Here is a 47,875-nt window from a genome sequence, read left to right as displayed (position 1 = left end):
CCACGGTGTTGTACATCTCCTGGGCGCTGATCCGCTCGCCCTTGCGGAGCTGGTTGTGGGCCATCTCGTGGGGGGTCACCAGCGCGTCGGGGTGCTCGGCGCCGACCACCCCGATCCGGGCGGTGAGGACCTGGCCGGCCAGGTCGTATGCCTCCCGGTGCCGACCGAGCGCGCTCAGGGTGAACGCCACGTTGTGCTGACAGTGCAAAGTGTCGGGGTGCCGGGCCCCTTGTACCTTCATACGCCGCGCCAGCACCTCGTTGTAGAGCGACAGGGCTTCTCGGTGCCGGCCCAGCAGACCGAGGGTGCAGGCACCCTGCTGGCGCACGTCCAGAGTGTCGGGGTGGTGCGGGCCGAAGGCCGCAGACCTGCCCCGCTCGACGCTCTGGAACTGGGCCAGCGCCTCCCTGAACCGGTCGAGCCCGAGCAGCGCGAAGCCCACTTCGTACTGTGACATGAGCGTGGCCGGATGACCGGGGCCCAGGAGCGCCAGCCGCGCGGAGGCGACGTCGCTGAGTACGGCATGCGCTTCCGCCCACTTGCGCCGCCTCAGCTGCTGAACCCCACGGTCGTGCTCGACGTCGAGTTCGGCTGCCTGCTCCTCGGCGGACAGCGGCCTGGGGCGGAACGGGACGGACTGGGACACGCCGTCGTGGAAGAGGCCGTGCCCACGGGGGCCGGTGAGCTCGATGTGGCAGGTCAGATGCGCCTGGTGGGCCCGGGAGCGGCGACGGGCGGGATCGTCCGCGAGGAGGATGTGAACGCCCTGGTAGCGAACGCTTTTGATCGTCTCGACGATGTCCAGCTCTGAGCCGGAGCGCCGGATGCGGTCGTAGTCGTCCAGGACGACCACGAGCCGGGGACGGCCCGGCGACCAGCCCTGCTCCGCCAGCTCCGCGTGCAGGAGATCACGCAGTTCACTCGCCGTGTCCGGCCGTGCTGTGAGGTCCTGGGCCCACGTCACCTGCGGCAGGGCGGCGAGCGCGGAGAGGCGCTCGGAGTCGCCGTGCCAGGCGCAGACGAAGCTGACGGCATCCGGCGGGTTCGCCTCAGCCAGCCCGTGGACGACGGTGGCGAGAGTCCGATGCCGGTCCCCGGCATCGGGACCGGTCAGCAGGCCGTGCGGGCCATCGCCCCCGTACACCCGCTCGTTGAGGTCCAGCAGCACTGATCGGCGGTCCTCGCCCACGCCGAGCTGCGCGGCCAGAAGCGGAGGGTCGGGCCGTTCATGGGCTCGGGCGTTGAAGGCCTGCAGCAGCTCCTCCGCAGTGGGCCGGTCCGCGGGATCGGACGCGACGCAGCGTCGCAGCAGTGCTTGGTGGTCGCGGCCTACCGAGGGGAGAAAACGCGGATCCGCGGTCGGACTGTAGTCCCACGCGCCGGATGCCGCCGCCAGCAGAATCCGGCCCACCGCATACATGTCGCCGGCTTCGCTGGGTGCGTCGTCGTCGCTGCGCAGCTCGGGCGCCCGGTACTCGGCCTGCTGGCGCAGCAAGGTCCGGTGGAGACTGGGCACGCCGTCGAGGGTTGCGGTCATCCATCCGGTGATTTCCACCTCCCGTCCCCGGACGAGGACGCAGGCGGGGATCAGCGAGCCATGGATGACGCCCTTGCGGTGGGCTCGTGCGATCCCGTTCGCCAGCTGCCTTCCCACGGACACGAACTCCATTCCATCGAGGGCGCCTTGGCGGTGTACCAGGGAGCGCAGGTTGGGAGCGGGATCGGAGGAGCGCTTGTCCTGGACGTAGGAGACGGCGATCCAGGCGGGTTCGGATGTGGCGTCGTGGCCGAGCAGCCGCGGTGCGTACACCCCGTCAATCCGCGACAGCGCCTCCGCCTCGGTCGTCACCAGCGCCGCGCTCCAGCTCTGATTCACGTCCGGGACACGGATGACGGCCAACCCCGGGTGGTGCTCAGAGACCCCCAGATACAGGCCCATCTGCGGCCAGCCGTACCGGTGGCGGGCGATCAGGCGGTATGGGCCCGCGGTATGGGCGCTCCCCAGCGAATGCCAGTCGGAGTCCGGCGCGTCGACGAACGACGGCAGCGGAACCGCGGGCGGCTGCGCCGCAGCCCGCGGAACCCCCAGCCGCCGCAGCAGCCGCTCGTCCATCCATCCGAACGGGCGCCCGTCCGCGGGCAGCCGGTCCGTCCCCGAGGGATGCGGCAGCCAGGCGGGGAAGTCCGTCGAGCGGTCCGCGAGTTCGGCGAGGCGTGCGGTGACCGCGCGGGTCGTCCGTACGAGATCGCCTGCCGGGAGCGTGTCGAGCAGCATGCGCCTGGTGTCCTCGGCGAAGTCGAAGCCCCGGTGCTGCGGCAGCAGATCGTCGCCCTCCGCACGGCGCATCAGGCCGCCCAGGAACACCTCCGCCAGATGACCCGTGTCGACCTCGGGGCCCAGCGCGGCCTGCACCAGTCGCATGGCCGGTACCGAGACCGGGGCGACCGCCGCGAGATGGGCCGCGAGACGGTACGCCTGCGGCGATGCCGCGCTGCGGAAACGCAGCAGACCGTCCCCGCCGGGCGCGCGCGTCGCGGCGTACGGGCGGGCAGGCGTCCGGGACGCGAGCAGCGGAAGGACCGCCGATGTGCCCGGCGAACCGACCAACCGGGCCCAGACGCCCAGTGATTCGGGGGTCGGCGCAAGCACAGGCACCGGAACCCCGTCGTACGGGGCGAGTTCGGGCGGCAGGACCGGGTCAGCGACCTGCCAGGTGTGATTGGGCGCGCCACGCCTGCGGGTGGTGACCTCCCACTCCTCGGCGCGGATGCCGGAGCCCTCCCACAGCCGCTCGGGCAGCGCGTGCAGCACGGCCGTCGGACCGACCCGCGCCGCGCGCTCCAGCGCGGCGTGCATCCGGCCGTCCCGCCAGGCCGCGCCCACGCCGTCGCTGATGGCCAGCAGCAGAGTGTGGCCCGCCGGGTCCGTGACGGCGGACGCGGGCAGCGGGGCGCTGTCCTGCTCGTACGGACGGCGGCCCAGCAGGGGAGCGGAGGGGCCCCGGCTGTCCAGCCCGTACACCCGTACGTCGCGGAAGGCGCCGCTGCGCTCCATCAGCAGCCGCGTCTCGGCCGCGAGCCGCTGCCACAGCAGCATCGAGACCCCGTCGTCGACGAGGAGCACCAGATCCAGCCACCGGGCGCGGCCCGGGCGCATGACCGCGTCGGGGAGCCCGGTCTCGGCCATTGCCGTCACGGTGGCGGGCTCGTCCAGCTCCCACTCCCGGAGGTCGGGTCGCAGCTGCTTGAGCGGGCGCAGCGCACGCCCCAGGCGCAGCTCCACGGAGCCCAGCGCCTTCTCCTCGGGGGCGCGTACGAGGACGGCGGGCCGGTCACGCCGAGGGCTCAGCCGTCCGGCAGGCGCGGCATGAACATCGGAGCCGTGGAACTCTCCGGGCCGCGCTGCCCAAGGAGGCAGACTGTCCGGCTCTGTGTGCTTGGTGCTCCGTGCTTCCTCCAGCATGGGCGGGCGGTAGCCGGCGAGCGGGTCCTCGCCGGGAGAAGCCTCCTGCCGCGACGGCGGGGCCTTTGAGACCGCGCCCGCCTCGGCCAGTGCCGACGACGCTCCCGCCGGCAGCCGTCCGGCCAGCCACAGCGCATCCAGCAGCTCCTCGTGGGACAGTTCCACCCCGCTGTCCGCCAGGATCCGCCGCAGCTCCCCCCACACCGGCGCTACACCGTCCCGCCGAGCCGGTGCAGTACGGCGTCGAGCAGCCCGTCGGCGTCCAGGTCCACCCCGCCCTTGCGCAGAAAAACCGCGTTCAGGAGCTGGTCGGTGGCGAGTTCGCCGCGGGCCCGCCGCGCGAGGAAGGCGCGCAGCAGCTCGTCGTTGCCGTCCAGATCCGCCGGGCCCAGATGCGCGCGGACGATGGCGAGCAGCCTGTCCTCGTCGGGCTCCGGCAGAGCGAGCCGTACACAGCGGCGCAGAAAGGCGGGCGGGAAGTCGCGTTCGCCGTTGCTGGTGATGACCACGACGGGGAATTCCGAGCAACGCACCCGGCCCCTGGCCACCTCGGTCCAGGTGTCGGGGTCGGCCGTCAGCACCCGGACCGAGGCCGCCTGCTCCTCGGGCAGCCGGGCCAGCTCGGGGATCTCGAACTCGCCCTCCTCGAAGACGTTCAGCAGATCGTTGGGGAGATCGACGTCCCCCTTGTCGAGCTCGTCGACGAGCAGAACGCGCGGGCGTGCGCCGGGCACCAGCGCCGTACCGAGCGGTCCGAGTCGTACGTACGAGCCGATGCCGAGATCGTCGGAGACCTCGCCCGGCTCACGCCGGAGGTTCGACTCACGGAGCCGGCCGATGGCGTCGTAGCGGTAGAGCGCGTCCTGGAGGGTGGCCCGGCTGTTGACCGGCCAGTGCAGCACCCGGCCGAGCCGCAGCTCGTGCGCGATGGCGTGCCCCAGGGACGACTTGCCGGTGCCGGGCTGGCCGGTCACCAGCAGGGGGCGGCGCAGATGCAGCGCGGCGCTGACGACATCGGCCTCGGCGCGCCCGATCAGATACGGCAGCGGGGGCCGCGGACGCCCTGTCGCCGCGGACGGGGGGTCGAAGCGGCGCCACGGAGGGGCCTCGGGTAAGTCGACCGTACGGGCCTGTCCGTCGCCGCGGAACAGCCGCCAGTCGCCGTTGCCCTGATTGTTGTCCTGGGCGGGGTTCATCGGATGTCCGCTCCTTCCGTGGGGTCAAGCAGTTCGAGCCCGCCCGGCAGTGGCAGCTCCGTGTTCTCCCACACCAGCGAGGGCCGGGCGGGCGAGGGGATGCCCGCTCCGTACTGACCGGCCCTGAAGTGCTGTATACGCTCGGGGAGTTGGTGCAGTGGTCCGGCGGGGGCGATGTCGTCGAGCCGGTGGGCGTGTTCGTGGCTCTCGGCATCCCGGTCCCACAGGACCACCGGGATGCCGAGGGCCAGACAGAGCTGGAGCAGTGCCTCGCGCGGGGCGCGCGGGCCGTGCAGGACGACCTGAGCGGTGTCCCGGTGGCTGGTCTCGAGCAGCGCGTACACCTTCTCCGGCGACGCACAGCTCTCGTCGACGACGAGCGGCCCGGTGTGGGCACTCTCCCAGCGGCGGCGCAGCTCGGCCTCGCGGCGCGGTGCGCGGGCGCTCACCTCCGGGCAGCGCAGCGCGATACGGAACTTCACCCCGAGCGGGACCCTCGGCAGAAACTCCACCGAACTGGCCGCCTCCCACTCGTCGAAGGGCAGTTGCAGGCCCTCCCGGTCGACGAGGATGTCCACATGGGTGACGCTCTGGCCGCAGTCGTCCCGGGGGTTCTCGGCCGCCTCACGGATCAGCCGGGCGATCTCGGCCGCGCTGCGCGGCCGGTCCGCAGTGGCCAGCGAGGCCGTCGCGCCGTCCTGGCGCACCTCCCACAGTGCGCACTGATACCGCTCGGGCGGACCGGAGATCTCGGCGACCAGACGGACGACGGGGGAGGGGCGGTACGCCGCCCAGGCCGCGGCGTCCGCGCGGCGCAGCTGCAGCGCGGCCGGGTGGCTCCCGAGCCGTGCCACGACCCGCTCCGACCAGGCATGCAGGGCCTCGCGCACCGGCGGTGCGGTGGCCGCGGCCACATACTCCACCAAGGTGAGCAGGGCGGGCACCGGCGGGATGCCGTCCGCGGGCTGCCCGCCGTCGCGGTACGCCTCCAGCTCCGTCACCGCTGCATCGAGGTCCCGCGGATTCAGCCTGGTGCCGCTGAGGGAACTGGGCGGGACTGTGTACCGCAGCGCCTCGCGGGCCGCCCGCGGCAGCAGCGCGGCGTCCGCGACGGCGGCCAGTGCCAACTCCCTTAAAAGAAAATGGTGTTCGTCGAGGGAGAGCAGCCGGGCCGTACCGGTCAGCCTGCCCAGCGCGAGCAGCCGGTCGAGCCCGGCGCGGGACGGTCCGCCCTGGACGGTGGGGGCCACTGACTCGGTGAGCGTCGCGAGCGCGCGTTCCTCCGAGGCGAGCAGCTGCGCCAACTCCTCCACGGACGGAGCGGATTCACCGGCCGGGGGCTCGTACCCGAGCCGGGCCGCCAGCGTGCGGGCGTGCTGCGCCCGGCGCACCGGGTCGCCGAGCAGCGACCACAGCTCCGCGGTGAGGCGGCCTACCGTGGAGCCGTCGCCGCACACCGCTGTCGTGTACGCCCTCTGGTGCACGGTGCACTCGGCGACGGTTTCGGCCGCCCCCGCCCGCTCCAGCTCGTCCCGGATCGCCTGCCACGGCACCGCCCAGCTGCGCCGCACCGTGGTCTGCGGGCTCATCGGCCCGTCGCCGGGCATCACATGGGCCACGACCAGGCCCACGACCGTGGCGTCGTCCGTCGCCCACAGTGGGCCGCCGCTGAAGCCGGGGCCGATGGCGGCGCCGGACAGCTGACCGTCCAGATAGCCGAACCGGCCCTCCTGGAGTTTCACTTCGGTGTCGGCGAAGGCGATGGCCTCCCCGCCGCCGTGCCACGCCCGCAGTGTCTGCCCCTCAGCCATGTCGCGCCAGACGACGGGGCTCGGCCACCCGGGGACGGGCTCGTCGAGTTCCAGTACGGCGAGATCGCCCTGCCAGACCATTGAGGACGAGCCCCACTGTGGCGGCACCCACACCGAGAGCCGGGCAGTGCGGTACTGGGGCGACTGCGGACCGTGGAAGGCGAGGCGCAGACCGTCGGCGGCCGGCGGCGCCGCGGCGTACAGATCGCGGCCCAGCGCGTCATTGACGACATGTGCGCAGGTCACCAATTGCCGGGCGGACAGCAGTGCGGCGCCGCCGGCGGCGGTCGAAGCGCCGTCGTGCAGCACGGAGACGCGGGGTGCGGTGGCCGCCGGTCTTCTGAACCAGCCCATCAGCGCTGCGGTGTCCCGGGCTGCGCGGCCTGCCCGGTCTGCCAGGTCGCCGAAATGCTCATCGTGGCCTTGCCGTTGGCCCCGACGATACCCAGCTTCAGGTCCTGTCCGATCTCGACGCCGAACGCGACGGTGACCTCCTGTGGCGGGTTCTCGGACGCTGACACCGCGCCGTGGACCTCGTCCAGCAGCGGACCGAGCGGGCGCAGCGCCGTGCGCAGTGCGTCCGCCGCGAGCGTCGCCGCCCGTCCGGCGCCGCTCGCCACGGGCTCGGCCGCACCGAACCCTTCCGGCAGATCGGCCCTGCCGTTGCTCTGCGACGGTACGGCGAGGGGCTCTCCGGCCCCGGACAACTCGAGGCGAACCTGTGAACCGTCCGACAGTGAGAGTTCCATGTACGCAGGCATCTGACCATTGTGCAGATATCGCCCCCCGACAGCAGCGGTTTCGGCTCAACCGGCGGAGACCGCCGCCAACCGCACCGTACGCTTGGCCAGTTCGCTGATCCGTACGCCGTCGAACCCGAACACGGCGCTGCGCACCCGGTCCTCCAGTGGGTCGGTCCACTGCGGCGGGATGGCGGAGGCCCCGCACAGCACGCCCGCCACCGAGCCTGCCGTCGCCCCGTTGGAGTCGGTGTCCAGGCCCCCGCGGACCGTGAGGCCGATGGTCGGGGTGAAGTCGCCGGCGCCGTACAGCAGCCCTGCCGTGATCACTGCGGCGTTCGGAACGGTGTGGATCCAGCCGAGGCTGCCCGTCTCGGCTGCCAGCTCGCTGAGCGTGTCGGACCAGGATGTCCCGGAGGCGTGCAGGGCGACGGTGTGGCGTACCGCGCGGGCGAGGCGGCATCCGGCAGGGATGACTTCCAGCGCCGCTTCGATCGCCTCGCGCGGGGTGTTCGCGGTGAACGCGGCGGCGATCAGGGCGGCCGCCCACATCGCGCCGTACACGCCGTTGCCGGTGTGCGAGAGGACCGCGTCGCGGCGGGCGAGCGCGGCGGCGCGGTGCGGGTCGCCGGGGGAGGTCCAGCCGAAGATGTCGGCGCGGATGAGGGCGCCGATCCACTCCTGGTAGGGATTGTCGTGGGTGGCGGTGAGCGGGGGCTTGAGGCCGTTCGCGAGGTTGCGGTAGGCGGCCCGCTCGGCGGTGAAGGTCTGCAGGAACGGCAGATGCAGCAGCCACGCCTCGCCCACCTGCTCGGTCGTGAAGCCGAAGCCGTGGGTCTGCAGGAGATGCAGGCCGAGGATGCTGTAGTCCACGTCGTCGTCCCGGCAACTGCCGTGGATCCGGCCCCGTACGCACTGGTGCCACTCGGGACGCAGCTCGAACCCCTCGGCGTCCGCGTCGGGCGGCGGCTCGGGGAGATAGTCGGTGAGCGGAAGGGCGTCGGTGCGGCGCAGATAGCGGTCGATGCGGTCGCGGGTCCAGTGGTCGCCGCGCTCGACGGGCTTGCCGAGCATGTTGCCGGCGACTCTGCCCAGCCAACCACCGAGGATCCGGTCGGCGAGGTCGGCGTGCTGTAGGCCCATACGTCCGGTTTACCGAATGGGCGCCGGAACCGCGCGGTGGTGGGTGAGTGAAGCCTTTCAGCTGCCGGTCGGCGACGGCTCCCGAGCGGTGCGCCGGATATAGGGCTCGCGGACGTCGGCCGACCGAGCAGCACCCCGCTATATAGCGGAATGTCGCACCATGATGGGGTGGCATGCCGTCTGACCTGGCGGATAGGGTCGGGGAGGCGCGACTGCCTGTTCGAAAGCAAGGGATAGCAAGGTGACGGACGGAGCAGTTATTCAGCCCGCGCGTGTGCTCGTTGCGGCTGACAAGTTCAAGGGCTCTCTCACGGCCGTACAGGTCGCTGAGCGGGTGACGGCGGGCCTCCAGCGGGTGGTGCCCGGTCTGGCGGTCGAGACCCTGCCCGTCGCGGACGGCGGTGACGGCACGGTCGCCGCCGCGGTGGCGGCCGGGTTCGAGCGCCGCGAGGTCCGGGTGACCGGGCCGCTCGGCGAGTCCCTGACCGCGGCGTACGCCCTGCGGGAAGGCACCGCAGTGGTGGAGATGGCGGAGGCCTCGGGCCTCCAGCACCTCCCGGACGGCGTGTTCGCGCCACTCACCTCGACGACATACGGCTCCGGCGAACTGCTGCGCGCGGCGCTCGACGCGGGAGCGCGGACGATTGTCTTCGGCGTCGGCGGCAGCGCGACGACGGACGGCGGCGCGGGCATGCTGGCCGCGCTCGGCGCGCGCTTCCTGGACGCGAACGGCGAGCCGGTGGGGCCGGGCGGCGGCGGACTGCGCGACCTTGCGTCCGCGGACCTGTCCGGCCTGGACCCCCGCTTCAAGGACGTGGAGCTGGTCCTGGCGAGCGACGTGGACAACCCGCTGACGGGGCCGAAGGGCGCGCCGGCGGTGTACGGCCCACAGAAGGGCGCGACACCGGAGGACGTCGCCACGCTGGACGCGGCGCTGGCGCACTACGCCTCCGTCCTCGGCCCGGAGCAGGCCGAACTGCCCGGCGCGGGGGCGGCGGGCGGCATCGGCTACGGCGCGCTGGTCGCCCTCGGCGCGAGCTTCCGGCCGGGCATCGAGATCATGCTCGACGTGCTCGGCTTCGCGCCGGCGCTGGAGCGGGCGACCCTGGTCATCACCGGCGAGGGCTCCCTCGACGAGCAGACGCTCCACGGCAAGGCCCCGGCGGGCGTCGCCGCGGCGGCGCGCGCGCAGAACATCGACGTCGTGGCGGTCTGCGGCCGCCTGACCCTGCCACCGGAGGCGCTGGGTCGCGCGGGCATCCGCCGCGCGTACGCCCTCACGGCACTGGAACCGGACCCGGCCCGCTGCATGGCGGAGGCGGGGCCGCTGCTGGAACGGGTGGCGGCGAGCATTGCGCGGGACTTCCTGATCTGAGGCGGTGGGCCGGGGCGGGGGCGCGCTTCCCCCACCCCGCCCCTTCCCGAAACCGGTGCGCCGCCCCGGACCCGTCTGGAGGCGGATGAGGTGTGGCTGAGGCCCAACACACCTACACGGCCCAGGCGGACCCGGGGTCCTTGCCGGTATCGGGCGGGGGGACGCGCAGCGGGTGGAGTCGGGACGTAGAGCGTGATGTGTGGCGCACAAGGAACAGTCACCCTCCGACCACCCCCAACGCGCCGTAAATCATGCAGTCCCGGCGCAACCCCGGAGCGGACCCCAAACGGTCACCGGACAAGACCGGGTCACCCTTGGCGGCGGAGCCACCAAGCGCGGCCACCGGACAAGACCCGGTCACCCTTGGCGGCGGAGCCACCAAATCGTCCGGCGGCACAGCGAGGTCGAACTGTGGTGGGTGGGCCCGAAGTTCCTCGATGAGCTGGTCCGTCAGCTGCGGCACGCGCTCTGCGACCACCCATGACCTGTGAGGATGCCGGCCCTTGTGCCGGTGCACAATGCGCGCGCCGCACCCCTGGTCATCCGCAGCGAGTCGGGCATACCGCCTGGACGGTACGTCCGACCGGTGCTGACGTGTGCCCCCACAGGCAATTTCGAACAAGCTTGGAAAGGGGGTCTGCATGGCAGCCGCCTCACTCGAAGTGCGTGCGCTGTCCGTCGGCTACGGGCCGGTGCGGGCACTGCGCGACGTCACCATCGACGTACCCGAGGGCGCGATCGTCGCCGTCCTCGGCGGCAACGGCGCCGGCAAATCGACCCTGCTGCGCGCCGTCTCCCGCACCCTCGGCTTTCAGCGCGGACACGTCACGTCCGGCAGCATCCGCTTCGACGGCCGCCCGCTCGAGGGACTGAGCGCCGCTCGGGTCGTCGCCGCGGGCGTCGTCCAGGTCCCGGAGGGACGGCAGGTCTTCGCGCGGATGACGGTTGCGGACAATCTCCGGGCGGGCGCCCTGGGCTCGACCGGCGGGCGCCGGTCGAGCACCGAGGCCCTCGCCCGGGTGCATGAGCTCTTCCCCGTCCTCGCCGACCGTGCCCACCAGCGGGCCGGACTGCTGTCGGGCGGCGAGCAGCAAATGCTCGCGATGGGACGGGCGTTGATGGCCCGGCCACGGCTGCTGCTGCTCGACGAGCCGTCGCTCGGCCTCGCCCCGCTGATGGCGGCGCGGATCGCCGAGACCGTGCAGGAGATCAACGCCGCCGGCACATCGGTCCTGCTGGTCGAGCAGAACGCGGCGATCGCGCTGCGGCTCGCTTCGACGGCGTACGTACTCGACGTCGGCGAGGTCGCCCTCTCGGGCTCCGCGGACCAGCTCGCCACCTCGGACGAGGTACGCCGGCGGTATCTGGGAGTGGTGGACGAGGACGCGGCCGCGGATGCGTCCCGCGCGCAGACGGCGGCGCCGGCGCTGAGCAGGTGGTCGGCATGAGCATGGTGGAAACCGGCCGACAGGCGAGGCGCGGGATCCGGGGCGCAGCCCCGGTCGGCGGGCAGCAGCCCGCATCCGGCAGGGGGCACCGATGACCGACACCGCATCCGGCGGCGCCGTGCCCGCCCTCGACGTCACCGACCTCACCGTCCGCTTCGCCGGGCTCACCGCCCTCGACTCCGTCTCCTTCACCGTCCAGCCCGGCAGCGTCCACGCCCTCATCGGCCCCAACGGCGCCGGCAAGTCCACCTCCTTCAACGTTCTGTCCGGCGTCTACCGGGCCACCTCCGGCAGCGTCCGCTTCGGCGGGACGGAGCTCACCGGGCTTCCTCCCGACCGCATCGCCGCCCTCGGCATCGCCCGTACCTTCCAGAACCTCGCGCTCCCGCCGCACGCCACCGTCGCCGACAGCCTGCTGCTCGGCCGGCACCGGCTCACCCGCGCCGGGTTCCTCGCCGCCGGACTGCGGCTGCCGTCCGCCGCTCGCGAGGCGCGCGAACACCTGGAGCGGGTACGGGAGATCGCGGAGTTCACCGGACTCGGCGGCGATCTGGACCGGCCCGCGGGAGCACTCCCGTACGGAAAGCAGAAGCTCGTCGAGCTCGGCAGGGCCCTGTGCATGGAGCCGCGGCTGCTGCTCCTCGACGAGCCCGTCGCCGGGATGACCGCGGACGAGCGGCGGCAGACCGCCTCCATCATCGCGGGCGTACGCGACAGCCTCGGCATATCCATCGTGCTCGTCGAACACGACATGGGGATGGTGATGCGGCTCGCGGACGCCGTGACCGTACTCGACTTCGGGCGCCGGATCGCCGACGGCACCCCCGCCCACGTACAGAGCGACCCGGCCGTCGTACAGGCCTATCTAGGAACGGAGGCCCAGGTATGACGACCTTCACCGAACTACTCCTCGGCGGACTCTCCATCGGATCCGTCTACGCGCTGATCGCGCTCGGCTTCGTCGTCATCTTCAAAGCCACCGAAGTCGTCAACTTCGCCCATGCGTCCCTGCTTCTCGCGGGCGGCTATGTCACGGCCGTACTCCACGACGACATCGGCTTCTGGGGTGCGCTCGCCGTCGGCATCGCGGGCGCGGCCCTCGTCGGCGCGGCCGTGGAATTCCTCGTCATGCGCCGCTACCGGGGCTCCGACCACAGCGTCCTGGCCATCGTCACCATCGGCGTCGACATCCTCCTGACCACCGAACTCACCCGCCGCATCGGCACGGACGTCCTCGCGCTCGGTGACCCGTGGGGCGACCGCGTCGTCACCATCGGGGACATCACCATCGCGCAGACCCGTATCGCCGCCTTCGTTTCGGCGGCCCTGCTGATCACCGCGTTCCTGCTCGCGTTCCGGTACACCTCGTGGGGCGTGTCGATGCGCGCGGCGGCCGAGAATCCCGAGACCGCGGCGCTGATGGGGGTACGCCTGGGCCGGGTATCGCTCGCCGCCTGGGCGGTCGCGGGCGCGCTCGCCGCGGTCGCCGCGCTCTTCCTTACCGTGTTTCCGACCCCGGGGCTCGAACGCGCCACCTCGCTCGCCGCACTCAAGGCCTTCCCGGCGGCGATCCTCGGCGGGCTCGACTCCACCACCGGCGCGCTCGCGGGCGGTCTGATCGTCGGCGTCACCGAGTCCTTCGCCACCGGCTACCAGAGCGAACTGTCCTTCCTGGGCCGGGGGATCGGCGATCTCGCGCCGTATCTGGTGATGGTGCTGGTCCTGCTGCTCAGGCCCGCCGGACTCTTCGGCACAAAGGAGCCCGCCCGTGTCTGAGACGCTGAAGAACCCCGAGGCAGACGTGGCAAAGAGCCTCAAGGCGTACGTGAAGAGCCCCAGGGCGTTCCTGAAGAGTCGCAATGCCTGCATCTGGTTCGCCGGCACCGTCCTGCTCCTCGCCCTGCCCTTCTACCTCGACCGCTTCTGGCTGCAGGCCGGACTCTTCGCGATGGCCGCCGCGATCGGCGCGATCGGCATCAACCTCCTCACCGGCGCCACCGGGCAGCTGTCCATGGGGCACGCGTTCTTCCTGGCGGTGGGCGCCTACAGCTACTGCGTCCTGGCGGGCGACAGCGGCGAGGAGAACGGTCACCGCCTCATCGGACTCGGACTCCCGACCTGGCTCGCCGCCGTACTCGCGGTGCTCGTCGCGGGCGCGGCGGGCGGCCTGTTCAGCCCCATCGCTGGACGGCTGCGCGGCGCGTATCTGGGCATCGCCACGCTCGCGCTGATCTTCATCGGCCAGCACGTCCTCTTCAACGCTCATGATCTGACAGGAGGCTTCAACGGCCGGGCGGTTCCGCCCCTCTCGCTCTTCGGCATCGACTTCGACGACAGCGAGACGGTCATCGCAGCCGTCCCCTTCCAGTCCGCCGAGAAGCTCTGGTACGTGGCACTGCTCGCCCTCATCGGCTGCGGCCTTTTCGCCCGCGGAGTGCTACGTGGCCGCCCCGGCCGCGCCATGAACGCCATCCGCGACCACCGCATCGCCGCGGGTGTCATGGGCGTCCCGGTCGCCCGCTACCGGGCCGCCGTCTTCGTCCTGTCCTCGATGTACGCGGGACTCGCCGGCGTACTGATCGCCCTGGTCTTCCAGCGGACCGTCCCCGAGTACTTCGGTGTGATCCTGTCGCTCGAATTCCTCGCGATGATCGTGATCGGGGGTCTCGGCACGGTCGCCGGCGCCGTCGTCGGCGCGGCCTTCGTCTCTCTGCTGCCCCAGCTCCTCACCCACTACAGCGACACCCTCCCGCTGGTCTCCGCCCCCGGCACGGGCGGCGTCTCACCCGGCGAGGCATCGCGGTATCTCTACGGCGCCGCGGTCGTCGCGGTCGTCCTCTTCCTGCCCGGCGGACTCACCCGTCTCATCACCTCTCGGGAGAAGTAATGAAGCCACGTCTGTACGCGGCGGCGCTGGCCGCCGCCCTGACCCTGACCAGCGCCGGCCTCGCCGGATGCAGCTCGAAGGCCACCGACGGCGGCGGCGGTGAGAAGGACGCCGGAGGGGTGAAGACCGGTGACGGCGTCACGGCCAAGACCATCAACCTCGGCGTGCTCACCGACATGACCGGCGTCTACGCCTCGCTCGGCAAGAGCGTCACCCAGGCGCAGCAGCTGTGGGCGAAGCAGACCAACGCGGCCGGCGGCATCTGCGGCCGCACCATCGAGCTCACCGTTCGGGATCACGGCTACGACCCGCAGAAGGCCGTCGCCGCGTACACCGAACTCGAACCGAAGGTGGTCGGCTTCTCCCAGTTCATCGGCTCGCCCTTCGTCGCCGCGGTCAAGGGCCGTATCGACGGCCAGGACAAGGCACTCGTGGTGCCCCAGGCCTGGTCGGCATCGCTGCTGGGCAGCCCGTACATCCGGGTCGTGGGAGCGACGTACGACATCGAGACGATCAACGCGGTCGACTATCTGCTCAGCCAGAAGCGCATCGCCAAGGGCGACAAGATCGGTCATGTCTACTTCGAGGGCGACTTCGGGGAGAACGCGCTGAAGGGCTCGAAGTACGCTGCGAAGCAGGCGGGTCTGACCGTCGTCGAGCAGAAGATCAAGCCGACCGACAACGACATGTCCGCCCAGGTCGCCGCGCTCAAGAAGGCAGGCGTCAAGGCGGTCCTGATCAGCGCCGGACCTCGCCAGGCGGCCTCGCTGGTCGGTGTCGCCGCGGCGGGCGGCTTCAAGGTCCCCATGATCGGTAACAACTCCGCCTTCGCGCCGCAGCTGCTGGGTACCCCGGCGGCGGCCGCGCTGACGAAGGACTACTACGTCGCGGCCTCCACCCTCCCCATCGGCGACCCGGGCGCGGGCCCGGCGAAGCTGGCCAAGGAGTACAAGGCCGCCTACCCCAAGGACGGTCTCGACAACGGCGTGGTCGCGGGCTACACCGCCGCGAGCGTCTACGGCGAGGTGCTGAAGAAGGCCTGCGCGGCCAAGGACCTGACTCGAGAGGGCATCGACAAGGCGCTGCTCACCGTCTCCTCGTACGACAACGGCTTCGGCATCACGAACAACTTCTCGGACCCGGCGGCGCCGTCGACCCGGCAGAGTCTGATCATGAAGCCGGACCTCAAGGTGCCGGGGGGTCTGAAGGTGGTGCGGCCGGCGGCGGTGTCCAAGTCGGCGGAGTCGTACAAGTCGGGAAGCTGAGTCACCCTTCTGGCGGCAAGCCCCCGCTCCCTGCGCCGGCATAGCGGCGCGGACCAGGGGGCTTCGCCCCCAGACCCCCGTATGCGACCTTCGGCCGCATGTCCTCAATCGCCGGACGGGCTTGAAAATCAAGCCCGTCCGGCGATTGACGCGCGTCGGCATAGGCGATCAGCCGTCCACCGTGACACGGCGCAACATCCGGCCCCGGAATTCACGCGGGCCCGAGCCGTCCCGTGATCCCCGGTGGGCACCGTGTCACCGCCGCCGGGCGGTGCGAGCCAGATCTGCCCCTTGCGGATCTGCGCTGCGCAGCCGGGGAACGGCTGCCCGAGACAGGCGTGCCGCGCGGGATCCTCGACCGGCCCCGGCCCCGGCTCCAGCAGCCGGCGTCTCGAACCAGGTCTCGCACCCGGCGACCTCGGTGGGCCCGTACCCGCTGAATCAGCCGCGCGCCGGGGGCGAGCCCCCGCCCCAGCGGCATCTGCGCGTCGAGCCGGAGCCGTTCTCCGCCGATCGCGACCGGCCGCAGCACCGGCAGCTCCGTGCCGTCGTCCAGCAGCGAGGCCGCGGTGACCGGATCGGTGTCGGCCACCGGACATGACGAGGGCCCGGGTGCGCATCCCACCCGGGCCCTCGTCATGCACATGCACTGCTCTAGGGGAGTTGAGCAGCCCTTGCCTCGCGGTTCTCGCGGCGGTTGTCGCGGAACGTGTTCACACGCCGTGCCGTCGCGAAGAGCGGAATCGTCGCCGCCATCACGATCTGCAGCGCGCAGCCGGTCTGGAGGAGCACCTGACCGCCCGGAGCGTCGAACGCCCACGCCGCCAGCATTCCCATCGCCGAGACGATCCAGCCGAGCATCGCCACCGCGAGGACACCTCGCGGCTTGGGGTACTCGACCCGGCTCACCATCAGCCATGCCGTACCGATGATCGCCAGCAGCGTCGGGATGAACGGCAGCTCGAGCAGGATGATCGAGACGACCGTGAGCGCACCGAAGGGGCTCGGCATGCCCTGGAACATGCCGTCCTTCATGGTCACGCACGAGAATCTGGCAAGCCGCAGCACCACCGCCAGCAGCACGACGATCGCGGCCACCGCCGAGACCTTCTGCTGGGCGTCGTCCGCGACCATTCCGTACACGAGTACGAAGTACGCCGGGGCCAGCCCGAAGCTGATCAGGTCGGAGAGGTTGTCCAGCTCCGCGCCCATCGGCGAGCTGCGCAGCTTGCGCGCCACGAGCCCGTCACAGAGATCGAAGATCGCCGCCAGCAGCATCAGGATCACGGCGGTCGCGGCGCTGTTGCGCGCCATGCCGCTCTCGTTGCTGCCGGTGAGGTGCGGGATGAGGATCCCGGTGGTGGTGAAGTACACCGCCATGAAGCCACACGTGGCGTTACCCAGCGTGAGGGTGTCCGCTATCGACAGCCGCAGAGAAAGCGGCATGTCCTCCGCGTCGTCCTCGGCCTCGGCCTCTGCGGCCCAGCCGGCCTGTGTGTCCGGATCAATCACGGTCAATTCGAGTCACCCCCGCGGTCGTGGTCTGACCGACCTCGACAGCGACGTCGACACCTTCCGGAAGGTAGATGTCAACGCGCGATCCGAAGCGGATCAGACCAATGCGCTCGCCCTGCTCGACCTTGGTCCCCTGCGGGAGATACGGCACGATCCGCCGGGCGACTGCGCCCGCGATCTGCACCATCTCGATGTCGCCGAGCTCGGTGTCGAAGTGCCAGACAACGCGCTCGTTGTTCTCGCTCTCCTTGTTGAACGCGGGAACGAAACCGCCGGGGATGTGCTCGACGGACGTCACGGTGCCCGCGAGGGGAGCGCGGTTGACGTGGACGTTCAGCGGGCTCATGAAGATCGCGACGCGAGTGCGTCCGTCCTTCCACGGCATGATGCTCTGCACCACACCGTCGGCGGGCGAGATGACCCGGCCCTGTGTGATCTCGCGCTCAGGGTCGCGGAAGAACCACAGCATGCCCGCCGCGAGCGCGGTGGTGGGCACGGCGATGGCCGCGGCGCGCCTGGAGCGACGCGATCGGGCCAAGCTGAGTGCGGCGGTGGCGACGGTCGGCAGAAGCCACGGCGATGCTCCGCGCGCGAGGCGGACGCGGCCGCGTGGTGCAGAGGTTTGGCTGTGGGGCATGGATGACCTTCGTAGCGGATGATGCCGCGCTGGCAACGGGGGACGGCGGCTTTCGGGCGATGTTATCGGTTGCGAGCCGCAACTGGGTAAGCCAGCAATCGAGTCGGCGGCCGGAAGATGATGACACGGTGTGACTCTCTTCGCGGCCGTACCGACTCAAATGCGACAATCAACCCTGGAATCGGTACTCCTCCAGCAGCCGGCGACCAATGATCATTTTCTGGATCTCGGCGGTACCTTCACCGATCAGCAGCATCGGCGCCTCGCGGTAGAGGCGCTCGATCTCGTACTCCTTGGAGAAGCCGTAACCGCCGTGGATGCGGAAGGCGTCCTCGACGACTTCCTTGCAGTATTCGGAGGCGAGGTACTTCGCCATCCCTGCCTCCAGGTCGTTTCGTTCCCCGGAGTCCTTTTTGCGTGCCGCGTTAACCATCATCGCATGAGCGGCCTCGACCTTGGTAGCCATCTCGGCCAGCTTGAACTGAATGGCCTGGTGCTGAGCGATCGCCTTGCCGAAAGTGTGACGCTGCTGCGCATACGAGACGCCCAGCTCGAACGCACGCTGCGCCACTCCGCAGCCACGTGCCGCGACATTGACGCGGCCGACCTCGACGCCGTCCATCATTTGGTAAAACCCTCGGCCGGTGGTGCCGCCGAGTACCCGATTGGCCGGAATGCGCAGTCCGTCCATGATGAGCTCGGTGGTGTCGACACCCTTGTAGCCCATCTTGTCGATCTTCCCGGGGATGGTGAGGCCCGGGCGGACCTCTCCGAAGCCGGGCTCCTTCTCGACCAGGAAGGTCGTCATCGACTTATGGGGGGCGGTGCCCTCCGGGTGTCCTTCGTCACTCCGGCACAGAACGGCGACCAGATTGGACGTTCCGCCGTTCGTGAGCCACATCTTCTGGCCGGTCAGGACGTACTCGTCGCCGTCCTTGACGCCCTTGGAGGTGATCGCCGACACATCGGAGCCGAGAGCCGGCTCGGACATCGAGAACGCGCCACGCGTCTCGCCCAGCGCCATCCGCGGCAGGAAGGTGTCCTTCTGCTCCTGTGTGCCGTGCTGCTTGAGCATGTACGCCACGATGAAGTGCGTATTGATGATGCCCGAGACGGACATCCAGCCACGCGCGATCTCCTCGACGCACAGCGCGTAGGTGAGCAGCGACTCGCCCAGGCCGCCGTACTCCTCCGGGATCATCAGCCCGAACAGGCCGAGTTCCTTGAGGCCTTCGACGATCTGCGTCGGGTACTCGTCGCGGTGCTCCAGCTCGGTGGCGACAGGAATGATCTCCTTGTCGACGAAATCCCGGACGGTGGCCAGGATTTCCTGCTGGACGTCGGTCAGACCGTGGGTCTGGGCGAGTCGGCTCATGGCTACTTCTCCTGTGCCTTCAGCTCCGGGCGGCCGGGCTGCTCGCCGCCGCGCTCCTTGATGTACGTCTCGGTCGGGACCATCACCTTGCGCCGGAAGACGCAGACGAGGGTGCCGTCCTGCTTGTAGCCCTTGGTCTCGACGTAGACGATCCCGCGGTCGTTCTTGGACTTTGACGGAGTCTTGTCGAGGACCGTCGTCTCGCCGTAGATCGTGTCGCCGTGGAAGGTCGGCGCGACGTGCTTGAGCGACTCGACCTCCAGGTTGGCGATGGCCTTGCCGGAGACATCCGGGACCGACATGCCGAGGAGCAGCGAGTAGATGTAGTTCCCGACGACGACGTTCTTCCCGAAATCGGTCGTCTTCTCCGCATAGTTGGTGTCCATGTGGAGGGGGTGGTGGTTCATGGTGAGCAGACAGAAGAGGTGGTCGTCGTACTCGGTGACCGTCTTCCCGGGCCAGTGCCGGTAGACCGCGCCGACCTCGAACTCTTCGTATGTGCGTCCGAACTGCATCGCTTACGCCTCCGGGGCTTCGAACTTGGACGTGCGCTGCAGGCCCGCCGCGCGGCCCTTGCCCGCGACGACCAGTGCCATCTTGCGGCTGGCCTCGTCGATCATCTCGTCGCCGAGCATCGCCGAGCCCTTCTTACCGCCGGCCTCCGAGGTGCACCACTCGTAGGCGTCCAGGATCAGCTCGGCGTGGTCGTAGTCCTCCTGGGAGGGCGAGAAGACCTCGTTGGCGGCGTCGACCTGGCCGGGGTGCAGCACCCACTTGCCGTCGAAGCCCAGCGCCGCCGCACGGCCCGCGACCTCGCGGTACGCGTCCACGTCGCGGATCTGCAGGAAGGGGCCGTCGATCGCCTGGAGGTCGTGCGTACGGGCCGCCATCAGAATCCGCATCAGGATGTAGTGGTAGGCGTCCGCGCCGTAGCCGGGCGGCTGCTGGCCGACGACCAGCGTCTTCATGTTGATGGAGGCCATGAAGTCGGCCGGGCCGAAGATGATGGTCTCCAGACGCGGCGAGGCGGCGGCGATCTCGTCGACGTTCACCAGGCCCTTGGCGTTCTCGATCTGCGCCTCGATGCCGATCCGGCCGACCTCGAAGCCCATCGTCTTCTCGATCTGGGTCAGCAGCAGGTCGAGCGCCTTGACCTGGGTGCCGTCCTGGACCTTCGGCAGCATGATGCAGTCGAGATTGGGGCCCGCGCCCTCGACGACCGTCACCACGTCGCGGTACGTCCAGTGCGTCGTCCAGTCGTTGACCCGCACGACCCGGGTCTTGCCCGTCCAGTCGCCGTTGTTGAGCGCGTCGACGATGGTGTGCCTGGCGCCCTCCTTGGCGAGCGGCGCGCACGCGTCCTCCAGGTCGAGGAAGACCTGGTCGGCCGGGAGGCCCTGGGCCTTCTCCAGGAAGCGCGGGTTGCTGCCCGGCACGGCGAGGCAGGAACGCCGCGGACGGAGACGGTTCACGGGCGTGGTCATGCGGGGACCTCCAGAGGGTCGAGCTTGTTCGCTTTCCGGATCTCGTCGACGATACGGCCGATGATCTCCGTGATGCCGAAGTCCTTCGGGGTGAAGACGGCGGCGACGCCTGCCGCCTTCAGATCGGTGGCGTCGGCGTTCGGGATGATCCCGCCGACGATCACCGGAATATCGGCCGCGCCGGCCTCGCGCAGCCGGTCCAGCACATCGGGGACCAGCTCGGCGTGCGAGCCGGAGAGGATCGAGAGGCCCACACAGTGGACGTCCTCCGCGAGCGCGGCGTTGACGATCTGTTCGGGCGTGAGCCGGATGCCCTGGTAGACCACTTCGAAGCCCGCGTCACGGGCGCGTACGGCGATCTGCTCGGCGCCGTTGGAGTGACCGTCCAGGCCGGGCTTGCCGACCAGCAGCCGCAGCCTTCCGGAGCCCAGCTCGTCGGCCGTACGGGACACCTTCTCGCGTACGAGAGCGAGCGGCGTGCCCTTCTCGGCGGTGACCGCGACCGGCGCACTGCTCACGCCCGTCGGCGCGCGGAACTCGCCGAACACATCGCGCAGCGCCCACGACCACTCGCCGGTGGTGACACCCGCACGGGCGCACTCGACGGTGGCGGCCATCAGGTTGGTGGAGCCCGCGGCGGCCTTCTTCAGCGTGGCCAGGGCCTCGCTCGCCCGGGTCTCGTCGCGGTTGTCGCGCCACTCGTGGAGCTTTGCGACGACGCGCGCCTCGTTCGCCGGGTCGACCGTCATGATCGCGGTGTCGAGGTCCGCGGTGAGCGGGTTCTCCTCGGTGGTCTCGAAGATATTGACGCCGACTATCTTCTCCACGCCGCCCTCGATCCGGGCCCGGCGCTCGGCGTGCGAGGAGACCAGCTGCGACTTGAGATAGCCGGACTCGACGGCCGCCATCGCGCCGCCCATCTCCTGGATCCGGCCGATCTCGGCGAGGCACTCGGTGACCAGGGACTCCACCTTGGCCTCGATGACATGCGAGCCCTCGAAGATGTCCTCGTACTCCAGCAGATCGCTCTCGTGCGCCAGCACCTGCTGGATACGGAGCGACCACTGCTGGTCCCAGGGCCGTGGGAGACCCAGGGCCTCGTTCCACGCCGGGAGCTGTACGGCCCTGGCGCGCGCGTCCTTGGAGAGCGTGACGGCCAGCATTTCGAGGACGATGCGCTGGACGTTGTTCTCCGGCTGGGCCTCGGTCAGACCGAGGGAGTTGACCTGGACGCCGTAGCGGAAGCGGCGCTGCTTCTCGTTCTCGATGCCGTACCGCTCGCGCGTGACCTGGTCCCAGATACGGCCGAAGGCGCGCATCTTGCACATCTCCTCGATGAAGCGGACGCCCGCGTTCACGAAGAAGGAGATACGTGCGACCACATCGCCGAACTTCTCCGCCGGCACCTGGCCGGAGTCCCGTACCGCGTCCAGCACGGCGATCGCCGTGGACATCGCGTACGAGATCTCCTGGACCGGAGTGGCGCCCGCCTCCTGCAGGTGGTAGCTGCAGATGTTGATCGGGTTCCACTTGGGGATGTTGGCCACCGTGTACGTGATCATGTCGGTGGTCAGGCGGAGCGAAGGACCGGGCGGGAAGACATGCGTCCCGCGCGACAGGTACTCCTTGACGATGTCGTTCTGCGTCGTCCCCTGGAGCTTGGTGATGTCGACGCCCTGCTCCTCGGCGACCACCTGATAGAGCGCCAGCAGCCACATGGCGGTGGCGTTGATGGTCATCGAGGTGTTCATCTGCTCCAGTGGGATGTCCTGGAACAGCCGGCGCATGTCACCGAGATGCGAGACGGGGACCCCGACCCGGCCGACCTCACCGCGGGCGAGGATGTGGTCGGGGTCGTAGCCCGTCTGCGTCGGCAGGTCGAACGCGACCGACAGGCCGGTCTGCCCCTTGGCGAGGTTGCGCCGGTAGAGCTCGTTGGACGCCTCGGCGGTCGAGTGACCGGCGTACGTCCGCATGAGCCAGGGCCGGTCCTTCTGACGTTCAGTCATCTAAGGGCCTCAGATGTTCCGGAAGCGGTTGATGGCGTCGATGTGCTTCTCGCGGAGCTCCTCGTCGCGCACACCCAGACCCTCGCGGGGTGCCAGTGCCAGCACGCCGACCTTGCCCTGGTGCAGGTTGCGGTGCACGTCGTACGCGGCCTGGGCGGTGTCCTCGAGGGAGTAGACCTTCGACAGCGTCGGGTGGATCTTGCCCTTGGCGACCAGGCGGTTGGCCTCCCACGCCTCGCGGTAGTTGGCGAAGTGCGAGCCGATGATCCGCTTCAGCGACATCCACAGGTAGCGGTTGTCGTACTCGTGGTTGTAGCCGGAGGTGGAGGCGCAGGTGACGATGGTGCCGCCCTTGCGGGTGACGTACACGCTGGCGCCGAAGGTCTCGCGGCCCGGGTGCTCGAAGACGATGTCCACGTCCTCGCCGCCGGTCAGCTCACGGATGCGCTTGCCGAAGCGCTTCCACTCGCGCGGGTCCTGGTTGTGCTCGTCCTTCCAGAACTTGTAGTCCTCGGCGTTGCGGTCGATGATCGCCTCGGCGCCCATCGCGCGGCAGATGTCCGCCTTCTGCGCGCTGGAGACCACACAGATCGGGTTGGCGCCACCGGCCAGCGCGAACTGGGTGGCGTACGAGCCGAGACCGCCGCTGGCGCCCCAGATCAGCACGTTGTCGCCCTGCTTCATGCCCGCGCCGTTGCGCGAGACGAGCTGGCGGTACGCGGTGGAGTTGACCAGCCCCGGAGCCGCTGCCTCCTCCCAGCTGAGGTGCTGGGGCTTGGGCATCAGCTGGTTGGACTTGACGAGAGCGATCTCGGCGAGGCCGCCGAAGTTCGTCTCGAAGCCCCAGATGCGCTGCTCCGGGTCGAGCATCGTGTCGTTGTGGCCGTCCGAGGACTCCAGCTCGACCGAGAGACAGTGCGCGACGACTTCGTCGCCCGGCTGCCAGGCGTTGACGCCGGGGCCGGTGCGCAGCACGACGCCCGCCAGGTCGGAACCGATGATGTGGTACGGCAGGTCGTGGCGCTTGGTGAGCTCGGAGAGCCTTCCGTAGCGCTCGAGAAAGCCGAAGGTGGACACCGGCTCGAAGATCGAGGTCCAGACGGAGTTGTAATTGACGGAGCTCGCCATGACCGCGACGAGGGCCTCGCCCGGGCCGAGCTCGGGCACCGGCACGTCCTCGAGATGGAGGGACTTGCGCGGGTCCTTCTCGCGGGTCTCGAGACCGGCGAACATGTCGACCTCGTCCTTGTGCACGGTCACCGCGCGGTAGGACTCAGGGATGGGCAGTGCGGCGAAGTCGGCAGACTTGCTGTCGGTCGACTGGATCGCGTCCAGGATTTCCTTCACGGGGTGCCTCCGGCGAAGCGCGTTTGAGGGAACGCTGAGGGGAAACGTCGGGGTGCTGCTGCTGTGGAGGTGTGCCGTCGGTTCGGCGGGTGGTGCTGCTGGCAGCGCTGGTGGGCGCGTGAGGTTGCCTGTGACGCAGGCGTCCGGGCGCACAAACCGATGGTTTGCGGGGACAGCCGGCGTACGAAAGGTCTCTGCACGCCGGCCGCCCGGACAACATCAACGTATGGCACCCCGTGCCAGCCCGCAAGACACTCGGTGCCAGGAATTTCTCTCGCTTGTCATCTGGCGGGCACGTATGAGCAACAAACGACCGCCTCGTAAGCGGAGGTCCGTCACGTTCTGTGTGCTCTTGGGTGCAGTTGGTTCGCGCCCCGGCGTGGATCGACGCCGCTGACGGTGCCGGCCGGCTCGAGGGCGATGGAACTGATGGCGCGTCAAGGGGGCTGACTCATCGAGGGATTGGCCGACTGTGGTGCGGAGCGTACAGCAGGTCTCCCGGACACGCCGGATACAGCACGATCGCCGCACCAGGCTCGCGCACCCGCTGCCCCGACAACTGCTCGATCTTGTCCAGCCGGTACAGCAGCGTGTTGCGAGCACTCCGAGGCGCTCCGCCGCGCGCAGCAGACTGAAACCGCCCTCGCTCCAGGCGATCGGCGTCTCGCGCAGCGCAGCCCGGTCGCCGCGCTCACGCAGCGTGCCGAGCAATGACTCCGTGTACCGGGAACGCTCCTGGCGCACCGCCGCCGGGGGTGTCCGGCTGACGCACCCTTGGGGTGTGTCCTCAATCGCCGGCGGGGCTGGATATGCCCGGGCAAATCAAGCCCCGCCGGCGATTGAGGCGCGCGGGTCCGGGGGCGGAGCCCCCGCGCGGGGGTCCGGGGGACGGAGGGCCCCGGGGTCAGGCCCTGCGGTCGCCCAGGGCCCGCTCGATGGTGCGCATGACCTCGTCCAGCGGCGCGTCGGTACGGGCCACCGTCACCAGGACGTCGCCACTGGTCCGCGCCGACACCGCCGCGGGACCCGGTCGCTCGGTCTGCGCGGTGCGGCCCGCCCCGATGCCCGTGCCGAAGGTGTCGCGGACGATCGCGAACGCGTGGTCCAGCTGGGACTCCACATCGCCCTGGCCGCCCGCCCGCAGCCAGCGGCGCAGCACATGGTTGTGCGCCGTGACGACCGCGGACGCGGCCACCTCCGCCAGCAGCGGGTCGTCGTTGCCGTCGTGGTGGTCGCGCTCGTCGAAGTGGCCCAGCAGATAGCGAGTGAACAGCCGCTCGTAGCGGGCCACCGAGGCGATCTCCCGCTCCCGCAGCGTGGGAACCTCACGGGTCAGCCGGTAGCGCTCGACGGAGACCGCCGGAGAGGCCGCGTACATCCGCATGACCTCCTTGATTCCCCTGCAGACGGTGTCCAGCGGATGCTCATGGGCCGGGGCCGCGTTCAGCACCGCCTCGGCCCGTACGAGCGTGTCGTCGTGGTCCGGGAAAATCGCCTCTTCCTTGGAACGGAAGTGGCGGAAGAAGGTCCGGCGGGCGACCCCGGCGGTGGCCGCGATCTCGTCGACGGTCGTCGCCTCGTACCCCTTGGTCGCGAACAGCTCCATCGCCGCGGCCGCCAACTCGCGCCGCATCTTGAGGCGTTGCGCGGCGGCGCGGCTGCCTGCCGCACTTTCCGGAGCGTCGGGAGTGGCCTTGGCGCGGGTGGGCTTGGCGGGCTGGGGCATGACCTGAACGTACTGCATCCGTGCAGGAGAGCGCGCCTGCGGGGGCGGGCCGCCCGAAGGGCCGAGCAGCCCACCCCAGCCCGCGCCGCGATCAGCGCCGGGCATATTCGCGGAAGCCACGCCCCGTCTTGCGGCCGAGGCAGCCCGCAGCCACCAGGTGCTCGAGCAGTGGCGCCGGGGCCAGGCCCGGGTCGCGGAATTCGCGGTGCAGAACCTTCTCGATGGCGAGCGAGACATCGAGTCCGACCACGTCGAGGAGCTCGAAGGGGCCCATCGGATAGCCGCCGCCGAGCTTCATCGCGGCGTCGATGTCGTCGAGCGTGGCGTAGTGCTCCTCGACCATCTTGATCGCGTTGTTGAGGTACGGGAAGAGCAGGGCGTTGACGATGAAGCCGGCCCGGTCACCGCAGTCCACCGGGTGCTTCTTGATCTTCGTGGTGACCTCGCGGACGGTGGCGTGGACCTCGTCGGAGGTCAGCACCGTACGGACCACCTCGACCAGCTTCATCGCCGGGGCGGGGTTGAAGAAGTGCATCCCGATGACGTCCTGCGGGCGCGAGGTGGCGCGGGCACAGGCGACGACGGGCAGCGAGGAGGTGGTGGTGGCGAGCACCGCACCCTCCTTGCAGATCTTGTCGAGGGTGGCGAAGAGCGCCTGCTTGATCTCCAGATCCTCGGCCACGGCCTCGACGGCGAGGTCGACCTCGGCGAAGGCGTCGAGCGAACCGGCCGGTGTGATCCGGGCCAGGGTCGCCGCACTGGCCTCGGCCGTCATCCGGCCCTTGTCGACCGAGCGCGCAAGGGACTTGGCTATACGGGCCTTCGCCGTCTCCGCCTTCTCCGGGCTGCGGGCGGCGAGCACGACGTCGTAACCGGCCTTGGCGAAGACCTCCGCGATTCCGCTCGCCATGGTGCCGGAGCCGGCCACGCCGACGGAGCGGACCTCGCGGCCGGCCGACGCCGCCGCTTCCGGCTGAGGCGTGAGGGCGTCCGGGACCAGCACCGAGGTGTCAGGAGCGGCGTACGAGTAGAAGCCGCGGCCCGCCTTGCGGCCGGTCAGGCCCGCCTCGCTGAGCTGCTTGAGGATGGGGGAGGGCGCGTGCAGCCGGTCGTGGGACTCGGCATACATCGCGTCCAGGACGGTACGGGCGGTGTCGATGCCGATCAGGTCGAGCAGGGCGAGCGGGCCCATCGGCAGTCCGCAGCCGAGCTTCATCGCGGCGTCGATGTCCTCGCGGGAGGCGTACTTGGCCTCGTACATCGCGGCGGCCTGGTTGAGGTAGCCGAACAGCAGACCGTCCGCGACGAAACCGGGGCGGTCGCCGACCGCGACGGGCTCCTTGCCGAGCTCGCGGGCGAGCGCGGTGACGGTCTCGACGGCGAGCGGGGAGGTCAGCACCGAGGAGACGACCTCGACGAGCTTCATGGCCGGGGCCGGGTTGAAGAAGTGCAGCCCGAGCACGCGCTCCGGGTGCTGGGAGTCGGCGGCGAGCCGGGTCACCGAGAGGGCGTTGGTGCCGGTGGCGAGGATCGCGTCCGGGCGGACGATCGCGTCCAGCGCACGGAAGACCTGCTGCTTGGCCTCGTACGACTCGGGCACGACCTCGATCACGAGATCGGCCTCGGCCGCGGCGTGCAGATCGGAGAAGGTACGGAAGCGGGCGAGGGTGTTCCGGCGCTCCTCCTCGGTGATCCGCTCGCGCTCCACGGCGCGAGCGGTGGAGGTCTCGAGCGCGGTGACGGCGTGGCGGGCCGCGCTGTCGCTGATGTCGATGCCGATGACCTCACGGCCGGCGTGGGCGAGGACTTCGGCGATGCCGGTGCCCATGGTGCCGAGGCCGACGACGGCAATGGTGTGGAGAGGGGTGTCCATCGGGGGACTCCAGGGATGAGTGACGACTGATGAGGAGCGCGCGCGAGCGGGAACGCCGAAGGGCGCGTGCCTGGCGGCATGACTGCGCAGAACCGCGCACGGAAATTCGGCGCACGGCAAATGCGTCTCGTGGTGCGGCGCCGACGGACTCTGTCCCTGAGTCACGTCGTACGTGGTGCAGAACTACCGAACCGACAAAGCACTCGCGGCGGCTGCGTCACCAGGCCACCGTGAGCCGCGGGGGTTACCCGCTCACCTGAGCTTAACTCGCTAGTAACGAGCACGCCAGACCTGGGCGTGTGATCTGGATCGCCGGTCTCTGGCCGGTTTCTGCCGGTCTCCGGCCGGCCTCTGGTTGATCCCTGGTTGGATCCTGGTTGGATCCTGGTTGGTTCCTGGCAGGTCCTTCGCCGGTCTCTCGCCGATACGCTGGCCGCCATGGACGAGGAGTTACGGTCGCTCGCGGGACGGCTGCGCGGTGAGTCGGGCGGCTCGGTGGCGTATGAACGGCTACTGGTGACCGAGGACCGGGAGGAGCTCGCCGGAGTCCTCACCGAACATGAACGGCCTCTGTGGGCACGGGAGATCGCCGCCTTCCGGCTGGGCTGCGCGGGGGACCGGCGGGCCTTCGAGGCGCTGGTACTGCTCCTCAACCACCGCGATCCCGCGCGCTGTGTCTCGGCGGCACACGCGCTGTCGAGGCTGAACGACCCCCGCACGCCGCGGGCGGCGGCCGCGCTCGCCACGAATGAGCTGCGCGTCGCCTACGCCCTGCTCCCGGTCCGGCTGCTCACGCGGCTGCGCGCGCCGGAGTCCGTACCGGCGCTGATCACCGTCCTGCGACGCAGGCTCGCTCCGGGTGACCCGCACTGGCGGGTGGCCCTGGCCTGTGTCGAGGGCCTCGGCGCACTGGGCGACAAACGAGCGGCCGGCATTCTCCGCTCGGCCCGCACGCACCCCCGGCTCATGGCGGCGGCGGAGGCGGCACTGGCCCGGCTGGACTGAGCGGCTGTGCTGAGGGGCCGAGAGGTGGGCGGCTGGGCCGAGCTGAACCGGCTGGGCGGCGCGGCTGGGTGCGGGCCGCCCGGTGGTGCGGGCTCGCGCCCGACCGCGTATGGCTCTACGCGGACAGGGTGCGGGCGTACCGAACCTCCGGGACCGCGACGCCGTCCACCTCGAACGGCTCCTCCGCGCCGTCGGGTGTGAAGCCCGCCTTCTCGTAGAACCTGCGGGCGCGGTCGTTCTCCTTGAGGACCCAGAGCCGCATCTCGGGGAACCCGTGAGCCGTGGCCCGCTCCGTCAGCTCCGCCATCAGCGCCCGCCCCACGCCCGTGGATATCTGTTCCGGCAGCACGTAGATCGCGTACAGCTCGCCGATACCCGCCGTCGCTTCCTCGTCCCGGCCCGGTCCGCAGCAGCCCCACCCGACCACTTCGCCGTCCCGCTCGGCGACCACATTGGTCACCCGCCTGCCACCCCTCGTGAGGAAGGCGCGGCGCTTCGCCGCGTCCTCCTCGATGCTCATCGCGTCCAGATACGACGACGGCATCAACCCGGCGTACGCGTGCTGCCAGCCCCGGACCCGGACCGTAGCGACCGCTTCGCAGTCGTCGATGCCCATGTCCCGTATACGTACCGGCATCCGCTAGCTCTCCTCTCCGGTGATCGCGAACGCCTCGATCTCGACGAGCAGTTCGGGCCGGAACAGCGCCGCCACCTGGACCGCCGAGCTGGCCGGCAGCCGTCCGGCGTCGATCACCTCGTCCCGCGCCGCACGGACCGCCGGAAGGTGCGCGACATCGGTGACGAAGTACGTCAGCTTGACCACATCGTCGAAGGAGGCGCCCGCCGCGGCCAGACAGCGGCGGAGGTTCTCGAAGACCTGCCGCGCCTGTGCCGCCGGGTCTCCCTCGCCCACGACCTTGCCGTCCTGGTCGAAGGCGCACTGCCCCGATATCGCCACGAACCGGCCGGTGCCCCAGACGACATGGCTGTATCCCGTGCCGGGAGCCACACCTTCGGGAGCCTGTACATGCGTGAGTCGCGAAGTCATGCGTTCATCCTTGCGCACACCACTGACAATCCCGATCGATTTCCCGGCCCGCCCGCCCGCCTCAGAGCAGAGTCAGCTGCGTCGCCTCCGGCGTTGCGAGCTCCGGCTCCTCCGGTACCGGGATCCGTCGCGGCACACCCCGGTCGGCCGGGCCTATGCCGAACTCCCGGGCCAGTTCATGGACATGGCGCGTGATCCGGCGCTGGTACCACTTCGGCGCATACGCTCCCTCCGCGTACAGCCGCTCGTAACGCCGTACCAGATGCGGATGATGCTGTGCCAGCCACGCCATGAACCACTCGCGCGCACCCGGCCGCAGATGAAGGACGAGCGGCGTCACCGACGTCGCTCCGGCCGCGGCGATCGCCTGTACGGTCGCGCGGAGTTGGTCCGGGTGGTCGCCGAGGAACGGGATGACCGGCGCCATCAGCACCCCGCAGCCGATGCCGTGCTCGGTGAGGGTCCGTACGACGTCGAGGCGCCGCTCCGGCGAGGGTGTGCCCGGCTCGACCGTGCGCCACAGCTCGGGGTCGGTGAAGCCGACCGAGACGGAGATCCCGACCTCGGTCACCTCCGCAGCCTGCCGCAGCAGCTCCAGATCGCGAAGGATCAGCGTGCCCTTGGTGAGAATGGAGAACGGGTTCGCATGGTCGCGCAGCGCGGTGATGATGCCCGGCATCAGCTGGTAGCGCCCTTCCGCCCGCTGATAGCAGTCGACGTTCGTTCCCATGGCGATATGAGCGCCCTGCCACCGCCGGGACGCCAGCTGCCGGCGCAGCAGCTCCGGCGCGTTGATCTTCACAACGATCTGGGAGTCGAACCCCAGCCCGGTGTCGAGGTCCAGATAGCTGTGGGTCTTGCGGGCGAAGCAGTACACACAGGCGTGCGTGCAGCCCCGATAGGGATTGACCGTCCACTCGAACGGCATTCGTGAGGCGCCCGGCACCCGGTTCAGGATCGAACGGGCGCGGATCTCGTGGAAGGTGATGCCCCGGAATTCGGGGGTGTCGAAAGTCCTGGTGGTCACCGCGGACGTAGCGAAAAGCGCAGTGTCCCCGGCCGTCGTGGGGTTCTCGACCAGATTGTCCCAGCGCATGAGCGCCTCCTCGGTAGCACTGGCCACAGAATAGAACACATGTTCCCTTGATCGCTTGCGACCCCGGTCCGTTTCGGGGTGCCCCTGGATGCCCGCAGGGGAACCCACCAGTCACAGCAACCCACCACGCCCCCGGCCCAGGGTGACCACGGGCGCGGTGACCCCGGATGCCCGCAGGGGAACCCACCGGTCACAGCAACCCACCACGCCCCCGGCCCAGGGTGACCACGGGTGCGGTGACCCTGGATTTGGGAGGCCGGACCCGAGGTGATTGGCTAGCGGCACCCCCGAAGAACCGAGTGCTGGAGGAACGCGAATGGCGCAGGTCGAGGCCACCACGGAACGGATCATCGCGGCAGACGCGGAGAAGGTGTTCGATGCGCTGGCCGACTACGAGAACACCCGCGCCAAGCTGCTGCCCGAGCACTTCAGCGAGTACGAGGTCCGTGAGGGCGGCGACGGCGAGGGCACTCTCGTCCACTGGAAGCTCCAGGCGACCAGCAAGCGGATCCGCGACTGCCTGCTCGAGGTGACCGAGCCGACCGACGGTCAGCTGGTCGAGAAGGACCGCAACTCCTCGATGGTCACCACCTGGACCGTCACCCCGGCCGGCGAGGGCAGGTCGAAGGCTGTCGTCAGCACCGTCTGGAACGGCGCGGGCGGCATCGGCGGCTTCTTCGAGAAGACCTTCGCCCCCAAGGGACTTGGCCGGATCTACGACGCGCTGCTCGCCAAGCTGGCGGCCGAGGTCGAGAAGTAGCCCGTGAAGTAGCCCTGCGGGGTTGCTGTCACGCTCACCGTTTCGAGTGGTTTTCCCCGCGGCGCCGTGATGCGCCCCGCGCGCCACGGGTCGCGGGAAAGCCCCTGATGAGCGCCCGAAGTGCGCCCCGCCAGAGCCAGTTGGGCCCGGTCGTGCGCCCCCGGCACGGATAACGTCCCGCTTGCTCCCCCTTGGCGCGGAATGCGAAGAATTACGCCGCGCAGGCGTGACGAGGGGAGCAGATACGTGGGCGGCATCACTCTGGTGAAGGACGAGCAGACGGCTGCGGCCGCGGCTGCACCGCCTCACCCTGCCGGACCGGCCGAGGCCACCGCGCTCAGCCCGCGCCGCGTACGCCTCGTCTTCATCGGGCTGATGCTCGCGCTGCTGCTCGCCGCGCTCGAGCAGATGATCGTCGCCACCGCCCTCCCGAAGATTGTCGGCGAACTGCAGGGCCTGGACCGGATGCCCTGGGCGATCACCGCCTATCTCCTCACCGCCACCATCGGCCTGCCCGTCTACGGCAAACTCGGTGATCTCTTCGGCCGCAAGGGCGTCTTCCAGTTCGCGATCGTGGTCTTCGTCATCGGCTCCGCGCTGGCCGGCCGGTCGCAGAGCATGGACCAGCTCATCGCCTTCCGCGCCATCCAGGGCATCGGTGCCGGCGGCCTCATGATCGGCGTGCAGGCGATCATCGCGGACATCGTGCCGTCCCGGGAACGCGGCCGTTTCATGGGTCTCATCGGCGCCGCCTTCGGACTCGCCTCCGTCGCGGGACCACTGCTCGGCGGCTTCTTCACCGACCACGCCTCCTGGCGCTGGTGCTTCTACTTCAACGTCCCCTTCGGCCTGGTCACCCTGATCGTGGTCACCGCGGTGCTGAAGCTCCCGAAGCCTGCTGCCAGAGCCCGGCTCGACGTCCTCGGCGCGCTGTTCCTCGCCGCCGCGTCCACCTGCCTCGTCCTGCTGACCAGTTGGGGCGGTACCGAGTACGCGTGGGGCTCGCGCGTCATTCTGGGACTGGCGGCCGGGGCTGCGGGAACCATCCTGCTCTTCCTGGTCGTTGAGTCCTTCGCCCCCGAACCGATCATCCCGCTCCGGCTGTTCCGCGACTCGATCTTCACCGTCACCAGCCTCGTCGGCGCCATCGTCGGCGTCGCACTCTTCGGCGTGGCCGGCTATCTGCCGACGTTCATCCAGATGGTCGACGGAGCCAGCGCCACCGAGTCCGGGCTGCTGATGCTCCCGATGATGGGCGGCATCGTCGGAGCCTCGATCATCTCCGGCCGGCTCATCAGCCGTACCGGGCGTTACAAGATCTACCCCGTCCTCGGCAGCGCGATCTCGGCCGTCGGTATGTGGCTGCTGTCGCGCCTTGAGGCCGACACACCCCGGCTCGACCACAGCATCTGGCAGGCCGTGCTCGGCGTCGGCATCGGACTGGTGCTGCCGGTACTGATCCTCGCCGTGCAGAACGCCGTACCGCCCGCCGACCTCGGCACCGCCACCAGCGCCAACAACTACTTCCGGCAGATCGGCGGCAGCGTCGGTGCCGCCGTCTTCGGCACGCTCTTCGCCAAGCGGCTCACGGACGCGCTCGCCGACCGGCTCCCGGCCGCCGCGGGCCTGCCCACTCAGTCCATTCCGAACGTCGAATCCATCACTCCGCAGATGGTCCACGCGATGGAGCCCGCGCTGCGTGACGCCTACATCCAGGCGTACGCGGACGCGATGCCGCGGATCTTCCTCTACTTCGTGCCGGTGCTCGCGCTCGGCCTCTTCATCGCCTTCTTCCTCAAGGAGAAACCGCTGGTGTCCCAGAACGCCCAGGCCGCCGAGCCCGCTGTCACCTCCGCCGCCGTCCCGTCGGCCCGCACCGCGCGCGCCGATCGCGCCGCGCGCACCACGCCCGCGTACACCTCCGGCGTCCCGGTCTGCGGCACCGTCCAGCACCACGACGGCAGCACCGTCCCGCGCGCCGCCCTGACCCTCATCGACGTACAGGGACAGCAGATCGGACGCGGCGCGAGCGGCGAGGACGGGCGGTACGCGCTCAGCGTGCCGGGCGCCGGCTCGTACGTCATGATCGCGGCGGCCGGCGGACACCAGCCGCAGGCCGTCACCGTCACCGTCGGCGAGCGGCCCGTCGAGCTCGATGTGGTCCTCGGCGGCGCGGGCAGGCTCGCCGGGACCGTCGTCACGGCCGACGGATCGCCGGTACGCGACGCCGCCGTCACCCTCACCGACGTACGCGGCGACGTCGTCGTCACCACCCGCAGCGGCCGCGAAGGCGGTTACGCGATCACGGAGTTGGTGGCCGGGGAGTACACACTGGCCGCGAGCGCGCCCGCCTTCCGCCCCGCCGCGCAGACCGTGAGCGTGCAGGCGTCCCGCGAGACCCGGCAGGACATCGAGCTCGCGGGCGGAGCCGTGCTGCGCGGCACCGTACGGGCCGGTGGCGGCCGTCCGGTCGAGGACGCGCGGGTCACACTGCTCGACGCGGCGGGCAATGTGGTGGACACCCTCACCACGGGCCCCGACGGCAGCTTCCGGTTCGTGGATCTGTCGTCGGGGGAGTACACGGTGATCGCGGCGGGTTATCCGCCGGTCGCGACGGTCCTGCAGGTCGCGGGCGGCGGACGGGCCGAGCGCGATCTCCAGCTGGGGCACGAGGACTGACAATTCGTCAGTTTCGCGCGGGGGCGCACCACCCCATTTCGGCGTTGCCCGGCGCGCTTCCCGCGCCGCGCCGTACCGTAGAGGTAAGGCCGCAGATTCTTGCGGCGGGGAAGGAGCCTCCCACCCATGGACAGTGGTGTTCCGCCGACACCGCCACGGGAGCATCCCGTGGCCGGCCGGATTCCGCTTGCCGTGGTCGTCGTGGACGGCGACGGCTTGGTGTCCCACTGGTCGACCGGTGCGAAGCGCCTCTTCGGCCCCACCAGGGAGCAGGCGGTGGGACAGCCCGCCGTCGAACTGCTCCCGGTCACCGGCGCGCTCGCGGGGGACGGTGACTACGAGGCGTACCACGACTACGGCGGCCTGGGCCCCGGCCTCGACGCCTCGCTGAACGGCCTCACCTCCTACCCCGCGGCCGGCCGGGCCCGCCTCTCCGAAGCCGGACGCGACCAGGTCGATGTGCTGTGGTGGGCGTACCCCATGATCGGTCCGGGCGACGAGCGTCTGCTCGTACTGGCCGCGGACGCCGCGCAGTTCGGCGCCGAGGACGAGAGTGTCGAGCGCATCGCGCCCGGATTCGCCCTGCACACCGAGTTTCCCGGCTTCGACGAGCTGGCGCGCCGGCTCCCCGAGATCCTGCCGAGCATGAGCGTCCAGGAGTCGGCGCGGATCGTCTCCCAGATCCTGGACCTGGGCTATCCCGTGCTCGAGTTCAGCCATCACGACCGGGTGCCGGTCACCCCGGACTGGGGTGTCCCCAGGCGTACGGAGCGCAAGGCGCGGCAACGGGCCGCAGAGGAGGCGGCAGCGGCGGGGCAGCCGGTCGACACGGCCGATCTCCAGCAGGATCTCGAGTACGCCGCGGTCCGCGAGCGGCTCGAATTCCTCAACGAGGTCAGCGGCCGCATCGGTTCCTCGCTCGACCTCGCCCGTACGATTCAGGAAGTCAGCGCGGCCGTCGTGCCGCGCTTCACCGATGTCGCGGGCACCTATCTGCGTGAACAGGTCATCGCCGGCGAGGGCTTCCCCGACGGACCTCCGGACGCCACCACCATGTGGCACCGCGTCGCCGTCGAGCATGTGGACGAGCCGGGCCGCTGGGACGATGTGGTGCCGGTCGGCGAATCCATGCCGTTCCCCGAGCGCACCCCGTTCTTCCAGTGCATGACCACCGGCGATCCGGTGCTGGTGCCGCGTATCAGCGAGCAGATGGGCAATGCCATCGCCTCGCAGTTCGAGAAGCGCGACATCCGGCCCCTGATCACCAACCGTTCGATGCTCGTTGTGCCGCTGAAGGCGCGCAATGTGGTGCTGGGCTTCATGATCCTGCTGCGCCATGCGGAGCGCGCTCTGTTCAACGACATGGACCGGGTCACCGGAGCCGAACTGGCCGCCCGCGCCGGGCTCGTCCTCGACAACGCCCGTATGTACACCTATCAGGAGAGTGTGGCCGAGACCCTCCAGGACTCGATGCTGCCGCAGGTCACCCCGCGGATGGCCGGCTGCGACACCGCCACCCGCTATCTGCCGGGCACCCTGCTGGGGCGGGTCGGCGGCGACTGGTTCGACTCCGTCAAGCTGCCCGGCTCGCGCACCGCGCTGGTGGTGGGCGATGTGATGGGGCACGGGCTCAACTCCGCCGCGATGATGGGCCAGTTGCGTACGGCGGTACAGACCATGGCCGCCCTGGACCTGCCACCCGAGCAGCTCCTGCGGAACCTCGACGACCTCGCCCAGCGCCTCGGCGAGCACTACCTCGCGACCTGTCTGTATGCGGTCTACGACCCGATCCGCAATGAACTCCGGATGGCGAACGCGGGCCATGTGCCCCCGGTGATCGTCCGCGCGGCGGACGGGCGCAGCGAGCTGCTGGAACTGCCGACCGGTGCGCCGATCGGCGTCGGCGGAGTGCCGTTCGAGAGCGTACGAGTGCCCGTGGCACCCGGCGACCGCCTCGTGATGTGCACGGACGGCCTGGTGGAGGTCCGTGGCGAGGACATAGGCGTCGGGCTTGCGACGCTCTGCGAATCCGCGGCCCATCCCGCGGCCTCCATGGACGACGCCTGCGACACCATCATCCGCTCGCTGAACGTCCGAGGCGGACGCAAGGACGACGTCGCCCTGCTGATGGCCCGGCTGAACGGCATCGAGGCCGAGTCGGTGGCGGCCTGGGAGCTGTCGCTGGAGCCGCGCGAAGCGGCGCGGGCCCGGCGGCTGGTCCGTGGACAGCTGCGGTCCTGGGGACTCGCTGATCTGACGGAGACCGTGGAGCTGCTGGTCAGCGAAGTGGTCACCAATGCGGTGCGGCACGCGCAGGGCCGTCGCGCGGAGCTGCGGCTGGTACGGGCCGGATCCCTGCTGGGTGAAGTGGCCGACGAGGACCACACTCTGCCGACGCTGCTCGACGCCCGCCCCGACGCCGAACTGGGCCGGGGACTGCGCGTGGTGAGCAGCCTGGCGCGGGAGTGGGGCACCAGCCGGACGGCCGACGGCAAGACGGTCTGGTTCGAGCTGGCGCTGCCGTAGCCGCGCTCGGGGCGGGTGCGGGCTCGGTCGCGGACTCGCCGCGGACTCGGCTGTGGGCTCGAACGCCACGTAAAGGAATGCCCCGGGTACTTGTCGCCGTAACTCGTGAGCGATAAACCGATCTTGACGTCGTGTCATATCCTGGGGAGCTGGTCATGAGCGTGACGAGTCGGTACAAGGACGCCTGGGAGGGCTTCTGGAACGAGGCCTCCGGCGAGCCGGGCGAGGTCTTCTGGGATGCGGAGCCGGCGCTCACCGCGGGGCCCCATCTCGCGGTCTACGAACCGCATGTGACGGATCCCGGGCTGACGCTGGTGGATCTCGGCTGCGGCAACGGCACACAGACCCGTTTCCTGGCCGACCGCTTCCCCCAGGTGCTCGGCGTGGACCTGTCGGCCGCCGCGATCGAGCTGGCCAGACGGCAGGACAAACAGAGCGAGACGCGGTTCCGGGAGATCGACGCGGTGGACGGGGCGATGGTGGCGCAGCTGCACGCCGAGCTCGGCGACACCAATGTCTATATGCGCGGGGTGCTCCACCAGTGCGACGCGGAGGACCGGCAGGCGCTGGCCGACTCGATCGCCCTACTGGTGGGTGAGCGTGGTCGCGCCTTTGTGGTGGAGCTCGCGGAGGCGGCCGGGCAGCAACTGAGGACCCTGGCGCAGGCACCGGCGGGACCGCCGCCGAAGCTTGAGCCGGTGTTCCGCCACGGCCTGCAGCCGGGTTCGGTGCCCGACGCGGACGTGGCGGAGTTCTTCACCATGGCGGGTCTCGGGGTGATCGCTCGAGGTGAACTGCCGCTGACGACAACGGAGTACGCATCGGACGGCTCGCGAATCGAGCTTCCGTCGAAATGGCTGATCGTCGGCCGGAACGGGTAACGCCCGAACTGACTCCTCCCGGTCGGGCAACCGCCGACGAGAGGAGTGCCGTGTTCCGCAGAGCAGCCCGCGCCGCGGCAGTCGCCGGTCCTGCCCTGCTTCCGCTGCTTGGCTCCGCCCCCGGTGCGGCGGCGGACGGGATCCTGACGTCGGCAGGGGCCGGAGGGCTTGTCGTGCGCCGCCGCCGTCGGCGTGAGAGCGCCGGACAGGCGTAGGCCCCCTCGTTTCGGCGGCCGGCCGGACTCCCGTGGCCGACCGGACCGGCGGCGGACCAGACCTCTGGCACTGTCAACAGTCCTGGCCCGGGCGTTCGCCGACGCGTACCGTGATGCCGTGAAGATCCTCATCAGCGCCGACATGGAAGGCGCCACCGGTGTGACCTGGCCGGCCGACGTGCTGCCCGGCACCCCCCAGTGGGAGCGCTGCCGGTCCATGTTCACCTCCGATGTGAACGCAGCGGCCCTCGGTTTCTTCGACGGTGGTGCCGATGATGTGCTCATCAACGAAGCGCACTGGACCATGCGCAATCTCCTGCTCGAGCGGCTCGACGAGCGGGCCCAGATGCTCACCGGCAAGCACAAGTCACTGTCCATGGTGGAAGGCGTGCAGCACGGCGACGTGGACGGCATCGCCTTCGTCGGCTACCACACCGGCGCGGGCACGGAGGGCGTGCTCGCACACACCTACCTCGCCAACTCCATCACCGGCGTGTGGCTGAACGGCGCGCGGGCGAGCGAGGGCCTGCTCAACGCCCATGTCGTCGCGGAGTACGGCGTGCCGGTGGTGCTGGTCACCGGCGACGACCTGACCTGCGTGGATGCCGGCGGCTATGCGCCTGACGCCCGCAAGGTCGCGGTGAAGGACCATGTGTCGCGGTACGCGGCGGTGTGCCGCACTCCGGCCCGTACCGCCTCCGACATCCGCGCCGCCGCGAAGGAGGCCGCGGCACTCGCCGTACGGCACGAGCCGGTGCGCGGCGGCCCGTTCACCGTGGAGCTGGAGTTCGACGCGGAGCATCTCGCGGCGGCCGCGACGGTCGTCCCCGGGGTGACAGGCAGCGGTGAGCGACGTGTCGCGTACACCAGCGAGACGATGTATGAGGCCATTCGCACCTTCAAAGCGGTCACGACGATCGTCTCTGCGGCGGTGGAGGAGCAGTATGGCTGACGTGACAACGCCCATGGACAGCCGGGCACTCGACGAGGTGGTCACCTTCACCTCCGAGCTGATCCGCATCGACACCACCAACCGCGGCGGCGGGGACTGCCAGGAGCGGCCCGCCGCGGAGTATGTCGCCGAGCGGCTGGCCGGCGCCGGCCTCGAACCCACCCTGCTGGAGCGCACGCCCGGGCGCACCAATGTCGTTGCCCGGATCGAGGGCACCGACCCGTCCGCCGACGCACTCCTCGTCCACGGCCATCTGGACGTGGTGCCCGCAGAGCCCGCCGACTGGTCCGTGCACCCCTTCTCCGGAGAGGTCCGCGACGGCGTGGTGTGGGGCCGGGGCGCGGTCGACATGAAGAACATGGACGCGATGGTCCTCGCGGTCGCACGGGCGTGGGCGCGCGCGGGCATCAGGCCCCGGCGCGACATCGTCATCGCGTACACCGCCGACGAGGAGGCCAGCGCCGTCGACGGCTCAGGCTTCCTCGCCGACCACCATCCCGGCCTGTTCGAAGGCTGTACGGAGGGGATCAGCGAGTCGGGGGCCTTCAGCTTCCACGCGGGGCCCGGGATGACGCTCTACCCGATCGCGGCCGGAGAGCGCGGCACGGCATGGCTCAAACTCACCGCGCGGGGCACGGCCGGCCATGGCTCCAAGGTCAACCGCGCCAACGCGGTGAGCCGGCTGGCCGCGGCCGTCGCCCGGATCGGCGAGCATCAGTGGCCGGTGCGCCTCACCCCGACCGTACGGGCCGCGCTGGCCGAGCTCGCCGTACTGCACGGCATCGAGACCGATGTGCACGCGGACGGCTTCGACGTGGACGCGCTGATGGCGAAGCTCGGCCCGGCCGCCGCGCTGGTCGAGCCGACCGTGCGCAACAGCGCCAACCCGACGATGCTGGAAGCCGGTTACAAGATCAACGTCATTCCCGGGCACGCCATCGCGTATGTCGACGGGCGGATGCTGCCCGGCGGCGAGGCCGAGTTCCACGACACGATGGACCGGCTGACCGGACCGGACGTCGAGTGGGAGTTCCACCACCGCGAGGCGGCTCTGCAGGCCCCCGTCGACTCCCCGACCTACGCCAAGCTGAGGGAGGCCGTCGAGCGCTTCGACCCGGTCGGCCAGGTCGTGCCGTACTGCATGCCGGGCGGCACCGACGCCAAGCAGTTCTCCCGGCTCGGCATCACCGGCTACGGCTTCTCGCCGCTGAAGCTGCCCGTGGGCTTCGACTACGCGGCTCTGTTCCACGGGGTCGACGAGCGCGTCCCGGTCGAGGCACTGCACTTCGGCGTAAAGGTTCTCGACCACTATCTGCGGTCCGCATAGGGCCTAGGGGGAATCGGTAATGGTACCCACGGGAGCCTACGGAACCTGGCCTTCACCGATCGACGCGGCGCTTGCCGCCTCGCACGACGGGCGCCCGGAGTATCTCGGCATGGTCGGCGACGAGGTGTGGTGGACCGCGCCACGCCCCGCCGAGGGCGGCAGGCGGGCCCTGATGCGCAGACGGGTCGACGGCGGCGAGGAGTCGGTGCTCCCGGCCCCGTGGAACGTCCGCAGCAGGGTCATCGAGTACGGGGGCCAGCCCTGGGCCGGAGCCCGGCGCGCCGAAGGCGGCCCGCTCATCGTCTTTGTCCACTTCCCCGACCAGCGGCTGTATGTGTACGAGCCGGACACGCCCGAGGCCGAGCCCCGTCCGCTCACGCCGGTGTCGGCGCTCGGCGGCGGGCTGCGCTGGGTCGACCCGCAGCTCCGGCTGGACCGTGGTGAAGTCTGGTGCGTACTCGAGGAGTTCACCGGCCCGGCGCCCACGGACGTACGCCGGGTGATCGCGGCCGTGCCGCTGGACGGCTCGGCCGTCGAGGACCGTGCCGCGGTGCGGGAGCTCTCCGACGACCGGCACCGCTTCGTCACCGGGCCGCGGCTCTCGCCGGACGGGCGCCACGCCGCCTGGATCGCCTGGGACCATCCGCAGATGCCCTGGGACGGCACGGTGGTGATGCTCGGAGAGGTGACGGAGAGCGGCCCGTTCGGCGGTGTGCGGCCCGTCGTCGGGGAGACGGACGAGTCGGTCGCCCAGGTCGACTGGGCCCCGGACGGCTCGCTGCTCTTCGTCTCCGACCTCGGCAACTGGTGGGAGCTGCAGCGCATCCGGCTCGAGGGGCTGGTGCCCGGGGTCGTACCGCGCACCGGTCTCTGTCCCGGCCGCGGGGAGGAGTTCGGCGGGCCGCTGTGGAAGATCGGCCTCAAGTGGTTCCACCCCCTGGAGAACGGGCTGATCGCCGTCATCCACGGCAAGGGCGCCACCGCGCTGGGGATTCTCGACCCGGAGACCGGCGAGCTCGTCGACGCCGCCGGCCCCTGGACCGAGTGGTCGTCCACCCTCGCCGTGCACGGTGACCGGGCGATCGGGGTCGCCGCCAGCCCGCGCAGCGCGTACGAGGTCGTCGAGCTCGACACCCGTACCGGGCGGACCCGGGTCATAGGCTCGGCGCACGACGATCCGGTGGACCCGGTGTACTACCCGGAGCCGCAGATCCGTACCTTCGTCGGCCCCGACAACCGCGAGATCCACGCCCATATCTATCCGCCGCACAGCCCGGACCGGATCGCGCCCGACGACGAACTGCCGCCCTTCGTGGTGTGGGCGCACGGCGGCCCCACCGGTCATGCCCCGCTCGTCCTCGACCTCGAGATCGCCTACTTCACCTCGCGCGGCATTGGCGTCGCCGAGGTCAACTACGGCGGCTCCACCGGCTACGGCAGGGAGTACCGCAACCGGCTGCGCGAACAGTGGGGCGTCGTCGACGTCGAGGACTGCGCGGCTGTCGCCGAGACGCTGGCCGCCGAAGGCACGGCGGACCCGGCGCGGCTCGCCATCCGCGGCGGCAGCGCGGGCGGCTGGACCACTGCCGCCTCCCTCACCAGCACCGACGTCTACGCCTGCGGCACCATCATCTATCCGATCCTCGACCTGACGAGCTGGGCCACCGACGGGACCCATGACTTCGAGTCGCAGTACCTGGAATCGCTGATCGGCCCGATCGCCGAAGTCCCCGGCCGCTACCGCGAGCGCTCGCCGCTGCACCACGTCGACCGGATCACCACGCCGTTCCTGCTGCTGCAGGGCCTCGACGATGTGATCTGCCCGCCCGTGCAGTGCGAGCGGTTTCTGGCACAGATGGCGGGCCGCGGCGTCCCGCACGCGTTCATCGCCTTCGAGAGCGAGGGCCATGGCTTCCGCAGGGCCGACACGATGGTCCGCGCCCTCGAGTCCGAACTCTCCCTCTACGCCCAGACCTTCGGCATCATCCGCCGCGACGTCCCCACGCTGGAGCTCAAGAAGTGACCCTGCCGCGTCCTGCCGGGGTACAACTCCCGGGCCCCCGATCCCTGACCCGGCCCGCGCGACTGAGGCCGGGGGCCAGGGTCGCTGTCGTGGCGCCCAGCGGACCCGTCCCCGAAGAGCGGCTCGAAGCGGGCCTGGAGATCCTGCGGAGCTGGGACCTGGTTCCGGTCGTGATGCCTCATGTCCGCGGCCGGCACCCGGAGCTCTCGTATCTCGCCGGCTCGGACGAGGAAAGGGCCCGGGACCTGACCGAGGCCTGGTGCGATCCGTCCGTCTCCGCGGTGATCTGCGCCCGCGGTGGATACGGCGCACAGCGCATGGTCGATCTCCTCGACTGGGCGGCGATCCGCGCGGCCGGCCCCAAGATCCTCGTCGGCTACAGCGACACAACGGCCCTTCATGAGGCTTTCGCCGTGCGGATGGGGCTGGCCACGCTGCACGGTCCCATGGTCGGCGCGGCGGCTTTCCTCAAGGACGCCCGCACCCAGGAGTCGCTGCGTGCCACGCTCTTCGAGCCCGAGTCGGTCCGGACGCTCGGCCTGGAGACCGCCCGCACGATGGTCCCCGGCCGGGCCCGCGGTATCACGCTCGGCGGCTGCGTCAGTCTGCTCGCCGCCGATCTCGGTACACCGCAGGCCCGCACCTCGGCCCGCGGCGGTCTGCTGCTGATCGAGGACGTGGGGGAGGAGGACTACCGGCTCGACCGGGTCCTCACCCAGCTTCTGCGCTCCGGCTGGCTGGAGGGCGTGGCGGGTGTCGCGCTCGGCTCGTGGGCGGAGTGCGGTCCGTACGAGCGGGTGCGTGCGGTGCTGCAGAACCGGCTCGGCGGCCTTGGCGTGCCGGTCGTGGAGGAGTTCGGCTTCGGGCACGGGGTGCCCGCGCTGACGTTGCCGTTCGGGGTGCCGGCGGTGCTGGACGCGGACGCGTGCACGCTGACGCTCGAGGTGCCCGCGCTGGTCTGACACCGGCGCGTGCTCCAACTCCCCTTCGGCAGGACGGGGTTGCGGACCTCAGGCGCAGGACGGTGATGGACATCCGCCCCCGGACCGGCGGCTGAATCAGCGGATCAGCCGCCGGGCGTCCTCCGGGGTTACCGGCCGAGCGCCGCGTACCCCGGCCGGATCACCTCGTCGATCAGCCGACGGCGCTCCGGCAGCGGCAGGAACGCCGACTCGACCGCGGCGACCGTGAACTCCTCGAAGACCTCCGGGCCGTAGCCGAAGGCGTCCACCATGTGCTGGAACTCCTGGCTCATGGTGGTGCCGGAGACCAGGCGGTTGTCCGTGTTGAGAGTGACGCGGAAGCCGAGGCGGCGCAGCAGGTCGATGGGGTGCGTGGCGTAGTCCTTCGCCGCGCCCGTCTGGAGGTTCGAGGTCGGGCAGACCTCCAGGGCGATGTGGTTGTCGCGTACGTACGCGGCCAGGTGGCCCAGGTCCGCCGTGCCGTCGTCGTGGACCGTGATGTCGTCGGTGATGCGGACGCCGTGCCCGACCCGCTCGGCGCCGCAGATCTGCACCGCCTCGTGGATCGACTCGGCGCCGACGGCCTCGCCCGCGTGGATCGTGAAGTGGCAGTTGTGCCGCTTCAGATGCTGGAAGGCGGGCAGGTGGCGGGCCGGCGGGTTGCCGATCTCGCCGCCCGCGATGTCGAAGCCGGCCACCCCGCGGTCGCGGTGCGCCACCGTCAACTCGGCTATCTCCAGGGAGCGTTCGGTGTGCCGCATGCCGGTGAGCAGAGCGCGGACCGTGATCCGGCCGCCGCTGCGACGCTCGCCCTCGCGGAAGCCCGCGTTGACCGCGTCGACGACCTCGTCGAGGGTCAGACCGCGCTCCAGATGCTGCTCGGGGGCGTACCGCACCTCGGCGTAGACGACTCCGTCCGTCGCCAGGTCCTCCGCGCACTCGGCCGCGATCCGCTGCAGCGCCTCGCGGGTCTGCATCACCGCGCAGGTGTGGGCGAAGGTCTCCAGATACCGCTCGAGCGAGCCGGAGTCCGCGGCGTCGCGGAACCAGATCGCGAGCGCGGCCGGGTCCTCGGTGGGCAGCTCGCGGTAGCCGCACTCCCGGGCCAGCTCGATGATCGTGGCGGGGCGCAGACCGCCGTCCAGGTGGTCGTGGAGAACGGCCTTGGGTGCGCGGAGGATGTCAGACAAGTGCATGGCCCGGGAGTGTACGGCACGTCCGGGAATGGCGCCGTGACGGCCGTCTCCCGGCTCGACCGCAGTCGGTGCCAGCGCTCAGTTCGACTGGAGTACGGGCATCGCGGGCGCCCCGGTCGGCAGCATGTGCTTGGCCGCCAGGATCGGCATGTCCTCGACTCGTACCACCTGTGTGACCAGCACGGCAGGGGTGTCGGCCGCCCGGCCCAGCTGCTCTCCGCGGCGCTGTCCGAGCAGTGTCGCCGTCACCCCGCTGTGTGCGGTGAGCGCCACACCGCGCGAGGCCGCGGACAGCACCGCGAGCATCGAGGTGGCCGGTGCGGGTGCGGCCCGCAGTGCCGCGGCGAAGGCCGGATGCACCTCGTCCAGCACCTGCTCCGCCGCCGCCCACTCCTGGCTGAGCGCCGCCGCGGTACCTTCCCCGACCAGCAGTGACTCCCAGAACCGCAGCTCCGCCCCGGCCGGTGCGAGCAGATGCTGGGTGGTGAAGTCGGTGGGCTCCTCCACGGCGCGCAGCAGCGGTCGGACGCGGAGCGGGGAGCCGGTGGACAGCAGCTCCTCCAGCGGCTGGATGTGCTCGTAGCCGCGGCGCGGTGGACGGTCGTTGACGGTGCGGCCGACCCCGCGGCGCACCGAGAGCAGCCCGTCCTCCTGGAGCAGCAGGAGTGCCTCGCGCAGCGCGGGCCGGCTGACCCCCAGTTCGGCGGCGAGCCGGGGCTCGGACGGGAGCGTGGAGCCCGGCGGATAGGTGCCTTCGTGGATGGCGTCCGCGATCCGCTCGTACAGGACGACGACCGGCCTTCGCTGCTGCCCGCTGACTACCACTGATCCTCCTCGGCTCACTTGTCAGCAAGTTATGTGAGCCCGCGCGGCGGAGCAATGGCCGCTGGATCTCGGGTGAGCTGCGATTTCGGTTCACGCCTAATTCACAGCAGGAGGGGCTTGACGTTCTACGCACGTAGATTCCAGTCTGTCTGAGCGCAACTTGTCTGACAAGGTTGGTTGCGCTGTTCCTATCGAGGCATGACATCCAAGGCAAAGGGGCCGACATGTCACCCACGCTCGGCCGGACACGTTCCGGAGCCGCATCCGATCTGGCGGGCCGCGGGCCCATGCTGCTGGCCATGGTGCTGGCCGTGCTCGGCTACCAGATCAACGCGACCATGCTCAGTCCCGCGCTGCCCGATGTCATCGAGCGTCTCGGCACCACCACCGCGGCCGCCGGCCTCTCCCAGACGCTCTTCTTCCTGATGGCGGCCATCGGCCAGGTCACGCTCGCCCGCCTCAGCGATCAGCGCGGCCGCAAGCCCATGATGGTGGTGAGCGCGTTCGTCCTGATCGCCGGCAATCTGCTCTGCGTCTTCGCCCCGAACATCGAGATCTTCATCGCGGGCCGCATCCTCCAGGGCATGTCAGCCGCGATGTTCACGCTTGCCTTCCTCACCCTGAACCAGCTGCTGACCCCGGCCGGCTTCGGCAAGGCCGCAGGCATCATCACCGCCGTCAACGGCGGCCTCGCGGGCGTCGACGCCATCGCCGGCGGCCAGATCGCCGACACCATCGGCTTCCGCGGCATCTTCGTCTGCTCCACGCTGATCGCGGTCGCGGGCCTGATCGGCGTACGGAAGTACGTCCCCGATGTCCCGCCCACCACCGCCGACGCCCGCTTCGACGCACGCGGCATCGCCGCCCTCTCCCTCGGGCTCACCGGCATCCTCGTCGGCCTCGCCCAGGGCGCGAGCTGGGGCTGGACCTCGCCGCTCACCCTCGGGTTCCTGTTCGGCGGCCTCGTGGCCCTGGTCCTCTTCGTCGTCTCGCAGAAGAGCGCCGCCAACCCGGTCATCGATATCGAGGTGCTCGCCTCCCGCCGCGCCTGGCCGCTGCTGATCACCACGGTCTGCACCCTCGGGGGCGCCTTCGGCGCGGTCGCACTGACCATTCCGCTCTTCTCTCAGGACGCCCGTGTCGGCCTCGGTCTGTCCGCCGTCACCGCCGCCGTCCTCTTCCTCACGCCCATCCAGCTGATCGGTGTGATCTCCGCGCCGCTGACCGGCCGGCTCGGCCCGAAGATCGGCTGGCGCAGGGTCGTGGTCACCGGCGCCGCCGCCAACCTCGCGATCTTCGTCTTCGCCACGTTCTTCCTGGACAACCAGTGGATCCTGGTGACCTCGCTGGCCGCGCTCGGTGTGACGTACGGCGGCTTCATGCTCACCGGCCTCAACGGTCTCGCCGTCACGACGGCGCCCAAGGACAAGCCCGGCTCGCTCTCCGGTCTCAACGGAGCGTGCTTCGGCATCGGAGCCTCGCTCGGCATCGCCATCGCCTCCGCGATGATCACCGCGGGCAGCGATGCGCACGGGCCCACCGAGGCCGGATACCAGCACGCGATGTACGCGGCCCTCGCGCTGCTCGCGATCGGTGTTGTCTCCTCGCTGCTGATCCGGCGTCCCGACCCGGAGACGGTCGCGGCGGAGGAGGAGCCGCAGCTGGTCCTCGCCCACCACTGACGGACGGACACGGCTCACCCGTACCGCCCGCTCCACCGCCCTCATGGGACCAGGATCCGTTCGTCCTGGTCCCATGAGCCACGGCGAAGCACCGAGCAGCATGAAGTTCGGCGGCCAGGGCCCGGCTCATGCGCGCCGGGTGAGAGCAGCCGGTTAATCTGGCGCGATGCCCGAGACCTCCAACGCCGCCCCCTACCTCGCCGCGGGTCCCCGGGTCGGCATACGCCACTACGCGTACGAGGACAGCGAGGAGTTCACACAGCTGGCGAACCTGAGCACCGAGCACCACCGGCCCTGGCTCTTTCCGCCCGCCTCGGCGGAGATGTACGCCGTGTACGCGCGGAAACTCATCGAGGACCCGACGAAGGCCGGCTTCCTGGTCTGCGCGCGTGACTCCGGCCGGATCGCGGGCTTCATCAACGTCAACAACATCGTCGAAGGCGGCTTCCGCAGCGGGGCGATCGGCTACGGCGCCTTCGCGCACGCCGTCGGCCGAGGCCTGATGGGCGAAGGCCTCGGCCTGGTCCTGCGGTACGCCTTCGGCCCGATGGGCCTGCACCGGCTGGAGGCCAACATCCAGCCGGGCAACGAGGCTTCGATCGGACTCGTACGCGGCGCGGGCTTCCGGCTCGAGGGATTCTCGCCCGACTTCCTCCACATCGACGGGGCCTGGCGCGACCACGAGCGCTGGGCCGTCACAACGGAGATGCTCAAGCGCTGACGCGCCACTGCCCCGGCCCTCAGCGACCCTTGCGGTTGATCTTCATGGTGTCCATGTCGGTCACCGTCGAGCGCAGTTCGCCGAAGCCGCAGCCGAGAGCCTTCAGCGCCGTCTCCGCCCGGTCCTCGGCGATCACCGCGGCCATCTCCTCGCCGTCCGCCGCGTCCGAGACGACGACATAGCGGACCGAGAAGTGCTTGAGCGCACGGTCGTAGGTGAGCGAGCCCTCCTCGGTGAACCGCATCTGCGTCAGGCCGTGGTTGTCCACGTGGGCGAGCAGACGGCCGCGCGACTCGTCCGTCAGCCCGTCCCAGGTCCCGCGCACGATCACCCGATACGTGTGCCGCGTGCTCATCTCTGCCGCTGCCTTCCGCTCGTCGAACACTCCGTAGAAACGCATTGAAGATGCAGAGTACGGCGGTGAGGATGTACCGCATGCGGAATATCGTGGTCGTCGACGCTCCCTCCAACCTGGGTCTGCGGCCCCCGGCCCCGGGCACCGTCCCCGGCTGCTACCGGGACTAATCGCAGTGCACTGGGCTTCAGCCCGGTGGTGAAGCGATTCCGAACGCTGCTCTGACCGGCAGACTAGAGCGGACGGTTCTGCTGCTCGATGTACTGACGGACGATCGACAGCGGAGCCCCGCCCACCGACCCGGCGAAGTACGAGCCGGACCACAGGC

At 70.4% G+C, this 47,875-nt stretch carries 38 protein-coding genes; 17 read left to right on the top strand and 21 right to left on the bottom strand.

The features are described from left to right. From ACFWDI_RS25705 to ACFWDI_RS25685, 5 genes are all read right to left on the bottom strand, one after another. The coding region (locus ACFWDI_RS25705) for an SAV_2336 N-terminal domain-related protein (RefSeq protein WP_385307166.1) at positions 1-3,667 on the bottom strand (3,667 nt) is incomplete at its 3' end. A 5-nt stretch (positions 3,668-3,672) separates the two neighbouring features. Next, the gene (locus ACFWDI_RS25700; RefSeq protein ID WP_385307164.1) at positions 3,673-4,659 is read right to left on the bottom strand and encodes an AAA family ATPase; all 987 of its coding nucleotides are present in this window, start codon (positions 4,657-4,659) and stop codon (positions 3,673-3,675) included. After that, positions 4,656-6,824 (bottom strand): trypsin-like peptidase domain-containing protein, encoded by a 2,169-nt coding sequence (locus ACFWDI_RS25695; RefSeq protein WP_385307163.1) that lies wholly within the window; start codon positions 6,822-6,824, stop codon positions 4,656-4,658. The genes ACFWDI_RS25700 and ACFWDI_RS25695 overlap by 4 nt, the downstream gene beginning before the upstream one ends. Continuing rightward, positions 6,824-7,231: a CU044_2847 family protein gene (locus ACFWDI_RS25690; RefSeq protein ID WP_385307161.1), complete on the bottom strand. Its 408-nt coding sequence runs from the start codon at positions 7,229-7,231 to the stop codon at positions 6,824-6,826. Before ACFWDI_RS25690 ends, ACFWDI_RS25695 begins: the two co-directional genes overlap by 1 nt. A 45-nt stretch (positions 7,232-7,276) precedes the next feature. Continuing rightward, positions 7,277-8,353: an ADP-ribosylglycohydrolase family protein gene (locus tag ACFWDI_RS25685; RefSeq protein WP_385307159.1), complete on the bottom strand. Its 1,077-nt coding sequence runs from the start codon at positions 8,351-8,353 to the stop codon at positions 7,277-7,279. A 259-nt stretch (positions 8,354-8,612) separates the two neighbouring features. On the opposite strand from ACFWDI_RS25685, the gene ACFWDI_RS25680 reads away from it, so the two are divergent. The 6 genes from ACFWDI_RS25680 to ACFWDI_RS25655 all read left to right on the top strand — a co-directional run bounded on the left by ACFWDI_RS25680 (position 8,613) and on the right by ACFWDI_RS25655 (position 15,328). After that, positions 8,613-9,728: a glycerate kinase gene (locus ACFWDI_RS25680; protein WP_385307334.1), complete on the top strand. Its 1,116-nt coding sequence runs from the start codon at positions 8,613-8,615 to the stop codon at positions 9,726-9,728. Positions 9,729-10,369: 641 nt separating this feature from the next. Further along, on the top strand, positions 10,370-11,176 hold the full coding sequence (locus ACFWDI_RS25675; RefSeq protein ID WP_327326948.1) for an ABC transporter ATP-binding protein: 807 nt from the start codon (positions 10,370-10,372) through the stop codon (positions 11,174-11,176). 91 nt (positions 11,177-11,267) lie between these two features. Further along, on the top strand, positions 11,268-12,065 hold the full coding sequence (locus ACFWDI_RS25670) for an ABC transporter ATP-binding protein (protein ID WP_385307158.1): 798 nt from the start codon (positions 11,268-11,270) through the stop codon (positions 12,063-12,065). Then, positions 12,062-12,952, top strand: a complete 891-nt coding sequence (locus ACFWDI_RS25665; protein WP_327326950.1) for a branched-chain amino acid ABC transporter permease — start codon at positions 12,062-12,064, stop codon at positions 12,950-12,952. The genes ACFWDI_RS25670 and ACFWDI_RS25665 overlap by 4 nt, the downstream gene beginning before the upstream one ends. Before the next feature lie 49 nt (positions 12,953-13,001). Then, positions 13,002-14,063 (top strand): branched-chain amino acid ABC transporter permease, encoded by a 1,062-nt coding sequence (locus ACFWDI_RS25660; protein WP_385307332.1) that lies wholly within the window; start codon positions 13,002-13,004, stop codon positions 14,061-14,063. Next, positions 14,063-15,328, top strand: a complete 1,266-nt coding sequence (locus tag ACFWDI_RS25655; RefSeq protein WP_385307156.1) for an ABC transporter substrate-binding protein — start codon at positions 14,063-14,065, stop codon at positions 15,326-15,328. Before ACFWDI_RS25660 ends, ACFWDI_RS25655 begins: the two co-directional genes overlap by 1 nt. Before the next feature lie 654 nt (positions 15,329-15,982). On the opposite strand, the gene pssA is transcribed toward ACFWDI_RS25655, so the two are convergent. From pssA to ACFWDI_RS25610, 9 genes are all read right to left on the bottom strand, one after another. Further along, positions 15,983-16,840: a CDP-diacylglycerol--serine O-phosphatidyltransferase gene (pssA, locus tag ACFWDI_RS25650; protein WP_385307330.1), complete on the bottom strand. Its 858-nt coding sequence runs from the start codon at positions 16,838-16,840 to the stop codon at positions 15,983-15,985. Then, positions 16,833-17,480 carry a phosphatidylserine decarboxylase gene (locus ACFWDI_RS25645; RefSeq protein WP_362676823.1) on the bottom strand — a complete coding sequence of 216 codons (648 nt, stop codon included), beginning with the start codon at positions 17,478-17,480 and terminating at the stop codon, positions 16,833-16,835. Before ACFWDI_RS25645 ends, pssA begins: the two co-directional genes overlap by 8 nt. Before the next feature lie 169 nt (positions 17,481-17,649). Beyond that, positions 17,650-18,855 (bottom strand): acyl-CoA dehydrogenase family protein, encoded by a 1,206-nt coding sequence (locus tag ACFWDI_RS25640; RefSeq protein WP_326653642.1) that lies wholly within the window; start codon positions 18,853-18,855, stop codon positions 17,650-17,652. Positions 18,856-18,857: 2 nt separating this feature from the next. Beyond that, complete coding sequence (locus tag ACFWDI_RS25635; protein ID WP_362676821.1) at positions 18,858-19,370, bottom strand: MaoC family dehydratase; 513 nt, start codon at positions 19,368-19,370, stop codon at positions 18,858-18,860. Positions 19,371-19,373: 3 nt separating this feature from the next. Beyond that, entirely contained in the window at positions 19,374-20,339 is a 966-nt protein-coding gene (locus tag ACFWDI_RS25630; protein ID WP_385307153.1) for an HpcH/HpaI aldolase/citrate lyase family protein, read from the bottom strand. Continuing rightward, positions 20,336-22,348 (bottom strand): protein meaA, encoded by a 2,013-nt coding sequence (locus ACFWDI_RS25625; protein ID WP_385307152.1) that lies wholly within the window; start codon positions 22,346-22,348, stop codon positions 20,336-20,338. The genes ACFWDI_RS25630 and ACFWDI_RS25625 overlap by 4 nt, the downstream gene beginning before the upstream one ends. 9 nt (positions 22,349-22,357) lie before the next feature. Then, positions 22,358-23,695, bottom strand: coding sequence for a crotonyl-CoA carboxylase/reductase (gene ccrA / locus ACFWDI_RS25620; protein WP_385307150.1), 1,338 nt, complete (start codon positions 23,693-23,695; stop codon positions 22,358-22,360). A gap of 904 nt (positions 23,696-24,599) precedes the next feature. Next, the gene (locus ACFWDI_RS25615) at positions 24,600-25,421 is read right to left on the bottom strand and encodes a TetR family transcriptional regulator (RefSeq protein WP_385307149.1); all 822 of its coding nucleotides are present in this window, start codon (positions 25,419-25,421) and stop codon (positions 24,600-24,602) included. Between the two features lie 91 nt (positions 25,422-25,512). After that, positions 25,513-27,294, bottom strand: coding sequence for a 3-hydroxyacyl-CoA dehydrogenase family protein (locus ACFWDI_RS25610; protein WP_385307148.1), 1,782 nt, complete (start codon positions 27,292-27,294; stop codon positions 25,513-25,515). 438 nt (positions 27,295-27,732) lie between these two features. Between ACFWDI_RS25610 and ACFWDI_RS25605 the strand changes: the two genes are divergently transcribed. After that, positions 27,733-28,299: an adenylosuccinate lyase gene (locus ACFWDI_RS25605; RefSeq protein ID WP_385307146.1), complete on the top strand. Its 567-nt coding sequence runs from the start codon at positions 27,733-27,735 to the stop codon at positions 28,297-28,299. A gap of 115 nt (positions 28,300-28,414) precedes the next feature. On the opposite strand, the gene ACFWDI_RS25600 is transcribed toward ACFWDI_RS25605, so the two are convergent. From ACFWDI_RS25600 to ACFWDI_RS25590, 3 genes are all read right to left on the bottom strand, one after another. Continuing rightward, positions 28,415-28,936, bottom strand: coding sequence for a GNAT family N-acetyltransferase (locus tag ACFWDI_RS25600; protein ID WP_385307144.1), 522 nt, complete (start codon positions 28,934-28,936; stop codon positions 28,415-28,417). A gap of 3 nt (positions 28,937-28,939) precedes the next feature. Continuing rightward, positions 28,940-29,347: a RidA family protein gene (locus tag ACFWDI_RS25595; protein WP_385307142.1), complete on the bottom strand. Its 408-nt coding sequence runs from the start codon at positions 29,345-29,347 to the stop codon at positions 28,940-28,942. A 61-nt stretch (positions 29,348-29,408) separates the two neighbouring features. Next, the gene (locus ACFWDI_RS25590) at positions 29,409-30,443 is read right to left on the bottom strand and encodes an Rv2578c family radical SAM protein (RefSeq protein WP_385307141.1); all 1,035 of its coding nucleotides are present in this window, start codon (positions 30,441-30,443) and stop codon (positions 29,409-29,411) included. Between the two features lie 316 nt (positions 30,444-30,759). Between ACFWDI_RS25590 and ACFWDI_RS25585 the strand changes: the two genes are divergently transcribed. The 8 genes from ACFWDI_RS25585 to ACFWDI_RS25550 all read left to right on the top strand — a co-directional run bounded on the left by ACFWDI_RS25585 (position 30,760) and on the right by ACFWDI_RS25550 (position 42,768). Further along, positions 30,760-31,203: an SRPBCC family protein gene (locus ACFWDI_RS25585; protein ID WP_326653656.1), complete on the top strand. Its 444-nt coding sequence runs from the start codon at positions 30,760-30,762 to the stop codon at positions 31,201-31,203. A 246-nt stretch (positions 31,204-31,449) separates the two neighbouring features. Beyond that, positions 31,450-33,882, top strand: a complete 2,433-nt coding sequence (locus ACFWDI_RS25580; RefSeq protein WP_385307139.1) for an MFS transporter — start codon at positions 31,450-31,452, stop codon at positions 33,880-33,882. A 126-nt stretch (positions 33,883-34,008) separates the two neighbouring features. Continuing rightward, entirely contained in the window at positions 34,009-36,408 is a 2,400-nt protein-coding gene (locus ACFWDI_RS25575; protein ID WP_385307137.1) for a SpoIIE family protein phosphatase, read from the top strand. A 155-nt stretch (positions 36,409-36,563) separates the two neighbouring features. After that, a complete protein-coding gene (locus ACFWDI_RS25570) occupies positions 36,564-37,289 on the top strand; it encodes a class I SAM-dependent methyltransferase (RefSeq protein ID WP_385307135.1) in 726 nt (241 codons plus the stop codon). A gap of 333 nt (positions 37,290-37,622) precedes the next feature. After that, complete coding sequence (locus ACFWDI_RS25565; RefSeq protein WP_362676785.1) at positions 37,623-38,456, top strand: M55 family metallopeptidase; 834 nt, start codon at positions 37,623-37,625, stop codon at positions 38,454-38,456. After that, a complete protein-coding gene (locus tag ACFWDI_RS25560) occupies positions 38,449-39,783 on the top strand; it encodes a M20/M25/M40 family metallo-hydrolase (RefSeq protein WP_385307133.1) in 1,335 nt (444 codons plus the stop codon). The genes ACFWDI_RS25565 and ACFWDI_RS25560 overlap by 8 nt, the downstream gene beginning before the upstream one ends. Before the next feature lie 19 nt (positions 39,784-39,802). Continuing rightward, positions 39,803-41,806: a prolyl oligopeptidase family serine peptidase gene (locus tag ACFWDI_RS25555; protein WP_385307131.1), complete on the top strand. Its 2,004-nt coding sequence runs from the start codon at positions 39,803-39,805 to the stop codon at positions 41,804-41,806. 2 nt (positions 41,807-41,808) lie between these two features. Beyond that, on the top strand, positions 41,809-42,768 hold the full coding sequence (locus ACFWDI_RS25550; RefSeq protein WP_385307328.1) for an LD-carboxypeptidase: 960 nt from the start codon (positions 41,809-41,811) through the stop codon (positions 42,766-42,768). Positions 42,769-42,896: 128 nt separating this feature from the next. Here ACFWDI_RS25550 and ACFWDI_RS25545 read toward each other — a convergent pair whose 3' ends face one another. Both ACFWDI_RS25545 and ACFWDI_RS25540 read right to left on the bottom strand, forming a co-directional pair. Then, entirely contained in the window at positions 42,897-43,964 is a 1,068-nt protein-coding gene (locus ACFWDI_RS25545; protein ID WP_385307130.1) for an adenosine deaminase, read from the bottom strand. Positions 43,965-44,042: 78 nt separating this feature from the next. After that, positions 44,043-44,789, bottom strand: coding sequence for a GntR family transcriptional regulator (locus ACFWDI_RS25540; protein ID WP_385307129.1), 747 nt, complete (start codon positions 44,787-44,789; stop codon positions 44,043-44,045). A gap of 224 nt (positions 44,790-45,013) precedes the next feature. Between ACFWDI_RS25540 and ACFWDI_RS25535 the strand changes: the two genes are divergently transcribed. Further along, complete coding sequence (locus ACFWDI_RS25535; protein WP_385307127.1) at positions 45,014-46,471, top strand: MFS transporter; 1,458 nt, start codon at positions 45,014-45,016, stop codon at positions 46,469-46,471. A 166-nt stretch (positions 46,472-46,637) separates the two neighbouring features. Next, positions 46,638-47,192, top strand: coding sequence for a GNAT family N-acetyltransferase (locus ACFWDI_RS25530; RefSeq protein ID WP_385307126.1), 555 nt, complete (start codon positions 46,638-46,640; stop codon positions 47,190-47,192). A gap of 19 nt (positions 47,193-47,211) precedes the next feature. On the opposite strand, the gene ACFWDI_RS25525 is transcribed toward ACFWDI_RS25530, so the two are convergent. Next, complete coding sequence (locus ACFWDI_RS25525) at positions 47,212-47,547, bottom strand: DUF6204 family protein (protein ID WP_385307326.1); 336 nt, start codon at positions 47,545-47,547, stop codon at positions 47,212-47,214. Positions 47,548-47,780: 233 nt separating this feature from the next. Beyond that, the coding region (locus ACFWDI_RS25520; RefSeq protein ID WP_383760144.1) for a transposase at positions 47,781-47,875 on the bottom strand (95 nt) is incomplete at its 5' end.

The sequence above is a fragment of the Streptomyces sp. NPDC060064 genome, from assembly GCF_042736455.1.
In the GTDB taxonomy this organism is placed as follows: Bacteria; Actinomycetota; Actinomycetes; order Streptomycetales; family Streptomycetaceae; genus Streptomyces.
The sequence above is the reverse complement of the archived record's forward strand: the minus strand, read 5'-3'. Positions and strand labels throughout refer to the sequence as shown.

Coding starts and splice junctions, on each gene's coding strand:
- ACFWDI_RS25700 (WP_385307164.1), bottom strand. CDS start 4,659: ATGAACCCCGCCCAGGACAACAATCAGGGCAACGGCGACTGGCGGCTG.
- ACFWDI_RS25695 (WP_385307163.1), bottom strand. CDS start 6,824: ATGGGCTGGTTCAGAAGACCGGCGGCCACCGCACCCCGCGTCTCCGTG.
- ACFWDI_RS25690 (WP_385307161.1), bottom strand. CDS start 7,231: ATGCCTGCGTACATGGAACTCTCACTGTCGGACGGTTCACAGGTTCGC.
- ACFWDI_RS25685 (WP_385307159.1), bottom strand. CDS start 8,353: ATGGGCCTACAGCACGCCGACCTCGCCGACCGGATCCTCGGTGGTTGG.
- ACFWDI_RS25675 (WP_327326948.1), top strand. CDS start 10,370: ATGGCAGCCGCCTCACTCGAAGTGCGTGCGCTGTCCGTCGGCTACGGG.
- ACFWDI_RS25670 (WP_385307158.1), top strand. CDS start 11,268: ATGACCGACACCGCATCCGGCGGCGCCGTGCCCGCCCTCGACGTCACC.
- ACFWDI_RS25665 (WP_327326950.1), top strand. CDS start 12,062: ATGACGACCTTCACCGAACTACTCCTCGGCGGACTCTCCATCGGATCC.
- ACFWDI_RS25655 (WP_385307156.1), top strand. CDS start 14,063: ATGAAGCCACGTCTGTACGCGGCGGCGCTGGCCGCCGCCCTGACCCTG.
- ACFWDI_RS25645 (WP_362676823.1), bottom strand. CDS start 17,480: ATGCCCCACAGCCAAACCTCTGCACCACGCGGCCGCGTCCGCCTCGCG.
- ACFWDI_RS25640 (WP_326653642.1), bottom strand. CDS start 18,855: ATGAGCCGACTCGCCCAGACCCACGGTCTGACCGACGTCCAGCAGGAA.
- ACFWDI_RS25635 (WP_362676821.1), bottom strand. CDS start 19,370: ATGCAGTTCGGACGCACATACGAAGAGTTCGAGGTCGGCGCGGTCTAC.
- ACFWDI_RS25630 (WP_385307153.1), bottom strand. CDS start 20,339: ATGACCACGCCCGTGAACCGTCTCCGTCCGCGGCGTTCCTGCCTCGCC.
- ACFWDI_RS25625 (WP_385307152.1), bottom strand. CDS start 22,348: ATGACTGAACGTCAGAAGGACCGGCCCTGGCTCATGCGGACGTACGCC.
- ACFWDI_RS25615 (WP_385307149.1), bottom strand. CDS start 25,421: ATGCCCCAGCCCGCCAAGCCCACCCGCGCCAAGGCCACTCCCGACGCT.
- ACFWDI_RS25610 (WP_385307148.1), bottom strand. CDS start 27,294: ATGGACACCCCTCTCCACACCATTGCCGTCGTCGGCCTCGGCACCATG.
- ACFWDI_RS25605 (WP_385307146.1), top strand. CDS start 27,733: ATGGACGAGGAGTTACGGTCGCTCGCGGGACGGCTGCGCGGTGAGTCG.
- ACFWDI_RS25600 (WP_385307144.1), bottom strand. CDS start 28,936: ATGCCGGTACGTATACGGGACATGGGCATCGACGACTGCGAAGCGGTC.
- ACFWDI_RS25595 (WP_385307142.1), bottom strand. CDS start 29,347: ATGACTTCGCGACTCACGCATGTACAGGCTCCCGAAGGTGTGGCTCCC.
- ACFWDI_RS25590 (WP_385307141.1), bottom strand. CDS start 30,443: ATGCGCTGGGACAATCTGGTCGAGAACCCCACGACGGCCGGGGACACT.
- ACFWDI_RS25585 (WP_326653656.1), top strand. CDS start 30,760: ATGGCGCAGGTCGAGGCCACCACGGAACGGATCATCGCGGCAGACGCG.
- ACFWDI_RS25575 (WP_385307137.1), top strand. CDS start 34,009: ATGGACAGTGGTGTTCCGCCGACACCGCCACGGGAGCATCCCGTGGCC.
- ACFWDI_RS25570 (WP_385307135.1), top strand. CDS start 36,564: ATGAGCGTGACGAGTCGGTACAAGGACGCCTGGGAGGGCTTCTGGAAC.
- ACFWDI_RS25560 (WP_385307133.1), top strand. CDS start 38,449: ATGGCTGACGTGACAACGCCCATGGACAGCCGGGCACTCGACGAGGTG.
- ACFWDI_RS25555 (WP_385307131.1), top strand. CDS start 39,803: ATGGTACCCACGGGAGCCTACGGAACCTGGCCTTCACCGATCGACGCG.
- ACFWDI_RS25545 (WP_385307130.1), bottom strand. CDS start 43,964: ATGCACTTGTCTGACATCCTCCGCGCACCCAAGGCCGTTCTCCACGAC.
- ACFWDI_RS25535 (WP_385307127.1), top strand. CDS start 45,014: ATGTCACCCACGCTCGGCCGGACACGTTCCGGAGCCGCATCCGATCTG.
- ACFWDI_RS25530 (WP_385307126.1), top strand. CDS start 46,638: ATGCCCGAGACCTCCAACGCCGCCCCCTACCTCGCCGCGGGTCCCCGG.
- ACFWDI_RS25525 (WP_385307326.1), bottom strand. CDS start 47,547: ATGAGCACGCGGCACACGTATCGGGTGATCGTGCGCGGGACCTGGGAC.